This is a genomic window from Micromonospora sp. DT15, assembly GCF_049841475.1.
In the GTDB taxonomy this organism is placed as follows: Bacteria; Actinomycetota; Actinomycetes; order Mycobacteriales; family Micromonosporaceae; genus Micromonospora.
Window position 1 is genome coordinate 1 of record NZ_JBNCKJ010000019.1, and the last position, 55,422, is coordinate 55,422.

General features: G+C 70.9%; 53 protein-coding genes and 1 pseudogene (1 of these 54 only partly in view). 27 read left to right on the forward strand and 27 right to left on the reverse strand.

Features of this window, described 5'->3' with window-relative positions:
* The first annotated feature begins 232 nt into the window (after window positions 1–232).
* Window positions 233–394: a hypothetical protein gene (locus ACLQ3F_RS30600; RefSeq protein WP_425853093.1), complete on the forward strand. Its 162-nt coding sequence runs from the start codon at window positions 233–235 to the stop codon at window positions 392–394.
* The gene (locus tag ACLQ3F_RS30605) at window positions 381–1,628 is read left to right on the forward strand and encodes a helix-turn-helix domain-containing protein (RefSeq protein ID WP_425853094.1); all 1,248 of its coding nucleotides are present in this window, start codon (window positions 381–383) and stop codon (window positions 1,626–1,628) included. The genes ACLQ3F_RS30600 and ACLQ3F_RS30605 overlap by 14 nt, the downstream gene beginning before the upstream one ends.
* Window positions 1,629–1,682: 54 nt before the next feature.
* Here the strand turns inward: ACLQ3F_RS30605 and ACLQ3F_RS30610 are convergent, their stop codons facing one another.
* Window positions 1,683–2,132 carry a hypothetical protein gene (locus ACLQ3F_RS30610; RefSeq protein ID WP_425853095.1) on the reverse strand — a complete coding sequence of 150 codons (450 nt, stop codon included), beginning with the start codon at window positions 2,130–2,132 and terminating at the stop codon, window positions 1,683–1,685.
* A gap of 139 nt (window positions 2,133–2,271) precedes the next feature.
* On the opposite strand from ACLQ3F_RS30610, the pseudogene ACLQ3F_RS30615 reads away from it, so the two are divergent.
* A pseudogene (locus tag ACLQ3F_RS30615) lies at window positions 2,272–3,470 on the forward strand (epoxide hydrolase family protein).
* A 7-nt stretch (window positions 3,471–3,477) separates the two neighbouring features.
* Here the strand turns inward: ACLQ3F_RS30615 and ACLQ3F_RS30620 are convergent.
* The gene (locus ACLQ3F_RS30620; RefSeq protein ID WP_425853097.1) at window positions 3,478–4,344 is read right to left on the reverse strand and encodes a metallophosphoesterase family protein; all 867 of its coding nucleotides are present in this window, start codon (window positions 4,342–4,344) and stop codon (window positions 3,478–3,480) included.
* Window positions 4,345–4,483: 139 nt separating this feature from the next.
* On the opposite strand from ACLQ3F_RS30620, the gene ACLQ3F_RS30625 reads away from it, so the two are divergent.
* Window positions 4,484–5,335, forward strand: a complete 852-nt coding sequence (locus ACLQ3F_RS30625; RefSeq protein WP_357196317.1) for an alpha/beta fold hydrolase — start codon at window positions 4,484–4,486, stop codon at window positions 5,333–5,335.
* A gap of 92 nt (window positions 5,336–5,427) precedes the next feature.
* On the opposite strand, the gene ACLQ3F_RS30630 is transcribed toward ACLQ3F_RS30625, so the two are convergent.
* The 6 genes from ACLQ3F_RS30630 to ACLQ3F_RS30655 are packed head-to-tail and all read right to left on the reverse strand — an operon-like array spanning window position 5,428 to window position 11,048.
* Window positions 5,428–6,444: a methyltransferase gene (locus ACLQ3F_RS30630; RefSeq protein WP_355006668.1), complete on the reverse strand. Its 1,017-nt coding sequence runs from the start codon at window positions 6,442–6,444 to the stop codon at window positions 5,428–5,430.
* 42 nt (window positions 6,445–6,486) lie between these two features.
* Window positions 6,487–7,116: a hypothetical protein gene (locus ACLQ3F_RS30635; protein ID WP_425853099.1), complete on the reverse strand. Its 630-nt coding sequence runs from the start codon at window positions 7,114–7,116 to the stop codon at window positions 6,487–6,489.
* Entirely contained in the window at window positions 7,113–8,519 is a 1,407-nt protein-coding gene (locus ACLQ3F_RS30640; RefSeq protein ID WP_425853101.1) for a selenium-binding protein SBP56-related protein, read from the reverse strand. The genes ACLQ3F_RS30635 and ACLQ3F_RS30640 overlap by 4 nt, the downstream gene beginning before the upstream one ends.
* A gap of 14 nt (window positions 8,520–8,533) precedes the next feature.
* Window positions 8,534–9,265, reverse strand: a complete 732-nt coding sequence (locus ACLQ3F_RS30645) for an ABC transporter ATP-binding protein (protein WP_355006671.1) — start codon at window positions 9,263–9,265, stop codon at window positions 8,534–8,536.
* Entirely contained in the window at window positions 9,238–10,071 is an 834-nt protein-coding gene (locus ACLQ3F_RS30650; RefSeq protein WP_425853103.1) for an ABC transporter permease, read from the reverse strand. The genes ACLQ3F_RS30645 and ACLQ3F_RS30650 overlap by 28 nt, the downstream gene beginning before the upstream one ends.
* Window positions 10,068–11,048, reverse strand: coding sequence for an aliphatic sulfonate ABC transporter substrate-binding protein (locus ACLQ3F_RS30655; RefSeq protein WP_425853105.1), 981 nt, complete (start codon window positions 11,046–11,048; stop codon window positions 10,068–10,070). The genes ACLQ3F_RS30650 and ACLQ3F_RS30655 overlap by 4 nt, the downstream gene beginning before the upstream one ends.
* Before the next feature lie 177 nt (window positions 11,049–11,225).
* Between ACLQ3F_RS30655 and ACLQ3F_RS30660 the strand changes: the two genes are divergently transcribed.
* Entirely contained in the window at window positions 11,226–12,401 is a 1,176-nt protein-coding gene (locus ACLQ3F_RS30660; RefSeq protein WP_425853107.1) for an LLM class flavin-dependent oxidoreductase, read from the forward strand.
* A gap of 33 nt (window positions 12,402–12,434) precedes the next feature.
* Here ACLQ3F_RS30660 and ACLQ3F_RS30665 read toward each other — a convergent pair whose 3' ends face one another.
* Together ACLQ3F_RS30665 and ACLQ3F_RS30670 are read right to left on the reverse strand one after the other, a co-directional pair.
* Complete coding sequence (locus ACLQ3F_RS30665) at window positions 12,435–12,980, reverse strand: GNAT family N-acetyltransferase (RefSeq protein WP_425853109.1); 546 nt, start codon at window positions 12,978–12,980, stop codon at window positions 12,435–12,437.
* Window positions 12,973–13,368, reverse strand: a complete 396-nt coding sequence (locus tag ACLQ3F_RS30670) for a hypothetical protein (protein ID WP_425853111.1) — start codon at window positions 13,366–13,368, stop codon at window positions 12,973–12,975. The genes ACLQ3F_RS30665 and ACLQ3F_RS30670 overlap by 8 nt, the downstream gene beginning before the upstream one ends.
* Window positions 13,369–13,691: 323 nt before the next feature.
* Between ACLQ3F_RS30670 and ACLQ3F_RS30675 the strand changes: the two genes are divergently transcribed.
* From ACLQ3F_RS30675 to ACLQ3F_RS30700, 6 genes are read left to right on the forward strand one after another with little or no spacing between them, the layout of a single operon-like run.
* Complete coding sequence (locus ACLQ3F_RS30675; RefSeq protein WP_030335444.1) at window positions 13,692–13,994, forward strand: urease subunit gamma; 303 nt, start codon at window positions 13,692–13,694, stop codon at window positions 13,992–13,994.
* Complete coding sequence (locus tag ACLQ3F_RS30680) at window positions 13,991–14,338, forward strand: urease subunit beta (protein WP_425853113.1); 348 nt, start codon at window positions 13,991–13,993, stop codon at window positions 14,336–14,338. The genes ACLQ3F_RS30675 and ACLQ3F_RS30680 overlap by 4 nt, the downstream gene beginning before the upstream one ends.
* Window positions 14,335–16,038 carry an urease subunit alpha gene (locus ACLQ3F_RS30685; RefSeq protein WP_425853115.1) on the forward strand — a complete coding sequence of 568 codons (1,704 nt, stop codon included), beginning with the start codon at window positions 14,335–14,337 and terminating at the stop codon, window positions 16,036–16,038. Before ACLQ3F_RS30680 ends, ACLQ3F_RS30685 begins: the two co-directional genes overlap by 4 nt.
* Window positions 16,038–16,784: an urease accessory protein UreF gene (locus ACLQ3F_RS30690; protein ID WP_425853117.1), complete on the forward strand. Its 747-nt coding sequence runs from the start codon at window positions 16,038–16,040 to the stop codon at window positions 16,782–16,784. Before ACLQ3F_RS30685 ends, ACLQ3F_RS30690 begins: the two co-directional genes overlap by 1 nt.
* Complete coding sequence (gene ureG / locus ACLQ3F_RS30695) at window positions 16,774–17,574, forward strand: urease accessory protein UreG (RefSeq protein ID WP_425853119.1); 801 nt, start codon at window positions 16,774–16,776, stop codon at window positions 17,572–17,574. The genes ACLQ3F_RS30690 and ureG overlap by 11 nt, the downstream gene beginning before the upstream one ends.
* The gene (locus ACLQ3F_RS30700; protein ID WP_425853120.1) at window positions 17,574–18,290 is read left to right on the forward strand and encodes an urease accessory protein UreD; all 717 of its coding nucleotides are present in this window, start codon (window positions 17,574–17,576) and stop codon (window positions 18,288–18,290) included. The genes ureG and ACLQ3F_RS30700 overlap by 1 nt, the downstream gene beginning before the upstream one ends.
* A 379-nt stretch (window positions 18,291–18,669) precedes the next feature.
* On the opposite strand, the gene ACLQ3F_RS30705 is transcribed toward ACLQ3F_RS30700, so the two are convergent.
* Window positions 18,670–19,134 carry a MarR family winged helix-turn-helix transcriptional regulator gene (locus tag ACLQ3F_RS30705; protein WP_425853121.1) on the reverse strand — a complete coding sequence of 155 codons (465 nt, stop codon included), beginning with the start codon at window positions 19,132–19,134 and terminating at the stop codon, window positions 18,670–18,672.
* A gap of 96 nt (window positions 19,135–19,230) precedes the next feature.
* Here ACLQ3F_RS30705 and ACLQ3F_RS30710 point away from each other — a divergent pair, with 96 nt between their 5' ends.
* The 6 genes from ACLQ3F_RS30710 to urtE all read left to right on the forward strand — a co-directional run bounded on the left by ACLQ3F_RS30710 (window position 19,231) and on the right by urtE (window position 25,591).
* Complete coding sequence (locus ACLQ3F_RS30710) at window positions 19,231–20,313, forward strand: substrate-binding domain-containing protein (RefSeq protein ID WP_357258431.1); 1,083 nt, start codon at window positions 19,231–19,233, stop codon at window positions 20,311–20,313.
* 421 nt (window positions 20,314–20,734) lie between these two features.
* Entirely contained in the window at window positions 20,735–21,979 is a 1,245-nt protein-coding gene (gene urtA, locus ACLQ3F_RS30715; RefSeq protein WP_355006684.1) for an urea ABC transporter substrate-binding protein, read from the forward strand.
* 75 nt (window positions 21,980–22,054) lie between these two features.
* A complete protein-coding gene (urtB, locus tag ACLQ3F_RS30720; protein ID WP_357196276.1) occupies window positions 22,055–22,942 on the forward strand; it encodes an urea ABC transporter permease subunit UrtB in 888 nt (295 codons plus the stop codon).
* The gene (urtC, locus tag ACLQ3F_RS30725) at window positions 22,939–24,126 is read left to right on the forward strand and encodes an urea ABC transporter permease subunit UrtC (protein ID WP_425853122.1); all 1,188 of its coding nucleotides are present in this window, start codon (window positions 22,939–22,941) and stop codon (window positions 24,124–24,126) included. Before urtB ends, urtC begins: the two co-directional genes overlap by 4 nt.
* The gene (gene urtD / locus ACLQ3F_RS30730) at window positions 24,123–24,899 is read left to right on the forward strand and encodes an urea ABC transporter ATP-binding protein UrtD (protein ID WP_393225991.1); all 777 of its coding nucleotides are present in this window, start codon (window positions 24,123–24,125) and stop codon (window positions 24,897–24,899) included. The genes urtC and urtD overlap by 4 nt, the downstream gene beginning before the upstream one ends.
* Entirely contained in the window at window positions 24,899–25,591 is a 693-nt protein-coding gene (gene urtE / locus ACLQ3F_RS30735; RefSeq protein WP_355006688.1) for an urea ABC transporter ATP-binding subunit UrtE, read from the forward strand. The genes urtD and urtE overlap by 1 nt, the downstream gene beginning before the upstream one ends.
* Window positions 25,592–25,606: 15 nt before the next feature.
* Here urtE and ACLQ3F_RS30740 read toward each other — a convergent pair whose 3' ends face one another.
* On the reverse strand, window positions 25,607–26,641 hold the full coding sequence (locus ACLQ3F_RS30740) for a LacI family DNA-binding transcriptional regulator (RefSeq protein ID WP_425853125.1): 1,035 nt from the start codon (window positions 26,639–26,641) through the stop codon (window positions 25,607–25,609).
* Between the two features lie 133 nt (window positions 26,642–26,774).
* Between ACLQ3F_RS30740 and ACLQ3F_RS30745 the strand changes: the two genes are divergently transcribed.
* Together ACLQ3F_RS30745 and ACLQ3F_RS30750 are read left to right on the forward strand one after the other, a co-directional pair.
* Window positions 26,775–27,722, forward strand: a complete 948-nt coding sequence (locus tag ACLQ3F_RS30745) for a LamG-like jellyroll fold domain-containing protein (protein ID WP_425853127.1) — start codon at window positions 26,775–26,777, stop codon at window positions 27,720–27,722.
* Between the two features lie 37 nt (window positions 27,723–27,759).
* Entirely contained in the window at window positions 27,760–29,862 is a 2,103-nt protein-coding gene (locus ACLQ3F_RS30750) for a PQQ-dependent sugar dehydrogenase (protein WP_425853129.1), read from the forward strand.
* Window positions 29,863–29,960: 98 nt separating this feature from the next.
* Here ACLQ3F_RS30750 and ACLQ3F_RS30755 read toward each other — a convergent pair whose 3' ends face one another.
* The 3 genes from ACLQ3F_RS30755 to trpB are packed head-to-tail and all read right to left on the reverse strand — an operon-like array spanning window position 29,961 to window position 32,650.
* On the reverse strand, window positions 29,961–30,692 hold the full coding sequence (locus tag ACLQ3F_RS30755; protein ID WP_425853131.1) for a GntR family transcriptional regulator: 732 nt from the start codon (window positions 30,690–30,692) through the stop codon (window positions 29,961–29,963).
* 57 nt (window positions 30,693–30,749) lie between these two features.
* The gene (trpA, locus tag ACLQ3F_RS30760; RefSeq protein WP_425853133.1) at window positions 30,750–31,472 is read right to left on the reverse strand and encodes a tryptophan synthase subunit alpha; all 723 of its coding nucleotides are present in this window, start codon (window positions 31,470–31,472) and stop codon (window positions 30,750–30,752) included.
* Complete coding sequence (trpB, locus tag ACLQ3F_RS30765; RefSeq protein ID WP_425853135.1) at window positions 31,469–32,650, reverse strand: tryptophan synthase subunit beta; 1,182 nt, start codon at window positions 32,648–32,650, stop codon at window positions 31,469–31,471. Before trpB ends, trpA begins: the two co-directional genes overlap by 4 nt.
* 101 nt (window positions 32,651–32,751) lie before the next feature.
* Here trpB and ACLQ3F_RS30770 point away from each other — a divergent pair, with 101 nt between their 5' ends.
* The gene (locus ACLQ3F_RS30770; protein WP_355006695.1) at window positions 32,752–33,222 is read left to right on the forward strand and encodes a molybdenum cofactor biosysynthesis protein; all 471 of its coding nucleotides are present in this window, start codon (window positions 32,752–32,754) and stop codon (window positions 33,220–33,222) included.
* Window positions 33,223–33,237: 15 nt separating this feature from the next.
* Here the strand turns inward: ACLQ3F_RS30770 and ACLQ3F_RS30775 are convergent, their stop codons facing one another.
* The 3 genes from ACLQ3F_RS30775 to ACLQ3F_RS30785 all read right to left on the reverse strand — a co-directional run bounded on the left by ACLQ3F_RS30775 (window position 33,238) and on the right by ACLQ3F_RS30785 (window position 34,811).
* Window positions 33,238–33,615: a nuclear transport factor 2 family protein gene (locus tag ACLQ3F_RS30775; protein WP_357196248.1), complete on the reverse strand. Its 378-nt coding sequence runs from the start codon at window positions 33,613–33,615 to the stop codon at window positions 33,238–33,240.
* A 105-nt stretch (window positions 33,616–33,720) separates the two neighbouring features.
* Window positions 33,721–34,116 (reverse strand): ATP-binding protein, encoded by a 396-nt coding sequence (locus tag ACLQ3F_RS30780; RefSeq protein WP_425853138.1) that lies wholly within the window; start codon window positions 34,114–34,116, stop codon window positions 33,721–33,723.
* A 362-nt stretch (window positions 34,117–34,478) separates the two neighbouring features.
* Window positions 34,479–34,811 (reverse strand): nuclear transport factor 2 family protein, encoded by a 333-nt coding sequence (locus tag ACLQ3F_RS30785; protein ID WP_357196243.1) that lies wholly within the window; start codon window positions 34,809–34,811, stop codon window positions 34,479–34,481.
* A 181-nt stretch (window positions 34,812–34,992) separates the two neighbouring features.
* Here ACLQ3F_RS30785 and ACLQ3F_RS30790 point away from each other — a divergent pair, with 181 nt between their 5' ends.
* Together ACLQ3F_RS30790 and ACLQ3F_RS30795 are read left to right on the forward strand one after the other, a co-directional pair.
* Entirely contained in the window at window positions 34,993–35,379 is a 387-nt protein-coding gene (locus tag ACLQ3F_RS30790; RefSeq protein ID WP_088989254.1) for a DUF2267 domain-containing protein, read from the forward strand.
* Window positions 35,380–35,540: 161 nt separating this feature from the next.
* Window positions 35,541–36,509, forward strand: a complete 969-nt coding sequence (locus tag ACLQ3F_RS30795) for a hypothetical protein (RefSeq protein WP_425853177.1) — start codon at window positions 35,541–35,543, stop codon at window positions 36,507–36,509.
* Window positions 36,510–36,583: 74 nt separating this feature from the next.
* On the opposite strand, the gene ACLQ3F_RS30800 is transcribed toward ACLQ3F_RS30795, so the two are convergent.
* Window positions 36,584–38,989 (reverse strand): ricin-type beta-trefoil lectin domain protein, encoded by a 2,406-nt coding sequence (locus tag ACLQ3F_RS30800; RefSeq protein WP_425853141.1) that lies wholly within the window; start codon window positions 38,987–38,989, stop codon window positions 36,584–36,586.
* A 323-nt stretch (window positions 38,990–39,312) separates the two neighbouring features.
* Window positions 39,313–40,158 (reverse strand): copper resistance protein CopC, encoded by an 846-nt coding sequence (locus ACLQ3F_RS30805; protein WP_425853143.1) that lies wholly within the window; start codon window positions 40,156–40,158, stop codon window positions 39,313–39,315.
* A 103-nt stretch (window positions 40,159–40,261) separates the two neighbouring features.
* On the opposite strand from ACLQ3F_RS30805, the gene ACLQ3F_RS30810 reads away from it, so the two are divergent.
* The 3 genes from ACLQ3F_RS30810 to ACLQ3F_RS30820 are packed head-to-tail and all read left to right on the forward strand — an operon-like array spanning window position 40,262 to window position 42,888.
* Complete coding sequence (locus tag ACLQ3F_RS30810; RefSeq protein WP_425853145.1) at window positions 40,262–40,738, forward strand: hypothetical protein; 477 nt, start codon at window positions 40,262–40,264, stop codon at window positions 40,736–40,738.
* Window positions 40,739–40,743: 5 nt separating this feature from the next.
* Window positions 40,744–42,084, forward strand: a complete 1,341-nt coding sequence (locus ACLQ3F_RS30815; protein WP_425853147.1) for a hypothetical protein — start codon at window positions 40,744–40,746, stop codon at window positions 42,082–42,084.
* A 36-nt stretch (window positions 42,085–42,120) separates the two neighbouring features.
* Window positions 42,121–42,888, forward strand: coding sequence for a nucleotidyltransferase domain-containing protein (locus ACLQ3F_RS30820; protein WP_425853149.1), 768 nt, complete (start codon window positions 42,121–42,123; stop codon window positions 42,886–42,888).
* Window positions 42,889–42,915: 27 nt separating this feature from the next.
* Here ACLQ3F_RS30820 and ACLQ3F_RS30825 read toward each other — a convergent pair whose 3' ends face one another.
* From ACLQ3F_RS30825 to ACLQ3F_RS30835, 3 genes are all read right to left on the reverse strand, one after another.
* Window positions 42,916–44,310, reverse strand: a complete 1,395-nt coding sequence (locus ACLQ3F_RS30825; protein ID WP_425853151.1) for a dihydrolipoyl dehydrogenase family protein — start codon at window positions 44,308–44,310, stop codon at window positions 42,916–42,918.
* Between the two features lie 383 nt (window positions 44,311–44,693).
* On the reverse strand, window positions 44,694–46,424 hold the full coding sequence (locus tag ACLQ3F_RS30830) for a hypothetical protein (protein ID WP_425853153.1): 1,731 nt from the start codon (window positions 46,422–46,424) through the stop codon (window positions 44,694–44,696).
* A gap of 268 nt (window positions 46,425–46,692) precedes the next feature.
* Window positions 46,693–48,267: an FAD-dependent oxidoreductase gene (locus tag ACLQ3F_RS30835; RefSeq protein ID WP_425853155.1), complete on the reverse strand. Its 1,575-nt coding sequence runs from the start codon at window positions 48,265–48,267 to the stop codon at window positions 46,693–46,695.
* 76 nt (window positions 48,268–48,343) lie between these two features.
* Between ACLQ3F_RS30835 and ACLQ3F_RS30840 the strand changes: the two genes are divergently transcribed.
* Complete coding sequence (locus ACLQ3F_RS30840) at window positions 48,344–48,940, forward strand: helix-turn-helix domain-containing protein (protein ID WP_425853157.1); 597 nt, start codon at window positions 48,344–48,346, stop codon at window positions 48,938–48,940.
* Between the two features lie 41 nt (window positions 48,941–48,981).
* Here the strand turns inward: ACLQ3F_RS30840 and ACLQ3F_RS30845 are convergent, their stop codons facing one another.
* The 4 genes from ACLQ3F_RS30845 to ACLQ3F_RS30860 form a co-directional block, all read right to left on the reverse strand.
* Complete coding sequence (locus ACLQ3F_RS30845; RefSeq protein WP_425853158.1) at window positions 48,982–50,418, reverse strand: class I adenylate-forming enzyme family protein; 1,437 nt, start codon at window positions 50,416–50,418, stop codon at window positions 48,982–48,984.
* Entirely contained in the window at window positions 50,408–51,226 is an 819-nt protein-coding gene (locus tag ACLQ3F_RS30850) for a TauD/TfdA family dioxygenase (protein ID WP_357258400.1), read from the reverse strand. The genes ACLQ3F_RS30845 and ACLQ3F_RS30850 overlap by 11 nt, the downstream gene beginning before the upstream one ends.
* Window positions 51,227–51,285: 59 nt before the next feature.
* Window positions 51,286–52,557, reverse strand: a complete 1,272-nt coding sequence (locus ACLQ3F_RS30855; protein WP_425853160.1) for an asparagine synthase C-terminal domain-containing protein — start codon at window positions 52,555–52,557, stop codon at window positions 51,286–51,288.
* Window positions 52,558–52,747: 190 nt separating this feature from the next.
* Window positions 52,748–53,524 carry an enoyl-CoA hydratase/isomerase family protein gene (locus ACLQ3F_RS30860; RefSeq protein ID WP_425853161.1) on the reverse strand — a complete coding sequence of 259 codons (777 nt, stop codon included), beginning with the start codon at window positions 53,522–53,524 and terminating at the stop codon, window positions 52,748–52,750.
* A gap of 871 nt (window positions 53,525–54,395) precedes the next feature.
* Between ACLQ3F_RS30860 and argH the strand changes: the two genes are divergently transcribed.
* Window positions 54,396–55,422, forward strand: partial view of an argininosuccinate lyase gene (gene argH / locus ACLQ3F_RS30865; protein WP_425853163.1) — the 5' portion only. The gene runs 527 nt beyond the window's last position; the window shows 1,027 of its 1,554 coding nt (coding positions 1–1,027); its start codon is at window positions 54,396–54,398; the stop codon falls past the right edge of the window.

The following is a 55,422-nucleotide window of genomic DNA, read 5'->3' on the forward strand; positions in this document are numbered from 1 at the left end:
AAGCCGAAGCCAAGATCAGCCACTACGCCCGACAAGCCCTCACAGAGCCCTGAAACGGATCTCCTGCTGGAGTACTAACAAGGACGTCCCCAGTCGTCCGTGAATCGCGGTGAAGTCGTCATTACCAATCGGCGGAGCCTGGATCCACAGGACAGGTCGTCCAAACAGGACGTGAGATGCACGGCCGAGGTTCGGTGAGTCCAAGCTTCGGCACCGGCTGGCGGGGGTGGGCATGCAAGGCGACGAGCCGACGAGCAGGGCCGAGCAGTGTGAAGCGGCCGAGCGGGAGGCCGCCAAGCAGCGTCTCCTGGCGCAGGCCGAGGCGGAGCGCGTCCCCGTGGAGGAGACGACCCGCGCGGTCCCGGACCGGCGGTGGCGGCGTGACCAACGATGACCTCCCGATCGGCCGCCGCGTCGCCCGGTGGCGGGTGCGGCGGTCGATGACGCAGCAGATGCTCGCCGACCGGTTGCGCAGGTCGAAGAGCTGGGTGGACAAGGTGGAGCGGGGCGTGCGCGCCCTGGACCGGTACTCGGTGATTCAGGAGTTGGCCATCGTGTTGCGGGTCGACCCGGAGGTGCTGCTCGGCCAGCCACAGAGCACGCCGGCAGGCACGCCGGACGGGGTGGACGAGATCCGGGCTGCGCTCGCCCGTTACGACACCCCGCAAGCCCCCGAGCAGGCGGACGAGCTGAGGAGGCAGGTCGGGTACGCCTGGTTGAGCTACCAGTACGCGCACTACGGCCAGTTGGTAAGGCTCCTGCCGAGTCTGCTCGACGCAGCCCAGGCCGCGCAGGCACCAGAGCTGCGGGCACAGGCGTACCGGATCACCTCGTCGCTGCTGGTGAAGCTCGGCGAGGCCGACCTCGGCTGGCTGGCCGCCGACCGAGCGATGTCCACCGCCGACGACCCGATCTTGGCCGCAACGGCGACCATCTCGGTAGCCCAGGCGCTCCGCGCGTCAAACCGCGACCGCCTAGCCCTAACAGCGGCCCTAACCGCAGCGAACCGCATCCTCCCGGCTCCCTCCCAGCCGGCTGATCATGAGGTTGGTGGGCTTCGTGGAGATCAAACCGTCCGTCAACCTCATGATCAACGAGGCGAGGGCGAGGGCGGGCCTGCGCGACAGCGACCGCCGGGGGAGTGGGCGGTGGGTGGGACGTTGCTGCTCCAGGCGGCACTGGCCGCCGCCGGCTGCGGCGAGCACCGCCAGGCCGAGGAGCTGACCGAGCGGGCTGCGGGCGTCGCCGCCAGCCTGCGGGGGTACGACGATCCGCACCGCACCAGCTTCGGGCCGGTTGCCGTCGAGCTGGCGCGGGTACTCGTGGCGGCGCAACGGGGTGACGCATCCGGGGCCTTGCAGAGGCACTCGACTGTGGTCCGGCGGGAGGGGTGGCGGCGATTGCCGGCTGAGTATCGAGGCGCGTACCTGGTCGACGCCGCTCGGGCGTACCTCCAGGTGGGTGACCTGCGCGGGGCGGCCCGCGCCCTGGTCGACGCGGACAGCATCGCGCCGGGCGAGGTTCGGTGCCGGCCCCTGGCGCGTACCGTGATCGCCGATGTTGCCCGCGCGCAGCCGGCGCTGGCCGGCGTCGCGCGACTGGCCACGGTGGTCGGCCTCACCCGCTGACGGACGAGCGCCGGCGCAGGTCGTAGGCCGGGTGGATGGTGCGTAACGGCAGCGTCAGTGCTCCCAGAGGTCTTCGGTGCGGAAGTACCTGGCGGTGAACTGCTCTTCCAGGGATTCGGTGTCCGTCTCATCTGTCCACCAACCTGGCCAGACGTCGACGCCGGAGGGCGCGCTGATGGCCGTCAGGACGGTGGAGCACCGGTGGCAGCGCCGAGGCGCGGAGTCCCGGAACCGCCCGCCGCAGTCGCATCGCCGTAGCCGTGCCTCAACTGCCGCCATCAGCGTGGGGTAGGCGTCGTCCCGGGCAGGGAGCGCGTCCGCGATGGCCGCACACGTGCTGTCGTAGTAACTGACGTCGACCCGCATCGGGCAGCCGTCGCAGTAGAGGAAATAGCAGTCCAGCAGCGGCGAGTGGTCGAGGCGGTAGAGGCGTTCGCGGCACTCCGGACAGGTGACTTCCTCGCCATTCAGCCAGTTGTCGTCGACTTCGTCCGGTTGGCTCACTTGTTGATCATTCCACGGGTGAGGCGCGTCGGCGATTCGCGTTTGGGCCCGAGTACCACTGGCTCGCTGTGAGACTGGGCGGGTGCCGGCGCTGTCGGTGCATCGGCACTGTCCGACTCGACTTGGCGAGGTGGGGAAGATGTCCAACGACACCGAGATTCGTCCCTTCCGGCTCGACACATCGGAGGACTCGATCGCCGACCTGCGTCGCCGGATTGCCGCTACCCGCTGGCCCACCCGTGAACTGGTCACCGATCGCTCGCAGGGGGTGCAGCTGGCGACGATGCAGGAGCTGACCCGCCACTGGATGACCTCTTACGACTGGCGTGCGTGCGAGACGAGGCTGAATTCGCTGCCGCAGTACACGACGAACATCGACGGCGTCGAGATTCACTTCATCCACGTGCGGTCGCAGCATGAGAGCGCCCTGCCGCTGATCATGACGCACGGGTGGCCAGGCTCGGTCGTCGAGCTGCTCGGAGCCGTCGGCCCGCTGACCGACCCGACGGCGCACGGCGGCACGCCCGAGGACGCGTTCCACCTGGTGCTGCCGTCGTTGCCCGGTTACGGCTTCTCCGGCGAGCCGACCGAGCCTGGCTGGAATTCCGCGCGGATGGCACAGGCGTGGGCAAAACTCATGCAGCGCCTCGGTTACTCGCGCTACGTCGCTCAGGGGGGGGCGACGTCGGCGCCGCCGTCACGGACGCCATGGGGCGTCAAGGACCCGAGGGGCTGCTCGGCATCCACGTCAACCTGCTCGCCGGGGCGGTCGGCATCAAGGACAAGTTGCCGGCGAACTCCGAGCAGGAACGCGCCGCGCTCGACGCGCTCAAGCTGTTCTCGATGGACGGCTTCGGCTACTTCCTGGAGCAGTCGACCCGGCCGCAGACGATCGGCTACGCGCTGCTGGACTCACCCGTCGGGTTGGCGGCCTGGATGCTCGACCACGACACGGACAGCTACTACAAGATCTCCCGCGCGTTCCTCGACGGCGAGCCGGCCGGCGGTCTCACCCGGGACAGCATCCTCGACAACATCACGCTGTACTGGTTGACGGGCACCGGCGCTTCGTCCGCCCGGTGGTACTGGGAGCAGGGGCGGTTTCAGGCAGCGGCCCAGGCGTCCGGTCAGACTCCGCCACCGGTCACGGTGCCGGTCGGCTTCACCACGTTCCCCGGCGAGATCTGGGCCGCTCCGCGCAGCTGGGCCGAGGCTGTCTACCCCGGCATCGCGTACTTCAACGAGGCTGAGCGCGGCGGGCACTTCGCCGCCTGGGAGGAGCCGGAACTCTTCTCCGCCGAGGTGCGGGCCGCGTTCCGGCCACTGCGGAAATCCTGACGGCCTCTCACCCGCTGACGGACGAGCGCCGGCGCACGTCGTCCGCCGGGTTGATGGTGCGCACCGGGTCGGGCACCGACCCCCGGGGCTGCCACTCGCGGGGGTAGCCCAGGGAGACCTCCTCGAAACGCACCCCGTCGTAGAACGTGGTGCGGGGGATGTGCAGGTGCCCGTACACAACGGTGGACGCGCCGAAGCGCAGGTGCCAGTCGCCGGTGCGGACGGTGCCGCACCACTGGGCGAAGACCGGGAAACGCAGGACGTCGGTGGGGTCCCGCACCAGCGGGTAGTGGTTGACGAGCACCGTCGGCAGCGTCGGGTCGCGTTCGGCCAGCCGGCGTTCGGTCTCGGCGACCCGTGCCGCGCACCACGCCTCCCGGCTCGGGTACGGGTCGGGGTGCAGCAGCGCCTCGTCGGTGCACACCACCCCGGCCTGGTGCGCCAGGGCCAGTGACTCCTGTTGGGTGCGCGCCTGCGGCACCCGGAACGTGTAGTCGTAGAGCACGAAGAGCGGGGCGATGGTGGCCGGGCCGCCGTCGCCGTCCCACACCGGGTACGGATCCTCCGGGGTGATCACCCCCAACCGCTGGCACATCCGCACCAACTCGCGGTAGCGCTCCTCGCCGCGCAACGTGACCGGGTCGCGCGGTGGCGTCCACAGCTCGTGGTTGCCCGGTGCCCAGACGACCCGGGCGAACCGGCTGCTCAGCAGCCCGAGCGCCCACTCGATGTCGGCGAACCGGTCGGCGACGTCCCCGGCGACGAGCAGCCAGTCGCCGGCATTCTCCGGGTGCAGCTCTTGGACGAACGCGCGGTTCTGCGGGTGCCCGACGTGCAGGTCACTGACGGCCCGCAGCCGGGGCGGAAGTTTCACCCCCCGAGGTTAGGGCGGCGGGGGAGGGTCGGGGAACCCCTGTTCCTGCTGTTCGGGCCGATCTGACGGCCCGCATATCCGTCGACCGGGCGGGAAAGCGCGGGGCGTCCGACAGCCCAAACCGGAGCAGGAGTAAAACATGCCTTTCATTACCGTGGGGACGGAAAACTCCGCGCCCATCGACCTGTACTACGAGGACCACGGTTCCGGTAAGCCGGTGGTGCTCATCCACGGCTTCCCGTTCAACGGTGCGACCTGGGAGAAGGAGACCACCGCGCTGCTCAACGCCGGATACCGGACGATCACCATTGATCGGCGCGGTTACGGTAACTCCGCCCAGCCGGCGTTCGGGTACGACTACAACACGTTCGCGGCGGACCTGGACGTGTTGATGACCGAGCTGGACCTCAAGGAGGCGACCCTGATCGGTCACTCGATGGGCACCGGCGAGGTGGTCCGCTACCTGGGTAACTACGGCTCGCAGCGGGTGAGCCGGGCCGTGCTGCTCAGCCCGCTGCAACCGATGCTGGCCAAGGCGAGCGACAACCCGGAGGGTGTCGACCGGAGCCTCTTCAAGGGCTTCCAGGACGCCATCATCAAGGACCGCTTCGCCTACCTGACGTCCTTCTGCGACGCGTTCTTCAACCCGGACCAGAACATGGGTAAGCGGGTCAGCGAGGAGGCGTACCGGGCGCACTGGCAGATCGGTGCGATGGCTTCCGGCAAGGCCACCCACGACAGCGTGGACGCCTGGCAGGAGGACTTCCGCCCGGATCTGCCGAAGATCAACATTCCGGTCTTGATCGTCCAGGGTGACCAGGACCGTGTGCTTCCCTACCCGGTGACCGGTCAGCGGCTCGGGCCGATGATGCCGACCGCCCAGCTCGTCACGCTCAAGGGCGCGCCGCACGGCATCCCGTGGACCCACGCCGACGAGGTCAACAAGGCGATCATGGACTTCATGAAGCAGCCGGCCAAGGCTCGCGCCTGACCCGTACCGGTAGCCGATCGGACGCCAGCGCCAACCCGGCGCTGCGACACCCGGCCCACGGTTTCGCACCCGGGGCCGGGTGTCGTCCGCGTTCAGGCCCGGCGCGCCACCACCGCGCCGTTGGCGCCCGGCGCGTCGAACGGCACCGTACGCACGTCGACGAAGCCGGCGTCGGTGAGCCAGGCAGCGTACTCGGCGCCCGAGTAGTTCCGGCCACCCTCGGTCTCGACGAGCATGTTCATCCCCATCAGGGCCGCTTCCGGCGGCCCGGTGCGCTCGTCGTTGAGCAGCAGTTCGCAGACCACGATCGCTCCACCGGGCGGCAACGCCGCGTGGCACCGGGCCAGCAACGCCCGGTTGGTCGGCTCGTCCCAGTCGTGCAGGATCATGCTGAGCAGGATGACGTCGTGCCCGTCGGGTAGCGCCGGGTCGGCGAGGAAGTCACCGCCCACCGCGTCGATCCGCCCGGTCAGGCCGGCCTCCGCGATCCGCTCCCGGGCCCGCACGCAGACGTGCGGCAGATCCAGGACGGTGGCCCGCAGCTCGGGCAGGCGGCGGCAGAACTCGATCGGGAACGCGCCGGCACCGCCGCCCACGTCGAGCAGCCGGCGGTGCGCCGAGAAGTCGTACGCGTCGGCCAGCGCGCTGGCGGTGAAGCTGGACGTGGAGAACATCGCGTCCCAGAACTGCGCCAGCATCTCCGGATCGGCGGTGTCGAACATCGACTGTTGGGCCTCCGGGTCCCAGGTCAACGGCCGATCCGTGCGCAGGGCCTCGCCGATGCGGTGCCAGGGCAGGTAGGTGCGCAGGTCCGAGTAACGAACCTGCGCCCCGAAGTAGTACGGGCGACCCTCGACCAGGAACTGCTCGGCCAACTCCGAGTTGCGGTAACCGTCACCCGCCTTCTCCAACAGGCCGAGCGACGCGCTGGCGGCCAGCAGCAGGTCCGCGGGCCGGTCGGGCAGCCCGAACTCGGCGGCGGCCTGCTCGACGGTCATCGTCCGCCCGCCGGCCAACCGGGTGAACAGACCGAGCTCGACGCCGGCCGCGAGGGTCTTGAACCCCCACACACCGGCCACCAGGCGCATGAGGGGAGTGGGAGTGATCACCCCGACATCAGATCACGATTCGCCGCCGTCCACGATGGTCGGTCATGCCCGGATCAGCGTCACCAACCCCGCGGCCACCAGCACTCCGGCCCAGAGTCGGTCCACGTTGAACCAGGCCCGACGCAGCACACCGACCCCGAGCACCTCGTAGACCAGCAGCGCCACGGCCAGGGCGACGCCGAGCATGGCCACGGTGTGCACCCCGGCCGCCGCGAGGCCGGACAGCGCGCCGACCGGCGCGGCGGCCAGGTGCCCGGAGTGACCCCCGGGCACCGGCTCGGCTACCAGCACCGGCACCAGCATGAGACCTGCCCCGTGCGCCGACGACATGAGGAACGACCAGGCGGCGAGCTGCGCTGCCGACAGCCGCATCCCCGCCCAGCGGAAGTGCCGCTCGGAGAGCAGCCGCCACAGCCCGAAGGCCACCAGCACCACACCGCCGACCACCGCGAGGGTGCTGCTCGCCGTCACCGACCGGGTCGCGGTGACCAACGCGGCGACGATGGCCACCGAGGCGAGATGCCCCGCCGCGATCGGCGGCAGGGCGCGCAGCAGCGCCAGCCGGCTGCGCTCCTGGAGGCCCCGCGCCACGGAAAACAGCCAACCCATCGCCGGGTTCAGACCATGGAACGCGCCGAGCGCGGCGAGCGTCGCGAGGGTGGTGACGGTCATGGATAGCAGTACGAGTCGGAGGAGGCGTCCCCGCCCTGCAACCGGGTCTGGTGCACCCGCAGGCCCCGGAACTCATCCCCGTGCGGAAAGAACCGCTCATCCGGGGCGAGCCCGCCGGCGTCCACGTCGACGTCGAGCTTGGCCAGCCAGGCGCCCACCCCGTCGGGGTAGAACTGGTCGTCCCACGCGCCGTAGAGCGAGTTGCTGACGTAGACCCGCCGGCCGTCCCGGCTGACCTCCACCATCTGCGGGCCACCCGCGAGGGGCTCGTCGGGTGCGGACGGGTGCGCGGTGCGGCGGACGATCCCGCCGAGGTGCACCGAGCCTGTCTGGACCGGGTGCAGCGGGTCGCTGACGTCGTACTGGCGCAGCTCCCCGGTGCCCCAGCAGGAGACGTAGAGGAACCTGTCGTCGACCGACAGGTCGATGTCGGTCACCAGCGGCGGCACCGCCCCGAACGGCTTGAGCAGGTCGGGCAGGTTCGCCGGGTCGGCCGGCTCGGCCGGGATGTCGATGACCTTGGTGACGGCCCAGGCGTCCCCGTCGCGGTGCCAGAGCCAGATCGAGGCGGACAGGTCTTCGACGCTGATCACCACGCCGACGAACCCGTACGACTTCGTCGGATCGTGTGCCGGCCGCAGCTCCAGCGGCATCTGGTACTGGTCGCCGAGATCGACCCGTTGGACGTGCCGGCGTTTCGCCAGATCCCAGAAGTGGATGGCGTGCCCGTAGCGTCGACCCAGCAGCAGCTCACCGATGATGCCGTCCTCGATCATCGGCGGGGTGCCCCACTCGCTGGTGACCAGCACGTCCTGGGTCAGGTGCCACCACACGTCGTACGCCAGGAACTGCGGCCCCCGGTCGGCCTCCCACGCCCCGCGGACCTCGAACGTGGTGTGGTCGAGAATGGCGATGCCACCCGGGCCGTCCGCGCCGTCCGCGCCGCCGAGAGCGGAGAGGTAGATGCCGTCCGGGCCGCAGTGCACTGTGTGCGGCCGTGAGTAGCCGGCCCGCTTCGCCAGCTCGTCGGCCCCGATCACCTTGACGATCTGCGGCTGGCGCGGATCGGGTTGGGTGTCGAGCACGTGGATGCGCGATGACCGCAGGCCGGGGACGATCAGGTAGCGCCGCTCGACATGCGGGTGCGGCGCGGTCGGGCAGAGCGCGCTGCTGCACGCGTTCCAGCCGAAGTGGTGCAGCTCGTCACCCACGTACGGCAGGTCGGTCCAGCCGACGACCCGGCCGTAGTCGGGGGAGTCGGGGTCGGTGTCCAGCACCACGATGGCGTCCGGACGGCTGGCCGTCCGGTCGAAGGCCGCCACGTAGGCGAGCTTCTCCGCAGGTGCGGTCACCGCCTCGCGGGGCGAGGGGTAGAACGTGGGGTCGGGGGTCCAGCGGGTCATCGCAGCTCCGCTCGTCAGGTGGTGGGAACGCCGAGTCGGTCGAGCAGGTGGCGGCGCAGCGCGCCGAAGGCCGGGTCGTCCGGCGTGCGGGTGGGGCCGAGGTCGACGGGCAGTTCCGCGGCGATCCGGCCCTCGTCGAGGAGCAGGATCCGGTCGGCGAGCAGCAGCGCCTCCTCCACGTCGTGAGTGACCAGCAGAGCGGCGAAGCCGTGCTCGGCGCGCAGCCGGCGCAGCAGGATCTGCATCCGCAGGCGGGTCAGCGCGTCCAGGGCGCCGAACGGCTCGTCGAGCAGCAGCAGGTCCGGCTCGCGGACCAGGGCCCGCGCCACCGCCACCCGCTGCGCCTGCCCACCCGACAACTCCGCCGGCCAGGCGCGATCCCGCTCGGCGAGACCGACCTCGGCCAGTGCCCGCCGGATCCGCCCCGGGCCGTCCGCGCCGGACAGGCCGAGCCCCACGTTCTCCGCCACGCGTTTCCATGGCAGCAACCGGTGCTCCTGGAAGACGACCGCGGCGGTGCCGTGCACGACGCTCGTCCCGCTGGCCTCGCCATCCAACCCGGCGAGAATCCTCAGCAGCGTGCTCTTGCCGGAACCGCTGCCGCCCAGCAGGGCCACCACCTCGCCGCGGGCGATAGTCAGGTCGACGCCGGCCAGCACGACCGTCGGCCCGAACGCCCGGCGCACCGCGTGGGCGGTGAGCACCGGCTCGGCGCCGTTCAGGTGGCCCGCAGTCCGCGACGCCATGTCAACATCCTCCTCTCCAGGACGCGCAACGCACTGTCGGATATCAGCCCGAGCAGCGCGTAGACGAGCAGGCCGAGCACCACCACGTCGGTCTGGCTGAACTCCCGCGCCTCCATCATCAGAAAGCCGATCCCGGTCTGGGCGTTGACCTGCTCGCCGACGACCAGGCTGAGCCAGGCCGCCCCGATCGCCAGCCGCAGACCGAGGAAGAGCGACGGCAACGCGCCGGGCAGCACCACGTGCCGCAGTCGGGCGGCCTGCCCCAGACCACAGGTGCGGGCCGCCTCCACCAGCCGCTCGTCGATGTCCCGGATCCCGGCGTAGGTGTTGAAGTAGATGGGGAAGAACGCGCCCAGAGCCACCAGGCTGATCTTGAGTGATTCACCGATGCCGACCCAGATGATCAGCAACGGGACCAGCCCGAGGTGCGGCAGCATCCGGGCCATCTGCACCGGCGGGTCGACCAGGTCGTCACCGAGCCGCAGCAGCCCGGCCACGGTGCCCAGGACCAGGGCCAGGAGACCGCCGATCAGCAGGCCGGCCCCGGCCCGCGTGAGGGAGTCCAGCAGGTGGATTCCGAGCGTCCCGTCCCGGCTCAGCCGCGCGCCGGTGGCCAGGACGTCGCTGGGCGCGGGCAGCTTCTCGGCCGCCAGCAGCCCGGTCCGCGCAGCCAACTCCCACCCCAGGACCAGCACCACCGGGCTCACCACCCGCCGCCAGCGCCGGGTCGACCGCTGACGACGGGGTACGACAGGCGCCGCCGCTGTGACCTCTTCGGGCGCCTCGACGAGAGTCGCCCGACTCACTGGAACACCTCGTTGAACCGGCCGTCGACCCGGGATCGGAGGTCGACCGGCCCCGGGATGAGTTCCAGGGCGATGAAGCTGTCGGTGATCGCCTGAAGTTCGTCGCCGATGGCCGGGGTGACCGGGGCGAGGGGCTTGGCGCTGCGGGCCAGGGCGCGGCTGGTGACGTCCTGGGGGATTTTCAGCTCCGGCGCGAGGGTGCTGGCTCGCTCCTCGGGGTGGGCGATGCCCCAGTCGGTCACCTCGCGGTAGCGCTGGAGGAAAGCGCGGATCTCGTCCGTCCGCTTGTCGACCGCTCGGGGGGAGGCGAGGACATACTCGCGGTTGCTGGCCAGACCTGTCGCGTCGGCGAGCACCTGGACCCCCGGTTGCTCGGCAAGGGCGAAGTACGGGTCCCAGATCACCCAGGCGTCGATCTGCCCGCCGTCGAACGCGGGCCGCCCCTCGGCGGGCTTGAGGTACTTGACCTGGATGTCCTTCAACGTCATGTTGTTCGCCTCCAGCAGCCGCACCAGCAGCCAGTGCACGTTGGACCCCTTGTTGAGGGCCACCGTTCGGCCCTTGAGGTCGGCGAAGCTGCGGTAGCCCCGGTCGGCCTTGACCAGCACGGCCTCCCCCTGCGGAATCGGTGCCGAGGTGCCGATGACGGAGAACGGAATCTTCCCGGCGGCGGCGAAGACGGGCGGTGCCTCGCCGACCTGTCCGATGTCGATGGAGCCGGCCTTGAGCGCTTCGGTGAGCGCGGGTCCGCTCTCGAACAGCGACCACTCCACATCCGGTGCGGCGCCGCGCGCCTTGACCAGGCTCAGCCCGCCGAAGCGCTGGTAGCCGATCCGGAGCTTCTGCGCGCTGCCGCCGTCCGCATCGGCGGATCCGCCGCACGCGCTCACCGCGACAGTGGCGAGCAGCGCCACTGTGCTGAGTGCCGCCGTCAGGAGGCGGCGGTGCCGGGGACGGCTCGTCGACGGGGTGGGCATGGCGGCTCCTCGGGTCGGGGGCAGGCGGACAGCGGCGCATCGACAGGTGTCGGCGCCGGCAGTAGCCTACTAACCCGATAGGTTTTATGGGTAGGCTGTCAGCGGGATCGTCCCACCCCTCAGGAGGTGCCCGCCTCGCCGCGTGCGCCGACCGCCCCCGCTGGAGGAAAGAGCCCCATGACCCTCACCTTCCACTGGTTCCTGCCCACCAACGGCGACAGCCGGGACATCGTCGGCGGCGGCCACGGCGTACCGACCGGTGCCGCGGGAGGCGCCCGCCCGGCCAGCGTGGCGTACCTCGGGCAGATCGCCCGCAGCGCCGAGCAACTCGGCTTCGTCGGCGCCCTCACCCCCACCGGCGCCTGGTGCGAGGACGCCTGGCTCAGCACCGCGATGCTCAGTGAGGTGACCGAGCGACTCAAGTTCCTGGTCGCCTTCCGGCCCGGGCTGCTGGCCCCCACGCTGGCCGCCCAGATGGCCTCGACCTTCCAGCGGCTGTCCCGGGGCCGGCTGCTGCTCAACGTGGTCACCGGCGGCGAGTCACAGGAGCAGCGGGCCTACGGCGACTTCCTGGACAAGGACGCCCGGTACGCGCGGGCCGACGAGTTCCTGCACGTGGTGCGTGCGCTGTGGCGCGGCGAGACCGTCGACCACGACGGCGCCCATGTCCGCGTCGAACAGGCACGGCTGCACCGGCTGCCCGACCCGGTGCCGCCGGTCTACTTCGGTGGGTCCTCCGCCGCCGCGCTTCCGGTGGCGGTGCGGCACAGCGACGTCTACCTCACCTGGGGCGAGCCGCCGGCCCTGGTCGCCGACAAGCTGGAGCGGGTCCGGGCGCTGGCCGCCCGCGCCGGGCGGGAGTTGCGCTTCGGCATCCGGTTGCACGTCATCGTGCGTGACACCGCCGAGCAGGCCTGGGCGCAGGCCCAGCGCCTGCTCGACGGGGTGTCCGAGGCCGACATCCGGGCCGTGCAGGAGGGACTGCGCCGCAGCGAGTCCGAGGGGCAGCGCCGCATGCTCGACCTGAACGGTGGCTCCCGCGACGGCCTGGAGGTCGCCCCCAACCTGTGGGCGGGGGTCGGGCTGGTCCGCGGTGGGGCCGGCACCGCGCTGGTGGGCAGCCACGCCGAAATCGCCGACCGGATCGCTGAATACCACGCGCTCGGCATCGACGAGTTCATCCTCTCCGGCTATCCGCACCTGGAGGAGGCGTACTGGTTCGGGGAGGGCGTGCTGCCGATCCTGCGCGAGCGTGGGCTGTGGCGGCACCCCGACGGCCAGCCAGGGACCGGCGACCACGTCGACATCCCCTTCGCCGGCGTGCCAGCGCCGCAACCCGCCGTGGCCCGCTGACCGGCGGTCCGCCGCAACCGCCGCCACGACCGCCTACAGGTCCATCGCGTAGACCCGGACCCGGCGGCCCGTGTCCGGTTGCACGGTCTCCCGCTCCAGCGACATGCCCAGCTTGACCATCACCCGCGCGGACGCCTCGTTGCCGACGACGTGGATGCTGACCAACCGCCGCAGGTCGAGCGTGGCACGAGTGTGGGCGACAACGGCCTGGGCGGCCTCGGTGGCCAGGCCCCGACCCCAGTACGCGCGGCCGAGCCGCCAGCCGATTTCCACAGCCGGCATGATCTCGGGCAGGAAGCTCGGCACCGCCAGTCCGGTGAAACCGGCCAGCTCCCCGGTCTCGCTGATCTCGACCGCGTACAGGCCGAAGCCGTGCTCGTCCCAGTGCCGCTGATAGGTGGCCACACGCTCCGCTGTCGCGGCCCGGTCGAGGGTGCGGCCGTGATGGATGTAGCGCATCACCTCGGGCTGCGCGTTGACCGCTGCGAACCCGTCCAGATCATCGCTGCGCATGCGGCGCAACAGCAGCCGCGCGGTCCTGAGGGACGTGGCATCGAGAGGGCTCGTCAGGTCAGGCACGCTCCCTTCTAGCATGCCGCCGCGCCGCGAGGCTCACCACGGTGCTGCCGGCCGCCATCCCGACCAGCACCAGAACCCCCCCGACCACCCACAGCCCGCTGTCGTCGGTCCCGGCGGCCCGCCACGACCAGACCGCCGTGAACGCCACGGTCATCACCGGCGCCACCAGCCACGGGCTGAGCCGCGTCCCGGCGAGCGCGGCCAGCAGCACGAGCGTCAACACACACCCGATCACCTGCCACGGCTCGTACGGGCCGCTGCTCGCGCCGGTCTGCGCGTCGACCGTGTACCGGGTGTCCCAGCCCAGCCAGAGGAGCCACGTCCCGACCGTGGCCGCCGCCAGGAACAGAACACCGAGCAGTGCGCGCGTACCCCTCGTCGCCGTCATCCGGTGATCATCCCCTGCCTGCCGCCGCACGTGAACACGTACCCGTACCGGGCCGTGTACCAGGCCGATCCCCAATGGACTGTTGCCTCGGTCGGTGGCGATCCTCTACGGTCTGCTCAGCGGTGGGCGGTGCGGTCCGCATCCGACCCGACACCGCCGGATGCCCGTCGTGCGGGCCGGGATGGTGGAGTCCCGGGTCGCCCCGTCGGCGGTGGCCCGGCGGTCGTGTGACTCCCAGCTCGTCCCCTCGGGTCCTGGTGCCCGGGTGGCTCCGCGTGGAGCCGACGGCGAGCCGGGGCACGCCGACCCACCGGGAGAGCCCCGTGTTCCTCAGCCCGCACGAGCAGGATCGCCTGCTCGTCCACGTCGCGGCCGATGTCGCCCGCGCCCGCCGCGAACGCGGCCTGCGTCTCAACTACCCCGAAGCCGTCGCGGTGATCACCGCGTTCCTCCTCGAAGGGGCCCGCGACGGGCGGTCGGTGGTCGACCTGATGTCGGCCGGCCGGGCGGTGCTGGGCCGCGACGACGTCCAGGACGGCATCCCCGAGCTGCTGAGGGAGGTGCAGGTGGAGGCGACGTTCCCGGACGGCACCAAGCTCGTGACGGTGCACCACCCGATCCCGTGATCCCCGGGGAGATCCTGCCGGCGGCCGACCCGGTCGAGATCAACGTGGGTCGTCCGGTGACCACGGTGTTCGTGGTCAACACCGCCGACCGCCCGGTGCAGGTCGGCTCGCACTACCACTTCGCCGAAGCCAACCCGGCGCTGTCGTTCGACCGCAGTGCGGCCTGGGGGCAGCGGCTCGCCGTCCCGGCCGGCACCTCCGTCCGGTTCGAGCCGGGCATCAACCGCAGCGTCGAGCTCGTACCACTTGGCGGCGCACGTGTCGTGCCGGGCCTGCGCGCAGAGTGCGCGGGACCGCTGGACCCCTCGCCGCACGCGGTCACCGCCGACGGGTCGCCGCGGTGAGCGCCGTGCGGCGGGACCGCTACATCGACCTGTACGGCCCGACGACCGGCGACCGGATCAGACTGGCCGACACGAACCTGCTGATCGAGGTGGAGACCGACCACTGCGTGGGCGGCGACGAGGCGGTCTTCGGCGGCGGGAAGGTGATCCGCGAGTCGATGGGGCAGTCCCGTGTCACCCGCGCCGAGGGGGCACTGGACACCGTCATCACCGGCGCGGTGGTGCTCGACCACTGGGGCGTGGTCAAGGCCGACGTGGGGCTGCGCGACGGGCGCATCGTGGCGCTCGGCCGGGCCGGCAACCCGGACACCATGCCCGGTGTGCACCCCGACCTGGTCATCGGCCCGTCGACGGAGGTGATCGCGGGCAACGGGCGGATCCTCACCGCCGGCGCGGTCGACACCCACGTGCACTTCATCTGCCCGCAGATCGTCACCGAAGCGCTGGCCAGTGGCATCACCACGATGGTCGGCGGCGGCACCGGGCCGGCCGAGGGAACGCGCGCGACAACTGTCACCCCGAACGCCTGGCACCTGGCCCGGATGCACGAGGCCCTGGACACCATGCCGGTCAACGTGCTGCTGCTCGGCAAGGGCAATACCGTCTCCAGCGAAGCGCTGTGGGAACAGTTGCGGGCCGGTGCGGGCGGTTTCAAGCTGCACGAGGACTGGGGCACCACACCGGCGGCGATCGACGCCTGCCTGCGGGTGGCGGACGCGTCCGGGGTCCAGGTGTCGATCCACACCGACACGCTCAACGAGGCCGGATTCGTCGCCGACACCCTGCGGGCGATCGGTGGGCGGGCGATCCACTCGTACCACACCGAGGGAGCCGGTGGCGGGCACGCACCGGACATCATCACCGTGGCCAGCGAACCGAACGTGCTGCCGTCGTCGACCAACCCGACCCGGCCGTACACCGCGAACACCCTGGCCGAGCACCTGGACATGCTGATGGTCTGCCACCATCTCAACCCGTCCGTGCCGGAGGACCTCGCCTTCGCGGAGAGTCGGATCCGACCGTCCACGATGGCCGCCGAGGACCTGCTGCACGACCTCGGCGCCATCTCGATCATCGGCTCCGACGCGCAGGCCATGGGCCGGGTCGGCGAGGTGATCATGCGGACCTGGCAGAGCGCCCACGTGATGAAGGATCGGGTCGGCGCACTACCGGGTGACGGGCCCGCCGACAACCACCGGGCCCGACGGTACGTGGCGAAATACACCATCTGCGCCGCGATGGCCAACGGCCTGGAACGGGAGATCGGCTCGGTCGAACCGGGCAAGCTCGCCGACCTGGTGCTCTGGGACCCGGCGTTCTTCGGGGTCCGGCCGCACCTGGTACTCAAGGGCGGCATGATCGCGTACGCCCAGATGGGCGACGCCAACGCCTCGATCCCGACACCGCAGCCGATGCTGCCGAGGCCGATGTTCGGGGCGTACGGCGCGGCGGCGGCCGCCACCAGCCTGGCCTTCGTGGCCCCGGCAGCCCTGGACGCCGGGCTCCGACTGGACGTGCGTCGCCGGGTGGTGCCGGTGAGCGACGTACGGTCGCGGGGCAAGGCCGACCTGCCGGAGAACAACGCGATGCCGCACATCGAGGTGGACCCGGACACCTTCACGGTGCGGATCGACGGGCAGGTGGTGGAGCCGGACCCGGTGACCCGGCTGCCGATGGCCCAGCGGTACTTCCTGTTCTGATGGCAACGCCGAGCCTGCTGTTGTTGTTGGCCGACGGACGTTTCCCGGCCGGGGCGCACGCGCACTCCGGTGGTCTGGAGGCGGCCGTCGCCGCCGGCCGGGTCACCGACCTGGCCACGTTGGAGGCGTTCCTGGCCGGGCGATTGGCCACCGCCGGTCTGGTCGGCGCGGCGTTCGCGGCAGCCGCACACCGGGCGGCGGTGGCCGAGACCGCCGACTCCGCCAACCCGGCCCGGTCCGCCCGAGGGGCGGACGCGCCGGCTGAGTCCGCCGCTCGGTCGGACGCGCTGGCTCGGCTCGACGCGGAGCTGGACGCGCGTACCGCTGCCCCGGCGTTGCGGGCGGTCTCGCGCCGACAGGGCAGGGCGCTGCTGCGGGCCGGGCGGGCCATCTGGTCGGACGCCCCGTTCGCCGACCTGCCCGCGACGCCCGGTGGCGCACACCAGCCGCTGGTGCTCGGGCTGCTCTGCGCCGCGGCCGGGCTGTCCCGTGTCGAGACCGCCACGACCGCCGCGTACGGGACGCTGACCGGGGCGGCCAGCGCCGGCGTACGTCTGCTCGGCCTCGACCCGTACCAGGTCCAAGCGCTGCTGGTCGGCCTGGCCGACGCCTGCGACGGCACGGCCGCCGACGCGGCGCGGGCCGCCGATGATCCACCGGAGCGGCTGCCAGCCGCCGCCGCCCCACTCGCCGACATCCATGCCGAGATCCATGCCACCTGGGAGGTGCGTCTCTTTGCGTCCTGACACCGTTGTGCCGAGCGCTGTGCCCGCCGTCGAACCGATCACGCCGCCGCCGGGCACGCCGACGGCGGCCATCCCACCCCACGACGAGACCGTTCCGCACACCCATCCGGAGCCGGGGGTGGACCCCCATCCGCCGTTGGCGCGTGCCGGCCGTGCCCTGCGGGTCGGCATCGGCGGCCCGGTCGGTTCCGGCAAGACGGCCCTGGTGGCCGCGCTCTGCCGTGCCTTCGCCGACGAGTTGCGGCTCGGCGTGGTGACCAACGACATCTACACGACCGAGGACGCCGACTTCCTCCGGCGGGCCGGCGTGCTGGACCCGGCGCGGATCCGCGCGGTGGAGACGGGCTGCTGCCCGCACACGGCGATCCGCGACGACATCGGCGCCAACCTGGACGCCGTCGACGAACTGGCCGATGCGGTCGGCCCGTTGGACCTGGTCCTCGTCGAGAGTGGTGGGGACAACCTGACGGCGACCTTCAGTCGGGGGCTGGTCGACCGGCAGATCTTCGTGGTCGACGTGGCGGGCGGGGACAAGGTCCCCCGCAAGGGCGGCCCGGGGGTCACCGCCGCCGACCTTCTCGTGATCAACAAGACCGACCTGGCCCCGATGGTGGGCGCCGACCTCGCCGTCATGGATCGTGACGCGCGGGCCCGGCGCGGCGACCTCCCGACCCTCTTCCTGTCCATCGTGGGAGACCCCACCGCCACGTCGGTCGCGGACTGGATCCGGCACGAGTTGGCCCACCACGCCGCCCTGCACCCGCTCGCCGTACCGGCGGAAACGGCCTGATGCGAGCGCTCGCCCGGCTGGTCGCCCGGGCCGACGGGCGGGGCGGCACGGCCCTTGTCGAGCTGCACGGCGAAACGCCGTTGCTGCTGCGCCAGACCCCGACCGACGGTGGTGTCGCCACTGTGCACCTCGTCGGCGGGGCGGCTGGGCCACTGGCCGGCGACGATCTGCGCCTGGAGATCGAGGTCGGGCCGGGCGCGGCCGTGCGGGTGCACAGCGTCGCCGCGTCGATCGCCCTACCGGGCCGCGTGGGTGCCGTCTCCCGGATGGCGGTGCGGGCGGTGGTGCACGCCGGGGCCACGCTGCACTGGCTCCCGGAACAGTTGGTAGCGGCGGCTGGCTGCGCGCACCTCGCCGAGTCCCGGATCGAGTTGGCCGCCGGCGCGGGCCTGCGGTGGCGCGACGAGCTGATCTGCGGCCGGTACGGCGAGGCGCCCGGCAGCGCCGTCCTGCACACCCAGGTCGACTACGCGGGTCGACCACTGCTGCGGCAGTCCCTCGCCGTGGGACCGCACGCGCCGGGCTGGGCCGGCCCGGCCGTGCTCGGCGGCGCCCCGGCCACGGGATCGCTGCTGGTGGTCGACCCGTCGCGGCCGGCCGAACCTCCATTGGCCGAGGGCGGTGTCGCCCGGCTGCCGTTGGCCGGCGGCCCGGCGACCCTGTGGACGGCCACCGCTCCCGACGCGCACACCCTGCGCGCCCACCTCACCGGCTAGCCCACCTCACCGGCTAGGAAGCCCAGTCGGTCCGCCTACCCCGGGGGCCGTTCTGGAGGCGGACACTGCGGAGAGCGTGATGTCTGTGAGTCATCACGATGACTCACAGACATCACGCTCTCGGGCGGGTGCAGCGCGAGGCTCGATGGCGTTCGCGGCTGGGTGCCGCGTGTGGCCGGGTGGTGTTGGCGGCTGGTTGAGGTGTGCGGGGCGGGTGGCGTTCGCGGCTGGTGGCGCGTGTGGCCGAGTGATGCGCGCGGTCGGGCGGCGCTTGGAGTCGGGTCGCGCTCGAGGCCAGCCCTCGGCCGATTCTTGCCGCGTGGGGAGCAGGGTGAGACTGCGGCTCGCCCAGAAGTTCGGCCGGTGAGCCGGGGACGGATCAGCGGTGGGGGCCGGACGCGTCGGCGTGTTCCCGTGGCCGGGCCGGGTCGAGACGGCCGATCAGGTCGTCGATCTGGCCTACCAGGTCGGCGGCGTTCGGCACGTCCAGTTCGGCGATGCTGGCGCGGACCCGCTCGTCCAGGCGGGCGTGCTCGCGGCGGCCCCGAGCGGTCAGGTACGCCCGAATCCGTCGGCGGTCGATGGGATCGATCCGGCGGAAGACGAGGTTGCGGTCGACGAGTTGGTCGACCAGCTTGGTGAGGGTGCCCGGCGGCAGCGACGCCTCGACGGACACCTCGCTCATCGGGTGACCCTGGCCGTCGGCGAGCAGGCAGAGCACCCTCCAGGCCTCGATGCTGATCGCGTCGTCGGCCAGAACGGCGCCCAGCCGGCGGGAGAGCAGCCGTTCGGCGCGGGTGAGCGAGCGCAGCAGGTCGGCTGGCGCCCCGGGCACGTCTGACATGAAACTCCCTGGTCCGGTGGCCCTGTCATGGTAGCGAGTCGTCCCGGTCAGTGGTGAGCGCTGGTCTTCCGTCGTGGGCCGGGCAATCATGTGCTCATGTCCGCGCCGGCACCGCCGTGGCTGACCGTCGACCGTGCCGTGGTCAGCATCGCGCTGGTCTATCCGATGCGCGGGCCGGCCGGCATGTTCGGCCCCACCTGTGAGCTCTGCGCGCAGCTCGCGGTCGAGGAGATCAATAGGTGCGGTGGCGTGCTGGGCCGGGAGGTCCGCCTGGTTCCTGTCGACGGTGGCGCACCGCCGGCCGAGGTGGCCGCCGAGGTCGAGGCGTTGGTGTCGGTGGGAGCCGTGCAGGGGGTGACGGGGTGGCACATCTCCTCGGTGCGCCAGGCCTTGGCACCCCGCGTCGCGCACCGGGTGCCCTACGTCTACACCGCACTCTACGAGGGCGGCGAACGCACCGAAGGTGTCTTCCTGACCAGCGAGACGCCCGATGCCCAGTTGTGGCCCGCGATGCGGATGCTCGCCGCGGAACAGGGGGTGCGCCGCTGGTTCGTGGTGGGCAACGACTACGTGTGGCCGCGCCGTACGGCGCGGGCCGCCCAGCGGTACGCGCTGCGCGGCGGTGGGCAGTTGGTGGGCCGGCACTTCCTGCCGTTGGACGCGCACGACTTCACCGAGGTGCTACGCCGCATCGAGCACAGTGACGCGGACGCGGTGTTGATGCTGCTGGTCGGTGCCGACGCGGTGCGGTTCAACAGGGCGTTCGCCCGATCCGGCCTGGATCAGCGCTGCCTGCGGCTGAGCACCCTGATGGACGAGAACATGCTGTTGGCCAGTGGTGCCGGCGCGACTCGAAGGCTTTACAGCACCGCGGGTTTCTTCGCCGGACTTGTCACACAGGAGAACCTCGACTTCCACGGCGAGTTCGCGCGGCGCTTCGGCGTGGAGGCACCACCGTTGGGCAGTCTGGGGGAGTCCTGCTACGAGGGCGTCATGCTGCTCGCCGCGCTGATCGGCCAGGCTCGCACCCTCGACGTACGGGCCATCGAGACGGCCGCCGACACGGTCGCCTACCACGGGCCGCGTGGGCGGTTACGGCTGCGTCAGCGGCACGTCCGGCAGCGCATCTACCTGGCCGAGGCCGACGGGCTCGACTTCACTGTGCTCGCTCAGCTCTGAACCGGGCACGGCAGTCGGCCCACCCGACTCTTGACAGCGCCACCCGATCCCGTCCTAAGATGCTTCCTGCGTGAAGTATCGGGCCGAGGAGTCAGATCTCACCATTGTGTGCCCACCGTTGGCGGATTCGCCGTCGACCAATGTGGTGGCACTTATCCCTGCGTCTTTCCGAACGGCCGGCACCGTTTCCTCCCCAACGGTGTCGGCCGCTTTTTCGTGTGCGACTCGACGGTCCCTCGGAAACAGTCAATTAAGGACCGGGAAACACGCGCGCAATCATGCCGGTCAACGCTTTCCCTGCCCATATCCGAGCCGGTGCCCTGCGCGGCGTCCACCCGTCGATCTCGGCACCGCCGACGTCAGCTCCATCGGACCGCACCGACCGTCCTTTCGCCACATGACTGCACCGCAGGGAGAGTAGATGTCATTATTCCGGGGCCGCCGCATCCTGGCGGGTGCCATGACCCTGGTCGCCGCGGCCGCGATGACCGCGTGCGGCAGCAAGACCACCGACGAGGGTGGCGCGACCGGCGTCACCGCCGACGTCTCCGGCGACACCGTCAAGGTGGGCCTGCTCAACTCGCTCTCCGGGACCATGGCGATCAGCGAGGTCACCGTCCGCGACTCCATCATGCTCGCCGTCGACGAGATCAACGCGGCCGGCGGTGTCCTCGGCAAGAAGATCCAGCCGGTCGGTGAGGATGGCGCCTCGGACTGGCCCACCTTCGCGGAGAAGGCCGAAAAGCTCATCTCCGAGGACCGGGTGGCGGCAGTCTTCGGCTGTTGGACGTCGGCCAGCCGCAAGGCGGTCAAGCCGGTGTTCGAGAAGAACAAGGCGTTGCTGTTCTACCCGGTGCAGTACGAGGGACTTGAGCAGTCGCCCTACATCTTCTACACCGGAGCGACGACCAACCAGCAGATCGTTCCCGGGCTGGACTACCTCAAGTCGCAGGGCGCGAAGTCGGTCTATCTGGTCGGTAGCGACTACGTGTTTCCGCGGACCGCAAACAAAATCATCAAGGCGTACGCGGCCGCGAACGGGATGACCGTGCTGGGTGAGGATTACGCGCCGCTGGGCTCCACCGAGTTCGGCACCATCGTGAACAAGGTCAAATCATCCGGCGCGGATGCGGTGTTCAACACGCTCAACGGTGACAGCAACGTCGCCTTCTTCAAGGAGTACAAGTCGGCGGGTCTGAGCGCCGCCGCGATGCCTGTGGTGTCGGTGTCGATCGCCGAGGAAGAGGTCAAGGGCATCGGCACCCAGTACCTGGAGGGCCAGCTGACGGCCTGGAACTACTACCAGACCACCCCGGGCGCGGCGAACTCGAAGTTCGTGGCCGCGTACAAGGCGAAGTACGGCGCGGACAAGCCGACCAGCGACCCGATGGAGGCCGCCTATGTCGGCGTGCACCTGTGGAAGGCGATGGTCGAGAAGGCCGGCGCCTTCGACGTGGAGAAGGTCCGCGCCGCCTCGGACGGGATCACCTTCGACGCTCCGGAGGGCCTGGTCACCGTCGACGGCAAGACCCAGCACATCGCGAAGACCGCCCGGATCGGCAAGATCGGCGCGGACGGCCTGATCACCGAGGTGTGGAACTCCGGCAAGCCGGTCGCACCGGATCCGTACCTCAAGACCTACCCGTGGGCGAGCGGCCTGAGCTGACGACGCCGGCCCGGGCGGAACGCGTTGCCGCGCGCTCCGCCCGGGCCACCCGACCAGCAGTTCGGAGTACCCACCGTGACAGTCCTCTTCGGTCAACTCTTCACCGGCATCAGCATCGGCGCGGTGCTGCTGCTCATCGCGCTCGGCCTCGCGCTGACCTTCGGCCAGATGAACGTGATCAACATGGCGCACGGTGAGTTCATCATGGCCGGCGCGTACACCACCTACGTTCTGCAACAGAGCATCACCGGCGCTGGCCTGTCACTGGCGGTCGCGCTGCCGGTGGCGTTCGTGGTCGCCGGCACCATGGGTGTCCTGCTGGAGGTGCTGCTCATCCGCCGGCTCTACGCCCGCCCACTGGACACCCTGCTGGTCACCTGGGGTGTGTCACTGATCCTGCAACAACTGGCCCGGGACATCTTCGGCAGCCCCAATGTGCAGACCCGCGCGCCCGAGCTGCTCACCGGCAACGTGGCGCTGCCCGGCGGGCTGACCATCGCCAACAACCGGCTGTTCATCCTGGCGCTGGCGCTGGCCGCTGTCGCGGCGCTCACCCTGGCGCTGCGACTCACCCCGCTCGGACGTCGTATCCGCGCGGTGGTGCAGAACCGCGACCTCGCCGCCGTTTCCGGCGTCGCGACCTCCCGGGTCGACCGGACGACCTTCTTCCTCGGCTCCGGCCTGGCCGGGCTCGCCGGGGTGGCCCTCACCCTTCTCGGCCCGATCGGCCCGACCATGGGCACCAACCTGATCATCGATGCCTTCCTGGTCGTCGTGGTCGGCGGGATCGGCCAGCTCAAGGGCAGTGTGATCGTCGCCTTCGCCCTCGGCGTGCTCCAGGCCACCGGGGAGTACCTGACCACCCTCAGCGTCGCCAAGGTGATCGTGTTCGTGGCGATCGTCGCGTTCCTCCAGTGGCGGCCACAGGGCCTGTTCACCCTGCGGACCAGGAGCCTCGCATGACCGCCGTCACCCCCGCGCCACCCAGCACCGCCGTCCGCCCGGCGCCTGCCGGCGCCGTACCACCGGGCCGTCCCGCCGGCCGCTCGCGGCTACGGACCCTGGCCGGCTTCGCCTTCGGCGCGGCGCTGCTGTTCGCCGTCGCCCCGCTGGTGTTGTCGGACTTCCGGCTGGCCCTGCTCGCCAAGTACCTCTGCGTCGCCATGGTCGCGGTCGGCATCGGGATCGCCTGGGGCCGGGGCGGGATGCTCACCCTGGGCCAGGGTGTCTTCTTCGGCCTCGGCGGCTACGCGATGGCCATGCACCTCAAGCTCGCCGACGCGGGCCCGGGTGGGATGCCCGACTTCATGCAGTTGTACGGGCAACTCGACGAGCTGCCGCTGTGGTGGCGGCCGTTCGCCAGCCCGTGGTTCGCGCTGCCCGCCACGGTGCTGCTGCCGATGGCTGTCGCCTTCGGGCTCGGCTCGCTGGTCTTTCGCCGCCGCGTCCGCGGCGCGTACTTCGCCATCCTCAGCCAGGCGCTCGCCGCCGCGATGGTGATCCTGCTGATCGGCCAACAGGGCACCACGGGTGGCACCAACGGGCTCACCGACATCAAGGGCTTCTTCGGCTACGACCTGGACGACCCGGTCAACCAGCGGATGGTGTATTTCATCATCGCCGGCACGCTGCTGGCGTTGCTCGCGCTGACCCGTCAGCTGATCCAGAGCCGTTACGGCGAACTGCTGGTGGCGGTGCGCGACGGTGAGGAACGGGTCCGCTTCCTGGGCTACGACCCGGCGTCGGTCAAGCTTGTGGCGTACGTGGTGGCGGCGGGCATGGCCGGGCTGGCCGGGGCGCTTTTCGTGCCGGCGGTGGGCATCATCTCGCCCGCGCTGATCGGCATCGTCCCGTCGATCGAGTTCGTCATCGGCGTCGCGGTGGGTGGCCGGGCGACGGTGCTCGGGCCGGTGCTCGGCGCGGTGGCGGTGGCCTGGGCGCGTACCGCCCTCTCCGAGCGTTTTCCGGGCACCTGGACGTACCTTCAGGGGTTGCTCTTCGTGGTCGTGGTGGCGTTCCTCCCCGGAGGCCTGGCGTCGCTGTGGGCGTTGGCCCGCCGTCGTGACGTCGACGCGCGGCCGCAGCGGCGCGGCTGGCTGTCGCTGGGTCGACGACGCGCCGAGCGGACGGAGGTGCCGGCGGCATGAGCGGCGAGCGGTTGGACGGCTTGTCCGTCCGTGACGTACGGGTCAGCTTCGACGGTTTCACCGCCGTGGACGGCGTCTCGTTGGAGGTGCCCGCCGGCGACATCCGGTTCCTGATCGGGCCGAACGGCGCTGGCAAGACCACACTGGTCGACGCGATCACCGGCCTGGTCAGGGCCAGCGGCTCGGTCCGGTTCGGTGACCAGGAACTGCTCGGCCGGCCGGTGCACCGGATCAGCCGGCTCGGCATCGGGCGGACCTTCCAGACCTCGACGGTCTTCGAGGAGCTGTCGGTGTTGCAGAACCTCGACATCGCGGCGGGCGCGCGGCGCAGCTGGGCGACCCTGGCCCGCCGCCGACGGGGCGTGCCGGACGAGATCGCCGCCGCGCTGGAGACGATCGGTCTGGCCGAGCGGACCGCGGACCTCGCCGGGACGCTCGCGCACGGCCAGAAGCAGTGGCTGGAGATCGGCATGCTGCTGGTGCAGGACGCGCGGCTGCTGCTGCTGGACGAGCCGGTCGCCGGGATGAGCCATGAGGAACGCGACGCCACCGGCGTCCTGTTGGAGAGGGTGAGCCGGGATCGCACTGTCGTCGTGATCGAGCACGACATGGACTTCCTGCGTCGGTTCGCGCGCAGCGTCACAGTGCTGCACGCGGGCCGGGTGCTCAGCGAGGGTACGGTCGCGCAGGTCCAGGCGGACCCGCGCGTGCAGGAGGTCTACCTTGGCCACCCGGTCGACGCCGGGTCGGCCCGCACCGGCCGGGAGGCATGATGCTGACGCTGCGTGGGGTGCACGCCGGGTACGGGCGTTCGCGGGTGCTGCACGGGGTCGACCTCGCGGTCCCGCCCGACGGGGTGGCCTCCGTGCTCGGGCACAACGGTGCCGGCAAGAGCACCCTGCTGCGGGTCGCGGCGGGGCTGCTGCGCCCGAGTGCCGGCACCGTGGAGTTGGACGGGGAGGACGTCACCCGCGCGGGGCCGCACGAGCGGGTGGCGCGGGGGATGGCGTACGTCCCGCAGGGTCAGCAGTGCTTTCCGCACCTGACCGCGGCGGAGAACCTGCGGCTGGTCGCCGACGGCCGGCGCGACGGCGCGGTGGCGACGGCGGAGGTGCTGGATCTGTTTCCGGCGTTGCGCCCGCTGCTGCGGCGGCGGGCCGGGCTGCTCTCCGGCGGTCAGCGCCAGCAGTTGGCCATCGCCCGCGCCCTGATCACCCGGCCGCGGCTGCTGATGCTCGACGAGCCGACCGAGGGCATCCAGCCGTCGGTGGTCGCGGAGATCCAGGAGCGGATCGTCGAGTTGACCCGGCAGTCAGGGTTCAGTGTGCTCCTGGTCGAGCAGCACCTGGGTTTCGCCCTGCGGGTGGCGGACCGCTACCACGTGCTGGAGTCCGGTCGGGTCACCTCGTCCGGCGACGGGGGTGTCACGGCCGAGCGGGACGTCCGGGCGGCCCTGGCCGTCTGATCGGGGTGGCGTCGGTCAGCTTCCCGGCGCGGGCCCGGTCGAGTCGCGGACGACCAGCAGGTGCCCGGTGGGGCGGCGGCGCGGGCGTGTCGTGCGCGGCTTGAGCGCGAGGGTGAGTGCCGTGCGACCCATCTCGGTCATCGGCAGGCGGATGGTGGTCAGGCTGGGTGCCAGGTCGGCCGCCACGGAGACGTCGTCGAAGCCGACCACGGACATCCGCGCGGGCACCGGCACGCGGCGGGACCGCAGCGTCGACAGCACACCCATGGCCATCGCGTCGTTGAGCGCGATGATCGCCGTGGTTTCGGGATGCTCGTTGAGGATCTGCTCGGCGGCGGCGCGCCCCCCGCCGCGGGTGAAGTCGCTGTGCACGACGGCGAGGTCGGCGGGGGAGCGCCCGCGCTGCCGCAGGGCCGACGACACACCGGCCAGCCGGTCGGCGACCGTCGTGAGGCCGGCGCTGCCCGCGGCGACAGCGATCCGCCGGTGACCGAGGTCCATCAGGTGCTGGGCGAGGGCGTGACCGCCGGCCTCGTTGTCCGGTAGGACGGCGTCGACGCCGAGCGTGTGCCGTCCGATGGCAGCGGCCCGTCCGCCGTGGTCCTGGAACGCGGCCAACTCGGCGCGGGCCGCACGCTCCATCCGGGGGTCGTCGTAGCCGGAACCACTGATCAGGACGATGCCGACCCGCTGGGCGATCAGGTGGCGCAGCTGTTGCAGCTCGTAGCCGGGGTCGCGGCCGGACTGGCAGATCTGCACCAGCAGCCCCTGCTCGGCGGCGAGTTGGATGACCCCGGCGGCGATCTCGGAGAAGTACGGGTCATCGATCTGATGGACGATCAACCCAACCGTGGAGGTGGCCCCGCTGGCCAGGGTGCGGGCGTACGGGTTGGCGACATAGCCCAGCTCACCGGCGATCTGCCGGATCCGGTCGGCGACCTCGGCGCTGACCCCCTCGCGGCCGGCGAGCGCTCGGGAGGCCGTCGCCAGCGAGACGGCAGCGTGTTCGGCGACGTCCACGAGGCGCGGCCGTTGGCTGGCCCTGGGCATCGGCAACCCTCCGAAGACATCCATGTCATCCGATCTGTTGCGATCGGCACCGATCGAAGCCTAGGGTACGTAAGCGCTTTCGTAAGCGCTTACGTGACCGGCATCCGTGATGCCGCGAAACGAGGTGACAGCCATGTCCAGGGCCCGACGAGCGGCCGTCTCCCTCCTGGCGATCGGCGCACTGACCGGCGCCAGTGCGCCACCGGCGCAGGCGGATCGCAGCATCCCGTCCGCCGTCCATCCGGCGCTGCGCGCGCACCTGGTCGCCGCGTACGACTTCGACCACCCGGTGCCTGGCGACCCCGCACTGGAGCGCGACCAGGGGCGTTCCGGCACCGAGATCGAGCTGATCAACGGCGGTGCCGCCATGCGGGTGCCGGAGGGCGCCTACCGGGGCAGCCGCAACGCGGTGCAGACCCGGCAGATCGATCCCGCCGTCGCCGGCAACGACGACTGGAAGGCCGGCACCTGGTCGGCCAGCGGGGTGCGGACACTACGTGCCTTCAGCGGCACCGCCGGCACCACGGTCATGGGCTGGTTCAAGCTGAACATGGACCGCCCGCTACCCAACTCCACCACCGCGGATCCCAACGACAGGTACAACGCCATCGGGCTGGCCGGAGTGCTGACCGGCGACTCCGACGGCCACGGCGTCCGCGCTCTGCTGGAGCTGATCGACGTCGACGGGGAGTTGCGTCTCGTCGCGCTCGGCCGGCGGCTCGACGGCGGCAACTCACAGACGTTCGCCGCCACCCGGGACTGGCGTGAGCTGCTGCCCATGGGGGAGTGGGTGCACCTGGCCGCCACCTTCGACTTCGCCACCGGCGCGCTCGCCCTTTACCGCAACGGTGAACCGGTGGACGGCTTCTACACCCGCGCCGACGACCCGTGGCTGGTCTCCGGGCCGGGCCCGCACGTGACCACGGCGTCCGACCCCCGGGGCATCAAGATCGGCGGCAGCTTCCCCCAGGACAATCTGGAACGCAACCCGTGCGACTGCCGGATGGACGGCCTGATGTTCCTCGACAGTGTGGTCTCCGCGAACGACGTGCGGAGGCAGTACCGCCACCTTGCCCGCTGACCACCCTCGGCACCGTCCCACCGAGAAGGAGACACGCGTGCGCACCCTGCACCGCCGCGCCGGCGCCGTCCGCCGGCCCACAGTGAGGGCCGGCCTCACCGCCCTCGTGCTGATCCTGTCCACACTGGTCGCCACACCCGCGCGAGCCGCGGACGCGGTCGACGACCCGATCCCCGACATGCCGGTCCAGTCCCGACTCGGGCTGGTCCTCAGCGAGTACGTCAGCTTCCCGCAGTCGTACCCGACACCGGCGCCGACCGACGCGCGGCTCATGCGTACCGCGCGGATCAACACCATCATGGAGGTGCCCGACGGCTCCGGCCGGCGGGCGGTGCCCGACCTCAACGGCAGCCTCTACCTGGTCGAGGGCGGCGTGCCGCACGTCTACCTGGACGTGGCCGCGACGTTCGCGCCGCGGTTCTTCTCCGGTCGTGGGCTCGGCCAGGGCTTCGGGTACGTCGCGTTCCACCCGGAGTTCGGGGTGAACGGCCGGTTCTACACCATCCACACCGAGTTGGCGTCGACGACGACCGCCACTGCGGACTACGCCCAGCCCAACACGCTCTTCCACGGCGTCATCACCGAGTGGACGGCGACGGATCCCGCCGCTGCCACCTTCGCCGGTACGCACCGGGAGGTGCTGCGCATCGGCTTCGGCGGCCAGGTGCACGGCATCCAGGAGATCAACTTCAACCCCACGGCCAAGCGCCACGACCGCGACTATGGGCTGCTGTACCTTGCCGTCGGCGACGGTGGCCAGGGTGCTCGCAACACCGATCCCCAGAACCTGGCCCTGCCGCACGGCAAGCTGCTGCGGATCGACCCCCGGGGCACCAACTCCGCGAACGGGCGCTACGGCATCCCGGCCGGGAACCCGTTCGTCGGCCGGGCCGGCGCGCTCGGCGAGCTCTACGCGGTGGGTTTCCGGGACCCGCACCGGTTCAGCTGGGACCGGGCGACCGGCCGGATGTACCTCGGGCACATCGGCGAACACGCAGTCGAGGCAATCTACGAAGTCCGTGCCGGGGACAACTTCGGCTGGAGCGAGCGCGAAGGCTCCTTCGTCTTCGACAAGGCGGCCACGAACCCCTGCGACCGGCTGCTCCCGCTGCCCGCCGACGACGACAGCTACGGCTACACCTACCCGGTCGCCGCGTACGACCACGACCCCGCAGCCGGTTGGAACTGCACCGACGACGTCGGTGTCGCGGTGGCCGGCGGCTTCGTCTACCGGGGGCGGGCGCTGCCAGCGCTGCGCGGCAAGTACGTCTTCGGCGACCTGGTCGACGGTCGGGTGCTCTACACCGAGGCCAACGAGATGCGCCGGGGCCGGGAGCTGGCCACTATCCACCAGCTCGCGCTCTTCGACGAGGCGGGCACACCGGTCCGGATGCGCGACCTGTCCGCACCGGGCGCGCCCGGTGACCCCAACCGGGTGGACCTGCGCTTCGGCACCGACGCCGCCGGTGAGCTCTACGTCGTCGCGAAGGCCAACGGAAAGGTCTGGAAGGTGACCGGCACCCGAGAGTTCGCCAGCGGTGACGTCGGGGACGTCACACTCCGCCGTACCACCGGAGCCACCAACTGGGCACCGGTGACGCCGGCGAAGTGGCAGTTCACACACGACCAGGTCGTCCTGGCCGAGGCCGGGGACAGCCGGCCGGGCCCGCGCCGGCCCTTCGAGTACGCAGTGCTGACCAGCGGACCGGCGTGGTCGTCGGTGCGGGTCGACGCCCAGGTACGACTCGACACCCCGGTGGAGGTCACCAACCGGGACGTGATCATCGTCTTCGGCTGGCGCTCGGACACCGAGTTCTACTACGCCCACCTCTCCACCGACAACACGATCTATCCGCACAACGGCATCTTCAAGGTGGACAACGCCGACCGGGAGCGCATCGACCACCAGTGGAACGGCCGCTCGCGGGGCGCCAACCCGGCGATCACCGACGCCAGGTGGCACCAGGTGCGGGTGGTGCACCTGCCGGCCACCGGCGAGATCGCCGTCTACGTCGACGGGCACCGGGACCCGCTGCTGACCGCGAAGGACACCACCTTCGGCTCGGGGCGGGTCGGCTTCGGCTCGTTCGACAACGTGGGCCGACTGCGCAACCTGACCGTCACCGGCGCGCCGGCCTGATCCGGGTCACGGTGGGGACGGCGACGGCTCACGCCGCCGTCCCCACCGGGCAACCGTTGCGCCGTGCGAGATCAACGGCGAGGAGCAGGCCGGGCCGGCTAGACCGCTCCGTAGTGGAGGGACAACCCGGTGGCGGCCCGGTCGGCGGTGATCTGCATCATGCTGCCCAGCATCGTGGCCCGGTCGGTCACCAGGGCCGTCCCGTCGGGCGCGTACGTGATCCGGTCACTGACCAGCACCGGTGCCCCCTCGGCCTCGTCCAGATGCCGGGCCACGTCCGCGTTCAGCACCTCCGGTCGGATCGTCTCCGCCGCCCGGGCCACCACCACCCCCAGGTCGGCCAGGGCCGCGTACAACGAGGTGCCGGTGAAGTCCACGTCGTGCAACCGGTTCGCGTGCGGCTCGCGTACCCAGGAAATCTGATGGATGGCGCGGCGGCCGGCGAACGCGCGGACCCGCTCCAGGCGCAGGCCCGTCTCGGCCTCGCGGACCCGCAGCCGGGCCGCGACGCGCGAGGGCACGCGGCGCTGCGCGCGGGAGATCACCGTCGTGTGGACCTCGTGGCCCTGCTCGCGCAGGTCGTCGCCGAAGCTCCGCAACGATCCGAGCTGGTACGCGGCATGAGCAGGTGCGACATAGGTGCCCTTGCCCGGCCGCTGGACGATCAGGCCCTCGGCGCTCAGTTCGCGTAGAGCCTGCCGCAGCGTCATCAGAGTGACGCCGTACGCCGTGCTCAGCTCGCGCTGCGCGGGCAACGCCTCACCCGGCACATAGCGACCGTCGCGAATCTTGGCGGCGAGGTCGGCGGCGATGGCCCGGTAGCGTGCCACTGTTCTGTCTCCCGATGCGTCGACTGTCCGCTCCCCGTCATCGACGGCCACCGCCGATCATCGCACGGTGGCCACCTGAGACAGCGCGGCCCGCAGCGACGCCACGAAGGCGCCGACCTCGGCGGGACCCGCCCCGTCGAGGATGCGCCGCATGACGGCCGCGCCGACGATGACTCCGTCGGCGACCGCCGCCGCCTCGCCCGCCTGTTGCGGGGTGGAGATGCCGAAGCCCAGCAGCACGGGCAGGTCAGTGACCTGCTTGAGCCGGGCGGCCAGAGTGACGGCCGACGGTGCGAGCCGGTCGCGTTCGCCGGTCGTGCCCATGATCGAGATGGCGTACACGAAACCCTGGCTGCGTCGGCCGATCTCGGCGAGCCGGTCGTCGGGCGTGGCGGGGGAGGCGAGCAGGCTCACCTGGACGCCCGGCACGTCCAGCCCGGCCAGCTCGCCGAGGGGCAGGTCGGGCACGATCAGCCCGGTCACCCCGGCTGCCGTCAGCGCGTCGCCGAACCCGGGCCGTAGCGCGATGTTGGCGTACGTGCTGGCCACGAGGGGAATGCCTGTCCGCGCTGTGGCGAGGTCTTCCAGGACCGAGGCGGGTGTCGCGCCTCGGGCGAGCGCCGCGTCCGAGGCCTCCTGAATGGTGCGGCCGTCCACCGTCGGGTCGGAGAACGGGAGCCCGACCTCGACCATGTCCGCTCCGGCGTCCTCGAAGGCGTTCAGGTACGCCGTCCAGCCGGGCACGATCCCGCCCGTGATGTAGGGCATCAGTAGCTTCATGCGAGCTCCGCTTCCGCGATCAGGGTGGTGACGTCCTTGTCGCCGCGCCCCGACAGGGTGACGAGCACCGTCGATCCTCTGGGCAGCTCCGGCGTGCCGGCGGCGCGGACGACCCAGGCGAGCGCGTGGGCCGACTCGATGGCGGGCAGCACGCCCTCCGACCGTGCGAGCCGGACCGCGGCCGCGATCGCCTCCCCGTCGGAGGCGGTGACATACCGGGCGCGCCCCAGATCGCGCAGGTACGCGTGCTCGGGGCCGACGCCCGGGTAGTCCAGCCCGGCGGCGATCGAGTGCGCCTCCTTGATCTGCCCGTGTTCGTCCTGGAGGAACAGCGACTGGAAGCCGTGCAGGACGCCGATCTCCCCGTTCGTCGCGCCGGAGCCGCCCTCGGCTTCCACCCCGACGAGCTTCGCCGAGGTCTCGACGAACCCGGCGAACGTGCCCGCCGCGTTGCTGCCCCCGCCGACGCAGGCGACCACGTAGTCGGGGGTGGCAGCGGGCAGCTCGGCAGCGCACTGCCGCCGGGCCTCGTCACCGATGACGCGCTGGAACTCGCGGACCATCATCGGATAGGGGTGCGGACCGATGACCGAGCCCACGCAGTAGTACGCCTCGTCGACGTCTGTCACCCAGTGGCGCATGGCCTCGCTGGTGGCGTCCTTCAGCGTCCGACTGCCGGTGGTCACCGGAACGACCTCGGCACCCAGCAGCCGCATACGGAAGACGTTGTGCGCCTGGCGTTCCACGTCGCGTTCGCCCATGAACACCTTCACCGGTAGGCCCAGCAGGGCACCGGCCGTCGCCGTCGCGACGCCGTGCATGCCCGCCCCGGTCTCGGCAATCAGACGCGTACGCCCCATGCGTCGGGCCAGCAACGCCTGCCCGAGCACATTGTTGATCTTGTGTGATCCGGTGTGCGTCAGATCCTCCCGCTTGAGCAGCACCGTCACGCCGAGTTCGGTCGACAGTCGCACGGCCGGCGTCAGCGGTGTCGGCCGTCCCACGTGGGCCGACAGCAGCGCGGCGAGACTGCCGCGGAACCCGGGGTCTGCCCACGCCTGCGAGAAGGCCTCGGCGACCGCCTCGCAGGCGGGGATCAGGGACTCCGGCACGTACCGCCCGCCGTAGCTCCCGTATCGCCCCGGAACGCCTGCCGACCGCACTGTTATAGAACTCATGCAATAGTTATAGAACAGTGGAGGTCGCCTGGCAAGAGGGGCGGCACCGCGCATCCGTCGACCTGCCCCGGCGGCCCTGTCCGGTTCGTAGAATTCCTGCCATGCCGGAGATCGTCGAGTTGCTGGCCTCGCCCGTGCACCGCTTCCTGGGCCGGCCCGCCGACGGCCCGGCCCCGGCCCCACCCGGCGAGCTGGTCGACGCCGTCCGGATCCGGGCCGGCCTCGGCATCGTCGGCGACAGGTACTTCGGTCAGCAGGCACACCGCGACGCCAGCGTCACTGTCATCGCCCGGGAGTCGCTGCCGGTCGGCATCGGCCTGACCGAGGTGCGGCGAAACATCCTCACCACCGGCATCGCCGTGGACGAGCTGATCGGCAGAGTGCTGGTGCTGGACTCCGGCGACGGCCCGGTCAGCCTGCGGGTCAATCGGGCGGCCCGACCGTGTGCCTGGATGGACGTCACGGTCGGACCGGGGGCGTGGAAGGCGCTGCGCACCACCGGCGGCATCCGCTGCACGCCCCTCAACGACGGCACCCTGCGCCTCGGCGCGATCGACGCCACAGTGAACTGAGGACGCCAGCCTGAGTCAGACCGGGCTGATGTGTGCGGCCAGGACCCGCCAGCCGTGCGGGTCGTCGTGGACCCACGTGCGGGTGTAGCGCAGCCGCGCGGCGAACGGCGTTCCCTCGAGGACGCCGGACACGCGGCCCAGGAAGAACGTCACCCCCGTCGCTCCGACCACGAGCAGGTCCAGCTCCTCCTCCACCAACTCCTCGACGACCGAGCGTCGGTCCCGGTGAGCGGCCAGGTCATCCTGCTTGCTGTGGGTACGCCCGTCCGGGCCGATGGCGATCAGCTGGTCGACCAGCAGCTGATCGAGGGCGGCGACGTCACCGGCCCGTTGGGCGGCCTGCAGGGTGCGCTCGGCGTCGAGCAGCTCGGCCTCGCGTGCGCTGTCCGGCATCGGGGCGTCCTCCCGTTCGGGTCCGACCCGGTGCCACCGTCGGCCCGAGCTGTCCGCATTGTGGCAGTCAACCTGGCTCGGGCGGGTGGGGATCGCCGCCGAGGTTCACAGACTCAGGCGAATCCGTACGACGGTCTCCCCGGGACTGGTGAGCACTGCGACCTCGTCACAGATCTGCTCCACGATCGCCAGCCCGCGACCCCGTACCGAGTCGGTGGCCGGCATGCTTCGGCCGAACGCCCGCGTCGGCCCGTGGTCGACGACGTCGCAGATCAGCTGACCCGGCTCGGCCCAGAGTCGCACCCAGCCACCGCCGGTGGTGTGCTGCAACGTGTTGGTGGCCAACTCGCTGACGGCCAGCGTCAACAGCTCCGCCCCCTCGTCCGACAGGCCACGGGCCAGCGCCCCGGCGCTGACGAACGCGCGCAGCGCCCGAATGTCCGTCGCGACCTGATACGCCATGGTGTCCGCGGCGTGGGTGGGGACATTCTGCTCGGACACAGTCTCCGGTCGCTCGCCCGGCATCAGCCCGCCCGATGCGGCTGCCCGACCAGCGGCACCGCGTTCCGCGCGGGTGTCGTGGGCGTGCGAGCCTCAAAGTGCGCCATCGGGCAGCGGAACCCTTCTCGTAGCTGTTGCCGCCACATCATGTCACCCACCGCCCTCTTGACTGTCTCGTCCGTTCGGCGGTTGATCACCTACGGGCCGGCCTGACCGGCCTCGCCGGTCCGGTAGGGCAGTCGGGTCAGGGTGCCGCGTCGAAGGCTATCGATTCGCTCAACTCCCGCCATCGCGCCGAACAGCCGGTGATGAGCCAGACTCGCGGCACGGCATTCCTCTCGTGTCAGTGGGCCCACTCGCCGTCAGGGACGGATGTCCAGGGCGCCGATCAGCCCGTCGCGCAGCGTGAACCGGTACCGCAGCTCGATCGGGCTGCCGGGGAAGTCACCGGACACCCGGGTGACAGCCAGGTACGAGTCGCCCGCCTGCGACGTGACCCGGACCGGCTCCGCGGTGTACGCGTAGGCGTCCATCGTCTTCTGCCGCCAGGCGCGGATCGAGGCCCGTCCGTCGTACAGGCGGTCTTCGTCGGCGACGCTCGCGGTGTCCGCGAAGCAGGCGACGAAGGCGTCCAGATCCCGGTCGTTGACGGCCCGGAAGTACCGGTCGATCACGTCGGGCAGGTCGAGGGCCATCTGCTCCTCCTGCGGCACGGGCCGCCGTCGGGCAGCCGTCGGGTTCCCGGTCCGACCTCACCGTACGAGAAGCCGACGGCACCGCGCGGAGCAACCAGCAGAACCATCCCCGCTGTGGCTGCCGGGTTTGCTGCCGGTCGGCCCGGGTAGCCACGCGTTTCCGAAAGCGAAGGGCGGGGGCATGGCCGAGCTGGCGTTCGTCGACAAGGTTGCGGCACGGGCGGGTCTCCCGCCGGAGCAGGCACGCCCGCTCACCGAGGCGGTCCTGCGGACCCTCACCGAGCGGCTCAGCGGCGGGGAGGCGGGCGCGTTGGCCCCCCACCTGGCCGATGAGCTGAGCCCACTGCTGGTCAAGGCCGCCGAGCCGCCGGAAACGTTCGGCTACGACGAGTTCCTGAGCCGGGTCGCCGACCGCGCCGGGATCGACCGTCCGGCCGCCGAGCGGGGCACCCGGGCGGTGCTCCAGACGATGCACCGGGTGGTCGGGCACCGGGAGTTCGAGGACGCCCTGGCCCAACTCCCGGCGGACCTGCGGGCACTGGCGCAGCCGCTGCCGCACGGCCCCTGACCGACGCGCACCTCGTGCGTCGGTGACCGTTCGGTCCCTGGCGTGCCGCCACGACACCGGATCTACTGTGCGTTACCGATCGAACGCGCAGTGGCGGTTGCCCCGCGCCCGTCCGCCGGGTCGTCGCCGCTCCGATCCGAGGAGCGTCCCCCTTGGCGTCCATGGTGTCCCCGCGTCCCCTGCTGACCGCAGCGACGACCGCCGTCGCGATGATCACCCTCGCTCCCGCTCCCGCCGTCGCAGCGCCGTCACCCCCGCACAGCTATCGGATCGTCGACCTCGGCACCCTGAGCGGGGGCGACGGCGCTGCGACGGCGATGAACGATCGCGGCGACATCGTCGGCTGGAGCACGGTCGCCAGCGGCGCCCGGCACGCCGTGCTGTGGCGCCACGGTGTCATCACCGACCTGGGCGTGCTACCGGGTGACACGGATTCCAGCGCCGTGGACGTCAACGAGTTCGGTGACGTGGCGATCACCTCGTTCGGCTCGGACTACCTGACCCGCGCTGTGCTCTGGCGCGACGGTCAGCTCCACGATCTGGGCACCCTGGGCGGGGAGAACAGTGTGGCAATCGGCGTCAACGACCGGCGGCAGGTGCTCGGCACCAGCGAACCGGCCGGAGACATGCCGCACCGCTTCCTGTGGCGCGACGGGGTCTTCACCGACCTGGGTCGGGAGTACTTCTACGAGTTCACCGCCGACTTCAACAACGCGGGCGACGTGGTGGGCGGGTTCAACGTGCCGCCGCAGGACTACCCGTGCACCTGCGTGGGTGGCCGGCTGCGCGACGGGGTGTTCACGCAGATCGGCAGCGAGGCCCTCGGGGTCAACAACCGGGGCCAGGTGGTGGGCGCGGCGAACGGCCGGGCGTTCCGCTGGCAGAACGGGACACTGACCGACCTCGGCACGCTCGGTGGCGACTGGAGCCGCGCCACCGCGATCAACGACCGGGGTGAGGTGGTGGGCCAGAGCACCACCACCGCTGCGTGGCACCCGTTCCTCTGGCGCAACGGGTTGATGACGGACCTGACCACCCGGGGCGTGTGGGAGACCGACTCGGTCGAGGACATCAACATCAGGGGCCACCTCGTCGGTGCCCGGGGGAACCGGCCGGTGCTGTTCCGCTGAGCGGAGATCTTCGCGCCGTGGACGGGCGGGGCGCGGCCTGACCCGCCGGTCAGACCGCGCCCCTTCGTCCGAGGTCAGCCGGTTACCCCGCTACTGACCACCCACTTCTGGTGTGCGCCGCCCGCGTACGTGCCGAGCTGGATCTGGGTGCGGTCGGCGCTGCTGCCGCCGGCGGCCTCCAGGACCTTGCCCGACTGCGGGTTGCGGATCGACCCGTCGGCCTGTGGCTGCCAGACCTGCGCGGCGGTGCCGTTGCAGGTCCAGAGCTGAACCTTCGTGCCGTTGGCGGTGCCGCCGTTGTCCACGTCCAGGCACTTGCCCAGCACCCGGTACGTGTCGCCGACCTTCGTCCACGACTGCGCTGTGGTGCCGTTGCAGGTCCAGAGCTGGATCTTCGTACCGTCGGCGGTGCCCGCGTTGTCGACGTCCAGGCACTTGCCGCCGACGCCGGTGATGGTGCCGCCGGTCGGCGGCGGGGGACTGCCCGGAATGGAGTTGAGCGTGTACCACGCCTCGGTGCTCCACAGTGACTGACCGCTGGTCGAGGTGAACGGGCGCGGGGAGCGCAGGTGCACCACCCGGCCGGCCTTGCGACCGGGCACCGTGAGACTGACCTTCTTGCCGTCCGCCGAGAGGGTGGCCGAGGTGACGGTCAGGGTCTCCTCGTCGATCTTCGGACCGCCGTAGCTCGACGTCGCCACGTACCGCCACTGCTTGAGCTTGTAGCGCGCGGCCAGCTCGGCGGCGGTCGCCGTCGACACCGGCTCGGTGTACTCCACCTCGAAACCGGTCGTGGTGGCGCGCATCGCGAGCATCTCGAACGTGGTGGCGGTGTTCGGAGTGAGCTTCTGCAGGCCGTACGAGAGCTTGCCGGTCTGGCCCCAGTTGCCGCCCGCGCCGAGCCCGCCGACGTAGATCGCGCCGTCCGGGCCGACGTTGACCTCGGAGACGCCCGCCTCCAGGCCCTGGGTGAGCCGGAACAACGCGCCCTGGTACTCGCCGTTGACCTTCTCCACGTTCGCCCGTTGCAGGCCGCCGTAGGTCACGTCACCGATGACGAACTGGCCGGCGTAGCGACCGCTGGTCAGGTAGAGCGGTGTGCTGGGCGAGTTGGCGATCTCGTTCTGCGGCATCCAGAGCACCGGTTGCGTGACCGGTGCGGTGTCGAACGGACCCGCCGGGTTCGTGAAGTGGTTGAAGAACCGGCCCTGCTTGATGTGCACCAGCTTCGACGAGGGCAGCCAGCCACCCTGGTTGTCGGTGACGAAGATGCCGCCCTCCGGGCCCCAGCCGATCCCGTGTGGCGTCCGCAGACCGCCGGCGACGTAGCTGACCGCGCCGGTGTCCTTGTTGACCTTGAGAGTGGTGCCGCGGTTGGTGGCGGGTTGCGGGTTGGTGGTGGCACCGCCGGAGTTGATCGACACCGACAGGTTCAGATAGAAGAACCCGTCCTGGTAGAGCAGGCCGAACGCGAACTCGTGGAAATTGCCGCCGTACGGCCAGGTGGCGACGGTCTCCAGGCGCTCGGCCGCCTCGTCACCGCCGGTGTTCACCAGCCGGGTCAACCGCTGTTTCTCGGTCACGTAGACCACCCCGTCGACGACCTTGAGCCCCATCGGTTCCTTGAGGCCGCCGGCGATCTTCTTGGTGGTCACGTTGCCCGGACTCGTCGATCCGCCGGTGTTGCCGAGGATCCAGACCTCGCCGTCCTGGGAGGTGCCGGACTGGTCGCTGCCGCCCCAGGTGCTGATGACCAGTCGGCCGTCGGCCAGCCAGTCCATGCCGGTGACCTTCGGCTGGAAGCCGCTGGGCCGCAGGTTGGTCAGGGTGTAGCCGGGGTGCACGCCGGTCAGCGGCAGGCCGTCACCGGGGGTGTCGGAGACGCCCTCGCACTCCTTGCGTCCGGGTGCGGTCACCCGGACCACGCCGGCGTCGGTGCTCAGCGCCGAGTTCGGTACGACAACGAAGGCCGACGAACCGGGCGTCTTCCACTCCAGGGTGATCTGCTGCCCGCCGCCACGCTCGAAGTGGTCGATCCGCAGAGCGTGCAGGCCGGCGGTGAGGGTGACGGTGCCCTCCTTGGGCGGGGTCGCGCCGTGCAGGCCGTCGTGGTTGATCACTACGGCGTTGTCGATCGACAGCTTGGAGCCGTCGTCGCTGCTGAGCCGGAAGGTGTAGCTGCCGGCCTGGGTGGTGGTGATGTTGCCGAGCACCTGCGAGACGAAGTTGTCCTCGAAGCCGAAGTCGGCCGCCGAGGTCCAGTTGATGGTGGACATCAGCTTGTCCACGTTCGGGGTCTGGGCGGGCTTGAGGGTGCACAACTCGGACAGTGGCACCTGCACGTCGAAGACGCGCAGCGTGACGCCCGGTTCCTGTGCGGGGGCGGCGTTGGCGGGGGCGGCCCAGAGACCGGCGGCGAGGACGAGTGCCAGCGCACCCAGGACGGGATGGTGGAGTCGGCGTAGCAGGCGTGTGCCCATCGTTCCTCCAGGAGGCAGTGGAGTGTCCGACGGCCGGCGTGGATCAGCGGTGAGGATGACCGTCGGCCCGGCTCCGTAACGTCCTCGACGCCGACGAGTGACGTTGCGGAAACACCGGGTGGATGGCTCGGAACATTAAGGCGTTTCGATTGAACTGTCCATGGCTTCGCTCCGATGCATCAAAAGTTACCGATGTCCATGCGAAAGTTCGCGATGTTACGCGAAGAATGTCTGGCCGATCGGCCCTGCCGCTGGGCAGTCAGCGGTGCCGCCGACGGGCCCTGACGCCCACTGCCACGTGCCGGACCGGGCCGCTGGCTGGCCTACCGCCGTCCGCGCCGGGACGGGCCGCCGGATCGCTCGCCGGGCTTGCGGGCCGGGGTGGCGGCCTTGCCTGCCGAGGCGGCCGGCCGGCCGCTTCGTGTGGTGGTTCCCGGCACGGCGGGTCGACGGCGGGCCGCCACCAGCACGATCGCGGAGACCACCACGACGATCAGGGCCGGGACCAACCAGGCCGGGAACCCGCCGTCCCCCTGCTCCTTCGCGGCGCCGACCGGGTCGCCCGTCGCAGCGCCGGTAGGAGCGACCGGGCTGCCGGTGCCCCCCGAGGTGGCCGCGCCCTCGCCCTCGGCCTGGGCGAGCAGCGCCGGATCCGGCCCCGCCGTGGGCGCCGACCAGCCGGCCGGGGCCGCAGTGCCCGGGCCCTGGTAGTCGAAGGTCACCTCGCCCCGCACCGCCTCACCGTCCGAGGCGACCGAGAGGTAGCTCGCGGTGTAGCGGCCCTTCGCCGGCCAGTGCGCGACGGTGACCATGGCCGGGAAGCCGGTGTGGTAGAGCCGTGGCTCGAACACGCCATTGACCATGAAGTACTCGGTGACCGGCTTGTCCAGTCGCTTCGGCTCACCGTAGGACCACCCGTTGTCCACTCGCGACCCGTTCGGACCGCTGATCGCGAAGTGCGCGTTGGACGCCGGCTTCTCGGTGAAGTACAACGCCAACCGGGCCAGCGGCTCGCGGACGACGGTGCCCTTCAGAGGCGTGGAGGTCGCCAGCTGACCGTGCGCGGACGCCGGGGCGACCGGCAGCAGCAGCGACACCACCAGGGTCGCCGCCAGCGCCGCCACGACACGGCTGAGGGCCTTACGCACAGTGACCAGCTTCGATCGCATTCGTTAATCATGGTCATTTCCCCGGCACCGAACAAGACGTAGAGTTCTCCTCCCCGACGATCAACCCGACACCCGTCCCCCTCGCGTCGTTCGGAGTCCGCCCGTGTTCGTCCGTACCCCCGCTGCCCGGACCGCCGCCGCTCTCGCCGCCGTCATCCTCGGCGCCCTGCTCCTCGCCGGTTGCGGGCAGGACGACGACCCCTCCGTGGCCGCCCCCTCGGCGGCACCCACGTCCGTGGCCCCGTCGAGCGTCACCTCCACCGGGCCGACCCCGACGGCGGCCAGCACGCCCAGCGCCGCCGCCAGCACCGCCGCTGTGGACCAACAGATCACCGTCACGATCGCGAAGAAGCGGGTCGACCCGCCGACCGGACGGGTCACCGTCAGTAAGGGGCAGTCGGTCCGGATCACCGTCACCTCCGACGTGGCCGACGAGCTGCACGTGCACGGCTACGACCTGGGCGCCCGGCTGCCGGCCGGCACGCCCGGCTCGGTGGAGTTCCGCGCCGACAAGACCGGGCTGTTCGAGGTGGAGACGCACGAGTCCGAGCTGGTGCTCTTCCAGCTCGTCGTCCGCTGAACGACATGACGGCCGCTCCCACGCTGCTGGCACACGGCGTCGGTGGCCGTCAGGACCTACCGATCACCCTGCCGCAGCTCGTCGTCGCCGCCGCGCTGACCCTCGTCGTCACCTTCGTGGCGCTGGGCCTGCTCTGGCGCGAACCCCGGCTCGACCGGGACGCCACCGGCGGTCGCCCGGTGCCGCACCGGCTCGCCCGACTCGTCGACGCGCCCGGGTTCCGGTGGGCGCTGCGCGGGCTCGGCCTGCTCGCCGCCGCCTGGTTCTGCCTCGGTCTGCTGGGCGGGCCCGACACCGCTGACAACCCGACCGCCGGCGCGCTCTACGTGCTGCTCTGGGTCGGGCTGGCCCCGCTGTCGCTGCTGCTCGGCCCGATCTGGCGGGCGGTCAACCCGCTGCGCACCGTGTACCTGCTCGCGGCGCTGGCAACGCGGCGCGACCCCAACCGTGGGCTCCGTGAGCTGCCCGACAGCGTCGGGTGGTGGCCGGCAGCCGCCACCCTGTTCGGCTTCGTCTGGCTGGAACTGGTCGCCCCCGACCGGGCCACCCTGCCGGTCATCACCGCCTGGCTGACCGGGTACGCGGTGGTCCTGCTGGCCGGTGCCGTGCTGTTCGGCGCCGGCTGGTTCGACCACGCCGACCCGTTCGAGGCGTACAGCACCCTGATTGGTCACCTCGCCCCGCTCGGCCGGGCCGCCGACGGCGTACTGGTCTGGCGTAACCCGCTCGACGGGATCGCCGGCCTGCGACCCCGCCCCGGGCTGGTCGCCGTGGTGATCGTGCTGCTCGGCTCGACCATGTACGACAGCCTCTCCAACGCGCCGGGCTGGTTGCGCTTCAGCCAGGAGAACGGCCTGCACCCGGCGGTCACCGGCAGCGCCGGTCTGAGCCTCGTCATCGCCGCCGTCGCGGTGGCGTACCTCGCCGCGACCGGCGCTGCGGCGCGGATCGGTCGCGCCGAAGCGACCGACGCCCGTCAGGTGCCGGGCGAGATCGCCCACTCCATCGTTCCGATCGCCGTGGGGTACGTGGTGGCGCACTACTACTCGCTGCTGATCCTGGAGGGCCAGCGCACCGTCGCCTTGCTCTCCGACCCCCTGGGCACCGGCGCCAACTGGCTCGGCACCGCCGGCTGGGAGCCGCAGACCGCGCTGATCACGCCCTCCGGGGTGGCGAGCGTCCAGATCACCGTCATCATCCTCGGGCACCTGCTCGGCACGCTGCTCGCCCACGACCGCGCGCTGTACCTGTTCCCCCGGGCCCGGGCGGTGGCCGGCCAACTACCCCTGCTGGCACTGATGGTCGCCTACACCGTCGCCGGTCTGCTGCTGCTCTACGCGGGGTGATCCCGCCCGGCTCCGACCCGTGCGCCATCATGGCCCGTGGACTCCGATCTTCGGCGCTACCTCGACGACCTCGTCAGCACCGCCCGGGACGTGCTCGGCGCCGACCTGGTCGGCGCGTACGCGGCCGGCTCGGTGGGGCTCGGGGCGTACCAGCCCGGCCGCAGCGACGTCGACGTGGCGCTGCTCAGCGCCGGGCCGCTCACCCGCACCGTCAAGCAGACGTTGGTCGCCCGGCTGCGACACGACGCGCTGCCCTGCCCCGCGCGCGGGCTGGAGTTGGTCGTCTACGACCGCGCGGTGGCCGCCTCAGGCACCCCCGACCCCGGTTTCGAGGTCGAACTGAACACCGGGGCCGCCATGCCGTTCCGCCGCACCCTCGACCCCGCCGACCGCCCGGTCACCGACGGCCGATTCTGGTACGGCCTCGATCGCAGCATCCTGCACCAGAGTGGACTCCCACTGCTCGGGCCACCGGCGGGGGAGGCCTTCGCCGACCTCGCCCCGGCCGACCTGCGCCGGCTGCTCATCGAGGCGCTGTCCTGGTGGCTCGCCCTGCCCACCCCGCCGGCCGACCAACCCGCGCCCGGCACTGAGGACGCCGTACTCGGCGCCTGCCGCTCACTGGTGCGCCACCGCGACGGCGTCTGGTTGGCGAAGGTGGCCGCCGGCCAGCGGCTGCTCGACGCCGACGACCGGGCCGAGGTGATCCGTCAGGCGGTCGCCGCACGCCACGGCGGGCCCCCGCCCACCGGGGCGCAGGCCCGCGCCTTCCAACAACGGGTACGCGACGAGATCGCCGGGTAGCGGTCGCCTGGGCGGGCCCCGCGGCGCTCAGCGGACCGGGCTGGACACCAGCGAGGCGAAGAGCAGGTTGAGACCCTCGGTCATGGTCGGGTGGGTGATGACCGCGTCCCGCAGGGAGGTCCACGGCATTCCGGCGAGCATGGCCAGCTGCAGCGAGGTGATCACCTCACCGGCCTCGGCACCGAGTAACGACGCACCGAGGATCCGGTCGCTGCTGGTGTCGATGACCGCCTTCCACATGCCCTGGGTCTGTCGCAGGGTGCGTGCCCGGGGGATGGCGGCGACCGGCAGGTGGGCGACCTGGATGTCGTACCCGGCGCGGCGCGCCTCGGTCTCGGTCAGGCCGACCCGCGCCAGCTCCGGGGTGGTGAAGACGGTGTACGGGATCAGCCGGTCGGCGGTGCTGCGTCGGCCTCCCGCGAGGTTCGTCCGGATGATCCGGTAGTCGTCCAACGAGGCGTGGGTGAACTGCGGGCTCCCGGCGACGTCCCCGGCCGCCCAGGTGCGCTCGGCGCTGGTACGCAGGTGCTCGTCGACGTCCACGAAGCCCCGCTCGCTGAGCCGTACGCCGGCCACGTCCAGGCCGAGCCCGTCGGTGACCGGTTCCCGCCCGGCCGCCACCAGCACGTCGTCCCCGGTCACCACGCTGCCGTCGTCCAGCGTTACCCGGAGCGAGCCGTCGGCCTCCCGGTCGACGCGCGCGACAGCCACACCCACCCGCACGTCGATGCCGTCATCGAGGAAGACGCGCATCACCGCGTCGCTGACGTCGGGGTCCTCGCGGGTGAGCAGCCGTGGACCACCCTCGACCACTGTCACCGCGCTGCCGAACAACGCGAACATCTGCGCGAACTCCACCCCGACGGTGCCGCCGCCGAGCACCACCAGCCGGGCCGGCAGTCGGTCCAGGCGCAGCAACTCGTCGCTGGTGAGCACCCCGGCCTCAGCCATCCCGGGCACCGACGGCAGATGGGGGCGGGTGCCCGTGTTGATCACCACGTCGCTGCCGCGCAGCAGTCGCTCGCCGCCGTCGGCGAGTGCCACCCGTACGGTTCGTGGGCCGACGAACCGGGCCTCGCCGATCACCAGGTGCAGACCGGAGTCGAGGAACTGCTGCCGGTTGGCGGCGACCATCCCCTCCACCACGTCCCGCTTGTGTTCGCGCAACAGGTCGATGTCGACCCGGCCGCCCTCCACAGTCAGGCCGAGCGCCGACGCGTCCCGCAGCTGGCGGGCGGCCCGCGCGCTGGTCACCAGCGCCTTCGTCGGGATGCACGCGACGTTGATACAGCTGCCGCCGATCATGCCGCGTTCCACCATGGCGACCCGCTGACCGGATCGGGCCACGTCCATGCTCAACGTCTTGCCGGCCTTGCCGCCACCGACGACGAGCAGGTCGAACTCCTCCGGTTGGTCGGTCACCGGGCGCTCCTCTCGGTCACCGGCCAAGCCGGCGGCCACCGCTGGTGCGCGGCGGCCAGCCCCAGCCTGCCAGCTCCGACCTGCGAGGCGACCCGGTTCCTCGCAGAATCCGCCCGAGCCATCACCCGTTCCTTGATCAAGTGATGAAAAGTAGGTCTCCGAACCTCCTACGACCTACTTTTCATCACTTGATCACCGCTGGTCAGCCATCGTCCATGAGCTTCGTCGGCGTACCCCCCGACTCTCACCGACGAGGGGGTCGCCGAGCTGCGGAGGTACCTCGCTCGGTCCGCCCCGTCTCCCTCGTGAGTGGCTGATCGGCCGGACGCTCGGCCCGGGCCCGTGCGGATCCGCTCCGGGCCCGGGTACAAGCGCTGCTGAGGTCAGTGCCGGGCGGCGCCGTTCTCGCTGACCGGCTGCCCGAAGGCCAGGAACGGCACGGGCGTCGGTGCGTCAGTGCCGATGTGCCGAGGGAAGGTCCGGTCGGCGTCGTCGGCGCTGACCTCCCGGGCCGCCGTACGGTCGGACGTCGTCGACTCCTCCGCAACCGCCGCAGCGCCAGCATGCGCGTCGTCTGCCTGCTCCACCGGTGCCCGGTCGCCGTTCGCGTGCTCGGCCGGGGCCTGGTCGCCACTGGCCTGGTCCACCGGGTTCAGGTCGGCGTAGCCGTTCTCGGCCGAGCCCCGATCGGCAGGTGCGGCGTTGAGCGGGGCACGGTCGGCAGTGGCGCGATCGGTGTCCGCATCGTCCACTGTCGGGCGCTCCGCGGAGTACCGGTCGACGCGGTCGACGGTGAGCCGCTCGACGCGCTCCGGGGCGGGTCGGTCGGCGCTGGAGCGGGAACCCACCATCGGGTACTCAGCGGTCTCCGTACCGCCGGCTGCCGCGGCCATGACCGCGGCGGCGGCGAGGTCGGCCACCCGCTTCGCCTCCCGCTGTACGCGGGCGCGGACCTCCTTGGCGTGCCGCTCGGCGGAGTCGCCAGCCCGCCGGGCCTCGTCCAACCGGGCGCTCTCGGCGGTCAGGTCCCGACGGACCTCACTGAGTCGCTGCTGCATCCGGGACAGCTCGTTCTCCAGCGTCTCGCCCTCCTGGCGGATCTCGGCAAGCTGCTGACGGCCGGTGTCCAGCTCCGCGTTCAGGTCGGCGGCCTCCTGCCGGCGCTCCTCAAGCTCCTTCTGCAGGGCGGCGAGCTGCTGCTGATGGCTGGCGGCCTGCTCGTCGGCGCGGTTGCGCAGCTCGGTCACGTGCTGCTGCGCCTCGGCGAGCAGCGCGGCTATCTGCTGCTCGGTCGCGCTGCGCTGCTCGGCCAGCTCCTGCTCGGCGGCGGCCTGCTGTTCGGCGATGTCCTGCTCGGCGGCGGTACGCCGTTCGTTGACCTCTCGCTCCACGCTGGCCTGCCACTGGGCCATCTCCTGCTGATGCTTGGAGCGGGCCGACTGGAGTTCCTGCTGGATCTGGGTACGGGCCGACTTCATCAGCGCGTCGGCGGCGACCCTGGTCTGGTTGAGCTGCTGCGCGCTCTGCTCAGTGATCCGCTTGGCCTCGTGCTGGGCGCGCTCGTGCGCGGCCTCACCGTCGGCCCGCAACTGCTCGGCGTGCTCGCGGATCGCTGTCAACTCGGCCTCGGCGTGGGCGCGCCGCTCCTCGTGCGCCTGCTCCTGCTCGGCCCGCCGCGTGGCCAACTCCTCCGACAGGTCCTGACGTGCCTGCGCGGCCCGCTCACGGGTGTCGGCGAGGATCCGCTCGGACTCGCTGCGCAGCTCGTTGGCCCGGTCGGTGGCCGACTCGGTGATGATGCCGGCCTGCTTCTCGGCGAGCGCCATGATTTCGCCGACCATCGGGCCCAGATCGTGGAACGAGGCGCGGTCCACCTGCACAGGTTGCTCCTGAAGCTCGGCCAGTTCGGCGCGCAGTCGCTGCACCTCGGCGGTCAGTTCACGGACGCGGACGGCGGAGCGCCCGTGCTCTCCGCTCAGCATCGCGATCTGGCCGTCGAGCTGCTCCAGGTGCCGGTCCACCTGGCGTTTGTCGTATCCGCGAAGGGCGAGCTCGAAGCTCGGCCGGGAGGCCGCATCGTCGCGTGCTGCGTGCGGCTCAGCGCCGATGGACATGCACCATCCTCCGTACGATCGGGGCGTCAGGGTCGGCGATCGCCTGCCCCACGGGCCGTCAGTGTGGCGCAACGCTACCGCTGACCCGACCTCATGCGAAGTCCTGCCCCACCACCTCTCACGTTGCCGTCGCGCGTTGCTCCGTTCCCGCGCCGACCATGGACTCATGCTGCCGGAAAGGTGGTGCTCCACCACCCTTTGTCATCCCGCATCACTCCATGATCGACGCAGGTCGACGTGGTGACCGCACGGCGACGCGCGCGCGAGGTCAGCGTCGGCGGGCGACCAGGACCGCGTCGTGATGGGTGATGTCCTCACCGTTCTGGTTGGTGGCGAGGCGGGAGCGTTCCTCGGCCGCCAGTACCTCCCAGTGGGCCGGTTCCAGATCGGCGGCCACGTCCTGCGCGGTGTACATCATGTCCGGCATGTGCATCCGGTGCGCCGACCCCCACAGATCCGAGGGGTGGTGCCCGACGATCAGCAGGACCCCGCCGGGTGCCACCGCGGCGGCCAGCCGGCCGAACAACTCCCGCCGCTCTTGCGGCGGCAGGTGCATGAACTGCGCGGACACCAGGTCGTACGCCTCCTCGGTGGGCGGCTTGTCCCGTAGGTCGGCGTGGGTGAACTCGATCCGGTCGCGCACGCCCGCGGTCTCGGCGTGCGCGGCGGCCCGGCTCAACGCCGTGGTGGAGATGTCCACCGCCGTCACCTGCCAGCCGCGCCCGGCCAACCACACCGCGTCGGCACCCTCGCCGCTGCCCACGTCCAGGGCGCGCCCCGGGGCCAGGTCGGTGACCTCGGCGACCAGTTGCGGGTTCGGCCGGCCACTCCAGACCGAGGGGCGGGACTGGTAGCGCTCCTCCCACGCCGGTTCCTCGAACGTCGTGGCCACCAACTGCCGGTACGCGGCCACCGCGTCGCGGGTCTCCTCGGCGATGAGATCGGCGTTGATCGCCGCCGCCGCGGTCAGGCCGGCCCCGGCGGACGTGATCACCTGACCGCGGATGTCGGCCACGTTGCCCGCCACCCAGACGCCCGGGACAGTCGTCGCGCCGGTGGCATCGGTCGGGATCTGGGCGCCGATGACGTGCTCGCCCATCGTCACCTCCTCCGGGGCCAGACCCAACCCCACCAGCACATCGGAGCGGGGAGTCAGCCGCGTCGCCACCACGATCGCGTCGAGCGCCACCACCCGGCCGTCGGCGAGCCGTACACCGGTCAGCGCGTCGTCGGTCACCTCCACGGCGGCGACCGGGCCGGGCACCACCGCGATGCTGCGGGCGGCGAGCCGCTCGGCGGTCTCCGCGTCCGGCGCCGGCGCGTCGTGCAGGAAGAGCAGCACGCTGGGGCTCCACTGTCGCCACATCTCGGCCTGGTGCACGCTCAGCGGGCTGGTCGCCAGGACGCCGATCCGGCGGTCCCGAACCTCCCAGCCGTGGCAGTACGGGCAGTGCAGCACGTCGCGACCCCACCGCTGGGCGAGGCCGGGCACGTCGGGCAGTTCGTCGGTCAGACCGGTGGTCACCAGCAGCCGGCGGGCCCGTACCGAATCCCCGCCGTCCAGGCTGAGCCGGAACCCGTCGTCGTCCCGGGTCGCGGCCTGCACCCGTCCGGTGCGGAACTGTCCGCCGTACCCGGACACCTCGGCCCGTCCGATGGCGAGCAGCTCGCCCGGCGGCGTCCCCTCCCGGCCCAGGTAGTTGTGCACCCGGTCGGCCGGCGCGTTGCGCGGCTCACCAGAGTCGATCACCAGTACCGACCGTCGGGCCCGGCTCAGCGCCAGGGCTCCGCTGAGCCCTGCGGCGCCGCCGCCCACCACCACCACGTCGTATGTCTCGTCCACCGGTATCTCCCTCTTGCTCTGTCGGCTGCGCCCACCATCCGTCGCCGTCGGCAAAGTGGCAACTATCCTTGCCGTTATGGCAAACGAGGACAACGCCGCGCTGGCGGCCGTCGGCCCCCGTCTGCGTGCCCTGCGTCACCAACGTGGGATCACGCTGACCCAGCTCGCCGAGCTGACCGGCATCTCGGTGAGCACCCTGTCCCGGCTGGAGTCCGGGAGCCGCCGCCCCACCCTGGAGTTACTGCTTCCGCTGGCGAGGGCCTACCAGGTGGCGCTGGACGAACTGGTCGACGCCCCCGCCACCGGCGACCCCCGGGTACGCCCCAAACCGATCGTCATCCACGGCGTGACGTACCTGCCGCTGACCCGCCGGCCGGGCGGCGTCCAGGCGTTCAAGCAGATCTTCCCGCCCGACCCGTCCGCCGGGGGCCGAATCCCGCAGGCCCACGAGGGGTACGAGTGGCTCTACGTGCTCTCCGGCCGGCTACGCCTGCTGCTCGGTGATCGTGATCTGACGCTGACCCCGGGGGAGGTGGCCGAGTTCGACACCCGCGTCCCGCACCTGTTCTTCAACCCCGGCCCCGGCACCGCCGAAGCCCTCAGTCTCTTCGGCCCGCAGGGGGAGCGGTTGCACGTCCGCGCCCGCCCGGCCACGCCCGACAAGCAGCAGTAGTCGAGCCCGACCCCGTCGGCGGTGGAGTGTCCAGGAACTGCTCAGCCCCACCGTCGCAGGATTGTTGGTTTGTCGAGCTTTCCGACCGGGGTGTGCGGAAGCTCGTCGACCACCCGTACCCGGTCAGCCACACCGTGCTCGCGCAGGAGGCGGCGCGCCGCGGTGGCGACGTCCGGCGCCGGGGCTCCGTCTGCCGGCGTCACCACCACCAGCGGAGCCGCCCCGTCATCCGCCGCCGTCGACGGCACGACCGCCGCCTCCCGCACCGCCGCGTCGGCCTCCAACGCGCCTTCGAGCTGAGGTGCGAAGACCAGTCGTCCCGACGTGGTGGCCAGGACGTCGGCGACCCGGCCCAGCACGCGGTACTCGCCGGATTCCGTCCGCTCGCCCACGTCGCCGGTCCGGTACCAGCCGCCCCGGAAGGCACGTGCCGTCTCGACCGGGTTGCCCTCGTATCCGATGCTGGTGTGCGGCGAACGGGCCAGGATCTCACCGAGCGCTGGCGTCTGCGCCGAGAGCGGTTCCAGCGCCACCTCGACCCCTGGTAGGGGATACATGCCTCGGGACTCCTGCGCGACGTCGTCCATGTTGCCCAGGACGATGCCGAACTCGGTCGACCCGTAGATGCGACGGATCCGGATCCCGAGGTGTCGGCGTGCCTGCGTGATCACCTCCGGGCTGAGATAGGCCCCGCCGCAGAGCGGAAGCCGCAGCGACGGCAGAGCTGTGGAGCTGCTGTCGGCAAGCAGCTGATAGTGGCGTGGCAGGGCGCTGAAGATCGTCGTGCCCGATTCGGCGAGAGCACGCAGCAGCCGGTCCGGCGGCGCGGCAGGGTCGGAGAACACGAGCCGGGCGCCGGCCAGGAGCGCCGGAAACATGTGCACATCGACACCATGGGCCACATCCAACGGATGCATGGTCAGGAAGACGTCTTCAGCGGTCACCTTGAGATAGGACAGCCAGTGCCTCCGGTCGGCCAGTAGATCTTCCTGACGCCAGGCGACGAGCTTGGGGACCCCGGTGGATCCGGTGGTCTCCAGCAACCGGAAGACGCCGGCCCGAGACTCGACCGGCAGCGCCTCGACGGCGCGCGGGGCGGGCTCGGCGAGGAGCGTGTTGACGGCGAGGGTGTCGACCGGGGTCTCGAACAGGTCGTCATGCTGCTCGTGGATCAGGAATCGGACCGGGACCTGGGCCAGCGACCAGCGGAGCCGATCCCGGTCCGACTGCACACTGATCGGTAGGTGCACCGCGCCGAGCCGAGCCAGGGCGAGAATGGTCGCGACGTACGCGGGGCCGTTGTGCAGACGGGTGGCGACGTGGTGACCGGGCTGCACCCCGACGCCGAGCAGGCCGACGGACGCCCGGTCGACGAGGTCACTCAGCTGGGCGTACGTGAGCTCCTCGCCGTCGACTGCCTGCACGGCCACCCCGTCCGGGTGGGTCCGAACCACCTCCTGGAACGCCTCATGCAGCATGCAGATCATCCCGGCGTGCCGTGTTCAGAGTGACCTGTCCGCGCAGAAGCAGCCGCACCCCGTCGGCACCGATCGCGGTGCGTCCGTGCAGGGTGCGCTGGTTGTCGATCACGAGAAGGTCGCCCACCTGCCAGCGGTGCTGGTAAAGGAATCGGGGGCGGTGCAGGAAGTCACTGAGCTGGGTGAAGAAGGTGTCGGTGGTGGTCTGGTCGCCGCCTTTGACCCGTACCTGCCAGCCATGGTTGGCGCCGACGGGGAACGGCAACGTCAGGTTCAGCGACCGAACCCGACCGTAGTCGCGGACGGTGGGGATCTCGTACCAGTCGTCGGGGACCGTCGGGAAGTAACCCCGGTCCTCGACCAGATACTCCAGCCCTACGGTCTCGATCGTCTGCCGCAGGTCGTCCGGCATCTCGGCCCACGCCGCCAACTGGTCACAGACCGTCGTCTCGCCGGATCCCGGCTCGTCGCGGAACTCGCTGGCGTAGAGGACGATCAGATCCGTCTGCTCTCCTACCAGGATGCCGTCGGTGTGCAGCGGGAGTGGGCCGCGCCCGGTGACCACTTTCCCCTCGTCTGCTGAGGCGTTCAACTTGAGCAGGTCGGCGCGGCCCTCGCCGAACTTGTGCTCGACGGTGTCGCCGAGCTCGTGCACCAGGCGTTGAAAGGCTGGTTCGTCGAGATCGAGCCCTCGTACGAGGGCCGCGCCGGTCCGGGTCGCGGCACTGCGGCAGGCGCTCGCCAGATTGTTCGTGGGGGCGGGGTCGAGTACCAGCCCGAGACCTGACGGGGTGAGGCTCAAGGTCATCTCCTGAGGTGTGGCGTTGGGATGGGTGACGCGGCCGCGGTGAGCGGGCTTCGGGGTGGTCAGCGCCGGGCGTCGGCGATGCCGCGCTCGTACACCTGAAGTGGGTCCCAGTCGTCGATCGAGCCTTCCTGCGCCAGGTTCACCAGTGCGCGGAAACAGGCAAGGTAGATCGCGGAACGGTCGACGCCGGGGGCATCCGCCTCGAGTCGCTTCACGACCCCTCGCTGAAGACCGCCGCCGTGATGAACGGCGATCTTGCGACGCCAGGCGATGTCGTGCGACACCCGTCGGCTCATGGCCTGGCGAAGGTGGAACTTCTCCCTCCCGTCGCGCACCTTGCAGTCCGGCGCCGTGTCCAGGGCGACCTGGATCACCGGCCACGCCCAGAACGGGTGGTGGACTTCCCGGCCGTACGCCAACGGCAGCCGGCTGGACAACTCGTTGGTGAACCGGGTCTGGTGGATGGCCGCGATCGTCTGATCGATCAGCTCCTCCGGGATGCTGAACGGACGGTAGATGCCGGCGTTGATGAGGTCGCTCCCATATCCGGTCAGCAGCACCTCGTCGCGCGGGATCTCGGTCCCGTCGTAGAGCGCCGTCGCGGTCAGCGCGACCTCCACCACCTCGGGCTCCGTGACACCCAGCCCTCGGATGGCCTGCGGGACAGCAGCCAGGATGCGTTCCTCGGACAGCTCGACCCGGCGCACGGAGAGACCCAGGTGATCGCCCAGCTCCGCGGCGTCGTCGAACTCGTCACCCCAGGGAGTGCCGGCGCTGTACGGCGTCAAGGCGAGCCCCTCCGAGGCGGCGAGCACTGTGACAGTGCCGGAGTCGATGCCGCCGGACAGGAGGGTCGCGAACCGGTCGAGCGGTCGGTTTCGGGCTATCGACCGAATCTGCTCCTGCAGGGCACTGACCTGATCCTCTCCGGCTTGCAGCGCGTCGGTACGCCCGGGACGAAGCAGATGCCGCAGGGGATCGTCGGCCACTGTGGTGTGTAGGGTCCATCCGTCGCGCAGCCGCCTGCCTTCCTGCACCGCGCCGAACGGTATCCGGCTGACGTGCAGCAGTGCGGTCTCGTCGCTGAGCGGCTGAGGTCCCTCCGGGCGGACCTCGACGGGCAGACCGAGCGCGGGCAGGATCAGCGGGGCCAGGAACAGGTCGGTGAAGTAGGCGAGCTTGCCCTGAGACCGGTTGACCGCCAGGTAGATGGCATCCTCGTTCAGTGCTGTGGTCCGCACGACGACGCGGTCCTCGTCGACGAAGATCCGCGCCCTGTCGGGCTCGGTCGGGGCGGGTGTGGCACCGCCGTTCGCGGTCCGGACCGACATCGTCCGCACATCGATCTCCAACGGCGTGGCGCGTGGGCTGTCAACCGCGAACCCGCTGGTGTGAACTCTCAGGTCACCGACGTGGACAGCGGGTCTTATCCGTTCCAGAGGGGTCAGATCGCAGTTTCCGACCGCCGCCCACCTGCTGGCCGCCATGATGGTGTTCCTTCCGCGTCGATGGTCTGCGACGTCACCGACTGCTGTCGATGACCTGTCGCATGTTGCGCTGCGCCTCACCGGCGGCGAATGCCGCGCGGTGCGCCTGCTTGCCGATGACTCGAAGCTGTTCGAGCCCGTCGACGAACCCCCTGTTGAGGTACGGTTTGGTGCTCCGGAAACCGGCCGTCGGGTAGGCCGCGAAGGACCGGGCCCGCTGCACGGCGACGGACAACAGCCGATCCACCGGGACCACGTCGTGGAGCAACTTGTCCTGCAGGCTCCGCTCGGCCGACCAGCCCGCGCTGGACATCAGCATCTGCTGCATGACGCTGCGGCCCACGGACCGCTCGAGCATGTATCCACCGAAGGTGCAGGCGATGCCCACCTGGAACTCCGGCATCTTCAGCACGCACCGGTCGCTGCCCACCCGGTAGTCCGCGGTGAGCGCGATCTGTAGCCCGATACCGATCGCGAAGCCGTCGATCGCCACCACCAGTGGGCGGTTGAGCTGTAGACAGGCGACGTACAGGTCAGTGATGTGATCGATCCACTCATCGACCTCGTCGCCGCCTCGGAACGTCGACGTCTCGTGGAAGTCGCCCCCCACGCCGAAGGACCTGTCGACGCCGCTGAACAGCACGACCGCACGGACGTCCGGGGCGTCGAGCTCGCGAACCGTCTCGGTCAGCGCCCGCATCCGGGGCATCGACCACATGTTGTGCCGGTGGCCCTCGGAGAACTCCACCACGGCCACGCCCTCGGAGACGTCGAGGCTGAAATAGGTCTGCGTGCTCAATTCCGCTGACATTCGCTTCCGCTCTTCCGACTGGTTGGTGTCGCTCCCGGCGTATCGGTGCCGCAAGACCGGCCGGGCAGCTCAAGACACGCCGGCGTACGGCGAAGAGCGGCGGGATCGTCAAGCACAGTACGACAGGAGCGCGGCTGGTGGCAATGGCGGGCCATTGCTGCGCCGACCTTGCTCAGATAACCCTCATTTTGTGCATCATCGCGCTCAATGTCAATAGCCACAATTTCGGAACTTCGTTGTTCGATCAAAGCCGGACCTGCTGGCGATCGGCGCATGTTTCGGTCAATTTCTACTCACCGTCGAGGGTGTTGTCTCCACCACATCGAGAATCGCTCCCAGATGGCGAGAAGGGGCACCCGCCTCAACGCCCCCTGACATAGTGTGGTCGCACGTGGACGGTCAGTGCGGGCTGGGGCTCGGGCATATCGGCAGGTCAGAGACGTGAACAACACGCGGGGTGTTTGAAATCAGACAAAGAGTGATCAGCTCGACGGAGGCGCTGCTTTCGTCGACGCCATTGCCTGCACCGGTCCCCACTCGGTCCCGGGATGTTGGTCGACTGCATGGAGGGTCGGCCCGCCAGATGTCGGGGTTGTGACAAACAGAAACAGGCGGTCGCCATAACGCCACGAGCATCCGACGCGACCTCCTCCCGAAATTCGCAGCATTTCCCGGCCGCCTTTGTCGTCGACCTGTGGTAATCGCTGCCCTAATCCGCACTGGCCAGTGAGCCGGGCTGCACCGCCTCAAAAGAAAACAATTGCTCGACAATTCTGCGCTCAATTGGCCGCAGAATGGATGACGCCTGCGCCAAAACAAAAGCCATGGCGTTGCGACATGAGGTCCCGACGGGCCCGGAAAGGCGTGTCCGATGACCCAGAAGCTCTGGGGCGGTCGCTTCGAGGAAGACATCACACCCGAGGTACTCGACTACACGCTCACCGTTGACATCGACGTCCGGCTGATCCCACACGACCTGTGGCAGAACATCGCGCACGTACTGCTGCTGGCTCGTCAGGGCATCGTCCCGCAGGACGCGGCGCGATCCATCGTCGCGACGTTGGTCAAGCTGGACCAGCAACATCGAGACGGCGCGCTCACTCTGCGAGCCGAGTACGAGGACGTCCACCTCAACGTCGAGCAGATGGTCATCGAGGAGCTGGGGCTGGACGTCGGTGGCCGGATGCACACGGCCCGGTCCCGCAACGATCAGGTGTCCACCGATGCCCGGATGTACCTCCGCGACGTCCTCCTCGAGGCGGTCGACGCCAACCTCGACCTGATCGACCGGCTGACGCAGCTCACCGATCAGGATTTCCGCACGGTGCTGCCGGGGTACACCCACAGCCAGGCCGCCCAGCCGATCAGCGTCGCCTTCTGGCGGACGGCACACGCCAGCGCGCTGCTGCGTGATGTGCGCCGTCTGCGGGACGCCTTCGGTCGGGTCAACGAGTCACCGCTCGGAGCCTGCGCGCTCGCCGGCACCTCCTTCCCGCTCGACCGTGAGGCGACCGCACAGCTCCTGGGCTTCGACCGGGTGCTCAGCCACGCCCTGGACGCCACCAGCGCCCGCGACCACATGATCGAAGCGGCTGCGGCCTTCGCCCTCGGCAGCAACAACCTGTCACGCATGGCGGAAGAGATCGTCATGTGGAGCGGTCACGAGTACCGGCTCTGCGAGGTGGGGGACGCCTTCACCACGGGCAGTTCCATCATGCCGCAGAAGAAGAACCCGGTGGTCGCCGAGCTGGTACGCGGACGGTCCGGCCGGGCCACCGGAGTGCTGGTGCAACTGCTGACAGCGGTCAAGGGCGTCACGCTCGGGTACAGCTGCGACCTCCAGGAGGACAAGCCGTTCCTGTGGCAGAGCATCGACTCGTACCTGTCCACCCTGCGCG

Excerpts from the sequence above, each read along its gene's own strand:
- ACLQ3F_RS30775 (WP_357196248.1), bottom strand. The coding sequence starts at position 33,615 with ATGCCGGACAGCGCACGCGAGGCCGAGCTGCTCGACGCCGAGCGCACC.
- urtD (WP_393225991.1), top strand. The coding sequence starts at position 24,123 with ATGAGCGGCGAGCGGTTGGACGGCTTGTCCGTCCGTGACGTACGGGTC.
- trpA (WP_425853133.1), bottom strand. The coding sequence starts at position 31,472 with ATGAAGCTACTGATGCCCTACATCACGGGCGGGATCGTGCCCGGCTGG.
- urtE (WP_355006688.1), top strand. The coding sequence starts at position 24,899 with ATGCTGACGCTGCGTGGGGTGCACGCCGGGTACGGGCGTTCGCGGGTG.
- ACLQ3F_RS30660 (WP_425853107.1), top strand. The coding sequence starts at position 11,226 with ATGACCCTCACCTTCCACTGGTTCCTGCCCACCAACGGCGACAGCCGG.
- ACLQ3F_RS30655 (WP_425853105.1), bottom strand. The coding sequence starts at position 11,048 with ATGCCCACCCCGTCGACGAGCCGTCCCCGGCACCGCCGCCTCCTGACG.
- ACLQ3F_RS30690 (WP_425853117.1), top strand. The coding sequence starts at position 16,038 with ATGGCAACGCCGAGCCTGCTGTTGTTGTTGGCCGACGGACGTTTCCCG.
- ACLQ3F_RS30625 (WP_357196317.1), top strand. The coding sequence starts at position 4,484 with ATGCCTTTCATTACCGTGGGGACGGAAAACTCCGCGCCCATCGACCTG.
- ACLQ3F_RS30850 (WP_357258400.1), bottom strand. The coding sequence starts at position 51,226 with ATGACCTTGAGCCTCACCCCGTCAGGTCTCGGGCTGGTACTCGACCCC.
- ACLQ3F_RS30770 (WP_355006695.1), top strand. The coding sequence starts at position 32,752 with ATGCCGGAGATCGTCGAGTTGCTGGCCTCGCCCGTGCACCGCTTCCTG.
- ACLQ3F_RS30805 (WP_425853143.1), bottom strand. The coding sequence starts at position 40,158 with ATGCGATCGAAGCTGGTCACTGTGCGTAAGGCCCTCAGCCGTGTCGTG.
- ACLQ3F_RS30785 (WP_357196243.1), bottom strand. The coding sequence starts at position 34,811 with ATGGCCCTCGACCTGCCCGACGTGATCGACCGGTACTTCCGGGCCGTC.
- ACLQ3F_RS30645 (WP_355006671.1), bottom strand. The coding sequence starts at position 9,265 with ATGGCGTCGCGGACTGCGGGCCACCTGAACGGCGCCGAGCCGGTGCTC.
- ACLQ3F_RS30830 (WP_425853153.1), bottom strand. The coding sequence starts at position 46,424 with ATGTCCATCGGCGCTGAGCCGCACGCAGCACGCGACGATGCGGCCTCC.
- ACLQ3F_RS30795 (WP_425853177.1), top strand. The coding sequence starts at position 35,541 with ATGGTGTCCCCGCGTCCCCTGCTGACCGCAGCGACGACCGCCGTCGCG.
- ACLQ3F_RS30745 (WP_425853127.1), top strand. The coding sequence starts at position 26,775 with ATGTCCAGGGCCCGACGAGCGGCCGTCTCCCTCCTGGCGATCGGCGCA.
- ACLQ3F_RS30635 (WP_425853099.1), bottom strand. The coding sequence starts at position 7,116 with ATGACCGTCACCACCCTCGCGACGCTCGCCGCGCTCGGCGCGTTCCAT.
- trpB (WP_425853135.1), bottom strand. The coding sequence starts at position 32,650 with ATGAGTTCTATAACAGTGCGGTCGGCAGGCGTTCCGGGGCGATACGGG.
- ACLQ3F_RS30740 (WP_425853125.1), bottom strand. The coding sequence starts at position 26,641 with ATGCCCAGGGCCAGCCAACGGCCGCGCCTCGTGGACGTCGCCGAACAC.
- ACLQ3F_RS30700 (WP_425853120.1), top strand. The coding sequence starts at position 17,574 with ATGCGAGCGCTCGCCCGGCTGGTCGCCCGGGCCGACGGGCGGGGCGGC.
- ACLQ3F_RS30800 (WP_425853141.1), bottom strand. The coding sequence starts at position 38,989 with ATGGGCACACGCCTGCTACGCCGACTCCACCATCCCGTCCTGGGTGCG.
- ACLQ3F_RS30710 (WP_357258431.1), top strand. The coding sequence starts at position 19,231 with ATGTCCGCGCCGGCACCGCCGTGGCTGACCGTCGACCGTGCCGTGGTC.
- ACLQ3F_RS30860 (WP_425853161.1), bottom strand. The coding sequence starts at position 53,524 with ATGTCAGCGGAATTGAGCACGCAGACCTATTTCAGCCTCGACGTCTCC.
- ACLQ3F_RS30600 (WP_425853093.1), top strand. The coding sequence starts at position 233 with ATGCAAGGCGACGAGCCGACGAGCAGGGCCGAGCAGTGTGAAGCGGCC.
- ACLQ3F_RS30670 (WP_425853111.1), bottom strand. The coding sequence starts at position 13,368 with ATGACGGCGACGAGGGGTACGCGCGCACTGCTCGGTGTTCTGTTCCTG.
- ACLQ3F_RS30855 (WP_425853160.1), bottom strand. The coding sequence starts at position 52,557 with ATGTCGGTCCGGACCGCGAACGGCGGTGCCACACCCGCCCCGACCGAG.
- ACLQ3F_RS30840 (WP_425853157.1), top strand. The coding sequence starts at position 48,344 with ATGGCAAACGAGGACAACGCCGCGCTGGCGGCCGTCGGCCCCCGTCTG.
- ACLQ3F_RS30790 (WP_088989254.1), top strand. The coding sequence starts at position 34,993 with ATGGCCGAGCTGGCGTTCGTCGACAAGGTTGCGGCACGGGCGGGTCTC.
- ACLQ3F_RS30705 (WP_425853121.1), bottom strand. The coding sequence starts at position 19,134 with ATGTCAGACGTGCCCGGGGCGCCAGCCGACCTGCTGCGCTCGCTCACC.
- urtC (WP_425853122.1), top strand. The coding sequence starts at position 22,939 with ATGACCGCCGTCACCCCCGCGCCACCCAGCACCGCCGTCCGCCCGGCG.
- ACLQ3F_RS30640 (WP_425853101.1), bottom strand. The coding sequence starts at position 8,519 with ATGACCCGCTGGACCCCCGACCCCACGTTCTACCCCTCGCCCCGCGAG.
- ACLQ3F_RS30845 (WP_425853158.1), bottom strand. The coding sequence starts at position 50,418 with ATGCTGCATGAGGCGTTCCAGGAGGTGGTTCGGACCCACCCGGACGGG.
- ACLQ3F_RS30815 (WP_425853147.1), top strand. The coding sequence starts at position 40,744 with ATGACGGCCGCTCCCACGCTGCTGGCACACGGCGTCGGTGGCCGTCAG.
- urtA (WP_355006684.1), top strand. The coding sequence starts at position 20,735 with ATGTCATTATTCCGGGGCCGCCGCATCCTGGCGGGTGCCATGACCCTG.